Source organism: Pseudokineococcus sp. 5B2Z-1 (assembly GCF_037482305.1).
In the GTDB taxonomy this organism is placed as follows: domain Bacteria; phylum Actinomycetota; class Actinomycetes; order Actinomycetales; family Quadrisphaeraceae; genus Pseudokineococcus.
This window is the reverse complement of sequence record NZ_JBBHZG010000002.1, coordinates 13,747-70,736: the sequence shown is the minus strand read 5'-3', so window position 1 is coordinate 70,736 and position 56,990 is coordinate 13,747. Positions and strand designations below refer to the sequence as shown.

Below are 56,990 nucleotides of genomic sequence, written 5' to 3'. Positions count from 1 at the left end.
CATCTGCGTGATCACCAGGGCGATCACGACGAGCGCCCCGCCCGGTAGCCGGACGGACGAGCGCGAGAGCCCGTAGGCAGCTGGGGCGGCCACCGCCAGGCAGACGACCACCGCCCCGAGCGCGACGGCGAGGCTCGTCCCGAGGTTGCCGAGCTGGGAGCCGAGCGCCTCGCGGTAGCCGCTCAGGTCGAGGTCGACGGGGAACCACGCCGTCGTCAGGAGGTTCTCGCTGCCCTGCAGCGACGTGTTGACCATCCAGTAGACGGGGAAGAGGAGCACGGCGACGACCACGACGCCGACGCCCGTCCGGAGCGGTGAGGTTCGTGTCCGGTCCATGTCAGCCCGCCAGGTCGCTGGTGCGTCGGTTGGCCCGCAGCTGCAGGCCGGCGACCAGCAGCGAGACCACGATGAGGACGTTGCTCAGAGCAGCGCCCGCGCCGAAGTCGAAGTTGGTGAAGGACAGCTCGTAGGCCTGCGTCGCGTAGGTCTGCGTCGCTCCGCCGGGGCCCCCGCCGGTCAGCGCGAGGACGATGTCGAGGACCCGCACGGTGTAGATGAAGCCCAGCATCAGCACGATGACCACGACGGGGCGCAGGAGCGGCCAGGTGATCGACCAGAAGGCGCGGGCCCCGGTGGCCCCGTCGAGCGACGCGGCCTCGTAGAGGTCACCGGGGATCTCCTGGAGGCCGCCGTAGAGGATCACCATGACGAAGGGGATCCCGATCCACACGTTGACGAGGATCACGGAGTAGAGCGCGACGTCCGGGTCCGTGAGCCAGCCGACCCCGGAGAGCCCGACCGACTCGAGGACCTGGTTGAGCACCCCGTTGCTGGCCTCCATCATCCGGCGCCACACCGCCGCGCTGATGATGAGGGGCAGCAGCCACGGCAGCAGGAGCAGCGCCCGCAGCAGGCCGTTCAGCCGGAAGGTGCGGTTGAAGAACAGTGCGAGGGCGAGCCCGATGACGAACGTGGAGGCCAGCGAGCCGAAGGTGAACACCGCCGTGTTGGCGGTGACCCGGCCGAAGTAGTCGGCCGTGAGGACCTGGGCGTACTTGTCGAGGCCCACGAACGGAGCCTCCCCCGTGTAGAAGGTCGCCGTCGTGTAGTCGCGGAAGCTCATCGACACGTTGTTGACGACGGGTGTCGCGAAGAACGCCAGCATGTAGAGGACGGCCGGGAGGACGAAGGCCCACATCGTCCAGCGGTGCCGGCGCGCCATGCTGCCCCGCCGTCGGTGCCCGTCACCGGCGCGCGGCCGGGCCGGGCTGCCTGCCGTCGCCGGTGCCGTCGGCCCGGCCCCGGTGGTCCTCGCCACGTCGGTCTGGGTGCCGGGCATCTCAGCCGTCCACCCGGGCCTGCGCGGACGCCAGGGCCGCCTCCACGTCGGACTGGCCCGTGATGGCCTCCTGGATGGCCTGCGACAGGGCGGCGTTGACGTCGGGCCAGGCGAGGCCGGCGTCGTTCGTCAGGGACTGCGCGCCCGTGACCGTCTCGACGATGGACGCCATCTCCGGCCGCTGCTCGGCCAGCTCCTGGGCGGCGTCGGCCGAGCTGGGCACCGTGTTGTCGTCCAGCGCCATCTCCAGCTGGGTGTCCGGCTCGCTCATGCACGCCACCACCGACGCCGCGGCCGCCTCCCGCTCGGGGTCCGTGCGGGGGACCGTCCACAGCTCACCCCCGAGCGGGGCCGTCCCCTCCCCGCCGGCCTCGGGCACCGGGATGGTGGTGCTCGCCCACGCCAGGCCCTCGGTCTCCTCCAGGCTGGGGATCTGCCACGGGCCGTTGATCATCATGGCCGCCTCACCTGCGGCGAACTGGTCCTTGGCGTCGGCCTGGGACCAGTTGACCGCCGACGCCGACACGTACCCGTCGCGCGCCAGGCCGGTGTAGAAGTCGAGCGCCTCGACGGCCTCGGGCGCCGTCAGGTCGAGCATGGATCCGCCGTTGGACCACAGGAAGGGCACGAAGGTCCACGTTCCCTCTGTGCCGCTCGCCGCGGAGTAGGCCAGGCCGTAGCGGTCCGGGGTGGTGAGGGCGGCGGCAGCCTCCTCCAGCTCCGTCCAGGTGGTCGGCACGGCGACGCCCGCCTCGTCCAGGAGGGTCTGGTCGTAGAAGAGAACGAGCGTGTTGACCGTCGGGGCGAGCCCGTACAGCTCGTCCTCGTACTCACCGGCGCCGAGCACGGACGGCAGGGTCCCGCTGGTGTCCACGTCGAGGTCGGTCAGCGGGGTCAGCGCCCCCGTGGTGGCGAACTCCGGCAGGTCCGGGTTGTTGACCATGAGCACGTCGGGGAGCTCCTGCGTCGAGATCTGCTGCAAGACGCGGGCGTTGTACTGCGGTGACGGCACGCTCTCGTGGTCGACGACCGCGTCGACCTCGGCGGCGCAGGCGTTGAGGCGCTCCTCGGTGTTCGAGTGCGACGGCTCGTCGGTGAAGTAGTCCAGGGCGGTGAGGGTGAGCGGCCCGTCGCCGGAGCCGGACCCGCCGCCCGAGGGCGAGGAGCCGCAGGCGGTCAGGAGGGCCAGGGGGAGGCAGAGGGCCGCCACCGTGGCAGGGCGTCGCAGGGTCGTCGTCATCGTCGACTGTCCTCTCGGGTCTCGCGTGGGTTCAGCGCGCAGATCGGGTCGATGCTGCGTAGTGGTCGTGCGCCAAGGAGAGCTGGTCGTCGGGCACCGGCCCGTCGAGGACGAGGGCTCGCGTCCGCACCCTCAGGAGCTCGCCGTCCTCGAGCACCCGCTCCTCGTGCATGAGCGGCGCCGTCGCGAGGAAGCCGAAGGCGTCGACCGCCGACGCCGCGTACACCGGCGACGGGAACCCGGGGTTGCCGGGGTGGTCCAGGAGGGCGACGGCGCCGCGCGCCGGCCGCTCGGGCTCGTCCGTGCCCGCGCCGTCCACGCACCCGCCGTAGATGGACCAGGCGGCGCGCTGGCCGTGGACGGCGGCGGTACCGGCACGGCCACCGGCGGCGGCGACCTCCTCGCCGGCGGCCATGGCGCGGGCGGCGCGGTAGCTGAGGCCGGCGTACCCGCCCCAGCTCGTCTGCGGCCACGGGGTCGCCGACAACGTGAGCCCCCGGAGGGCCGTCCACGTCTGGTCCCAGTCCAGCGCCCACCCGCCCTCGACGCCGCTGTCGAGCGTCGCGGTCAGGGTCCGGTCCTCCGCGAGGAGCACCTCGCCGGTCGCGTCCTCCCGCCAGGACAGGTGCTCCACGACCCGGACGCCGTCCTGCGCGGGCACCACCTCGTGCTGGTCCACGACGCTGCGGCCGAGGCCGGCGCGGTTGCCGCCGTAGCCGAGATGGTCCTCCCAGAAGAGGACGTCGTCGACGAACTTCCACGACCACCACAGCCCGTGGTGCCAGCGGTGGTCGTGCGGGGCGTGGTTGGTGAGGACCCCCCGGTGGGCGAGGGGTCGGAGCTCGTCGACGTAGGGGTGGTTGGCCTCGGGCCCCCAGCTCCACCGGGCCAGGGGCTGGCCCTCGGGCCCGACGAGGCGGCCGCGCGCGCTGCCGGTCTGCTCCCAGGTGATCGGCGGGCTCACGCGGGGGCTCCGGCCGAGGCCGGGAGCGGGGGCTCCCAGGTGGAGTACCCGTGCGACCACCCGGTGCCGTAGGCGGGGTCGTAGCGGTCACCGAGCACCTCGGCGAGCTCGACGACCCGCCGCTGCGCGCCGGAGAGGTAGGTGGCCTCCAGGACGGCCATCACGTGCAGGTTGTCCTGGAGCGAGCACAGCGGCGTGCGGCTGGCGGCCAGGGCCTGCCGCAGGTGCGCCATGGTGAGGCCGAAGGCGTGGGGGAACCACGTTCCCCGGGTGTGGGGGGCGAGGGAGCGCCGCTGGACCTCGCTGCCGCCGTCGACGCGCCGGGACACCACGACGTCGCCCTCGGGACGCCAGTCGACGAGGCCCGCCGGGCCCTGGACCCAGACCGCCTCGTCGCCGTGGCGGACGGGCTCGGTGCCGTAGTACGTCCCCGTGGACACCACGACGAGCTGCAGGCCGCTGGGGTAGCGCAGGGCGAGGTGCCCCCAGCCGTCGACGGTGACCCCCGGCTGGCTGACGTCGTGCCCCGTCATGGCGTAGACGGTCTCCGGCGGGCCGAAGAGCATCTGGAGGAGCCCGAGGTGGTGCACGGAGAGGCCCGCGGTCCACCACCTCTCGTCCCGCCCGAACCAGGGGTGGAAGTCGGTGTCGAACTGGTACTGGGCCACCAGCTGGGCGTAGGACGGCTCACCCACCACCCTGTCGTCGACGAGCGCCCGTCCGAGCGCGATCGCCGAGGGCGTGAAGCACATGTTCTGGTTCACCATGCCCACGACGCCCCCCGCCTCCGCCAGCTCCACGAGCTCGAGGGCCTCCGCGTAGCTCATCGCCAGCGGCTTCTGCACGAGGAAGGGCTTCCCCGCGGCCACCACCTGCTCCACGACCGGCAGGCGGGTCGGTCGGTGGTGGGGCGTGGCGAGGTCCACGACGCCGACGGCCGGGTCCGCGAGCAGCTCGTCGAGGCTGCCGTGCGCCGTCGCCGTCGGGGCGTCCTGCAGCAGACGGGCCCTGGCGGCCGGGTCGGGGTCGTACCCGGCGACGACCGGTTGGTCGTACAGCGCGTAGCCCGCGCGGTGGTGGACGGTGATGCCGCCCAGCCCCACTTGGCCGATGCCGAGGCGCTCGGCGCCCCCGTCCGCCGCGGCCGGCTGGGTCCTGACGGTGGTGGTCATCGGACCGCCCCCAGCTCCTCGAGGAACGAGGCGGAGGCGAGGACGTTGTCGTCGCCGGCGATCTCGAGGGTGGTGGCTCCGTCGAAGCCGGCGCCGACGAGGGCCTCGAAGACCCCGCGCACGTCGACCAACCCCTCGCCGAGCGGTGTCGTCGACATGCCGCAGCCGAAGACCTGGCCCCGGCGCTCCTCCCACTCCGCACCGAGGTCCTTCCAGTGCACGTGGCGGACGAGGCTCCCGAAGCGTCGGACGTACTCGACGGGGTCCGCCCCCCCGAGCCAGGCGTTGCCCGTGTCGAGGTTGAGGGCCAGCGCCGACGAGGCGGCGCGCTCGAGGATCTCCTCGACGACGTCGGGGTCACCGGTGCAGGGACCGTGGGGCTCCAGCAGGATGGTGACGCCGTGGTCCTCGGCGACCCGCAGCGGCTCGTGCAGCTTCTCGAGGACGCTGAAGACCGACTCCTCCCGTGAGAGGCCGCGGCCGAAGGGGGTCACCGGTTCGCCGTCCGTCGTGACGACGTGCTCGACGCCGATGGCGGCGGCCGAGCGCACGGCCTTGATGACCTCGCTCGTGCCGTACCGCCAGGGGGCGGCGGGGTCGAGCAGGTCGGCGTGCGCGCAGAACGAGGTGATGGTCAGGCCGCGGTCAGCGAAGAGCCGCCGCAGGTCGTGCGGGTTGGCGTCGAGGCTGGCGACGGCGCTGAAGCCGAAGTGGTTCCCCAGCACCGCGCCGTCGCTGGTGTCGGTGACGTCGGCGTGGTGGAAGCCCCAGTCCCTGATCCGGTCGAGCTGGTGGTCCAACGTCGAGAACGGGTCGACGAGGGCGAAGCATCCGACGGTGATGGCCACGAGCACTCCTTCGGGCTGCGAGGACGCTGCGGTGCGTCCCGGTCGGTGACCACCGTGGCGACCAGGGGGCCGGGTGTCGTCCAGACGCGTCCGCTGGCCGATGTCGAACAGGGGGAGTGCGCCCGGCGCCGCTCCGCCGGGCCCGGACGGCTCGCCGTGCCGGGGCGCGACCACCGCCCGCTCGTGACGCCGGCGTCGAGGGCGGCGCGGGCTACCATGGCGGCGACCGATCTCCGACAGGGGAGGTGCGCTGGGTCGTGAGCCGCGGGCGTGCGATGTTCACCGGTTCCGACGGCGCCTACCGGGCCGACCCGACCGCGCCCATGCGGCGCGCCGGCGCCCGGGGCGACATCGGGCTCTGGGCGTGGGGACGCCCGCCCTACCCGGGGGCAGCCCTCGCGGACGACGAGCTGGAGGGGATGCTCAGCGCCGGTCTCTGGGAGGTCGAGGCGCCGCAGGACTGGGGGTTGGACTGGCACCTCAACGAGGGGGTCGAGGTCACCTTCGTGACCCACGGCCGCGTCGGCTTCTCCAGCGGGGAGGACCAGCACGACCTCCAGCGGGGGTGGGTGACCGTGACGCGGCCCTGGCAGCGCCACCGGGTGGGCCTCCCCCACGTCCCCGCCTGCACCCTCGGCTGGTTCGTCCTCGACGTCGGGGCACTGCGCCCCAACCAGCCCTGGACGTGGCCGGGGTGGCTGCCGCTACCCGACCGCGAGCTCGCCCAGCTCACGGACCTCCTGCGAGGGCACGACCGGTGCGTCTGGCTCGCCAGCCCCGAGCTCGTGCGCGCGACCGAGCGCCTGGAGCGCACCATGCGAGCGGCCGGGCCCCGCACGGTCTCCCGCCTCGGACTGGGTGTGAGCGAGGTGGTGCTCGAGCTGCTGGAGGTCCTCGAGGGCGAGGAGCCCGAGCTGGACCCGTACTTCACCTCCACGGAGCGGACGGTGGACCTCTTCCTGCGCAGCCTGCGGTCGCGGCTCGATGAGCCCTGGACGGTCGACGACATGGCGCGCGAGTGCGGGATGGGGAGGACGAGCTTCGTCCACTACTGCCGCCTGGTCGCCAACACGAGCCCGATGGACCACCTGACCGGTCTCCGCGTGGAGCGCGCTCTCGAGCTGCTCACGACGACGGACGAGAGCGTCGCCGACGTCGCCATGAGGTGCGGCTTCTCCTCGAGCCAGTACTTCGCGACGGTCTTCCGTCGGCACTTCGACCGCAGCCCCAGCGAGGCGCGACGTGCCGGTGCTGGGGGGTGACCAGCTGGTCACCCCGCAGGCACCGCGATGACGACGCGTACCCCCGCCTCGGCCAGCGCGCCCGCCAGGGGCTCGTCCGGTGCGCGGTCGGTGACGAGCACGTCGACCCCCTCGAGCTCCAGGAGTCGCTGCGGGCCGGTCCGGCCGTGCTTGGCGGCGTCCGCGACGACGACCACGCGGTGGGCGGCCGCGGCGAGCGCCCGCCCGATGTCGGCCTCGCCGGCGTCGGCCGTCGTCGCGCCGAAGCGGGCGTCGACGCCCTCGACCCCCAGCACGGCGACGTCGAGGACGACCTCCTCCAGCGACCGCCGGGCGGCGGGCCCCGAGAGCTCGAGCGAGCGGTGGCGCACCGTCCCGCCGGTCATGACGACGCGGGCGTGCGGGCGCGCGGCGACCTCGACGGCGATCGTCAGGGCGTTGGTGACGAGCGTGAACCCGCGGCTGCCGTCGGCGGGCGACAGGCGGTCGGCGCGGGCGAGCGCCCGGGCCACCTCGGCAGTCGTCGTCCCGCCGTTGACGCCCACGACGTCGCCCACCGCGACGAGGGCGGACGCGGCCCGCCCGACGGCCTCCTTGGCCTCCGCCCGCACGGACGCCTTGTCGGCGAGCGGCCGCTCGTAGCCGCTGCTCGCCAGCACCGACGCCCCGCCGTGGGTGCGCACGACGAGGCGCTGCTGCGCCAGCGAGTCGAGGTCGCGCCGTGCCGTGGCGTCCGAGGTGCCCAGCTCCTCGCGCACGCGGGCGACGCTGACGTGCCCGTCCCGCGCGAGGAGCTCGAGGATCCGCTCGAGCCGCTGCTGCCTCACTCCGCCCCCCGGGCGGTCGGCCGGGAGACGGCGCGCCGGGCCGACGGGCGCACGGCGCGCACGGCGAGGTCCTCGTCGAGGAGCACGAGGTCCGCCGCCCGCCCCGGCGCGAGCGTCCCGACCCGGCCCCCCAGCCCCAGGGCGCGGGCGGGGACGGCGGTGGCGGCGTCGACGAGCGCGGGCAGCGGGAGGCCCGCCGCCGTCCCGGTGCGCAGGGCGCCCGCCAGGGTGAGCGTCGAGCCGGCGAGCGTCGTCGTGCCCTCGAGGACGGCCCGCCCGCCCTCGACGACGACGTCGAGCCCCCCGAGGCGGTAGCGCCCGTCCCCGCCGGCGGCCGCCGCCATGGAGTCCGAGACGAGCGCGACCCGGCCCGGCGCCGCCCGCAGGAGCACCGCGGCGACCGCCGGGTGCACGTGCTCGCCGTCGAGGACGATCTCGAGGACGACCCGCTCGTCGGCGCAGGCCGCCCCGACCGGCCCGGGCGCGCGGTGGTGCAGGCCGGGCATCGCGTTGAAGGCGTGGGTGAGCAGCCGCGCGCCGTCGGCGAAAGCGGCCGCCGCGTCGTCGGAGGACGCCTCGGTGTGGCCGACGGCGACGACGACCCCGGCGGCGGCGAAGGCGCGGACGGCCTCGCGCGCACCGGCCCGGCGCGGGTCGAGCGTCACGTGGCGCAGCGTCCCGCGGGCCACCCGCAGGAGGTGGGCGACCGCGGCGGGCGACGGGTCGACGAGCGCGCCGGCGTCGTGCGCGCCCTTGCGCTCCACGGCGAGGAAGGGCCCCTCGAGGTGGCTCCCCAGCAGCCCGGGCTCGTCGTCCACGAGGTCGGCGACCTCCGCCAGCCGCTCCGCGAGCGCGTCGACGTCGTCGGAGACGAGGCTGGCGACCCGCCGCGTCGTGCCGTGCTCGCGGTGCGCGGCGCCGGCCGCGAGGACGGCGCCCGGGCCGTCCTCGTGCGTGCTCCCGCCGCCGCCGTGCGTGTGGGCGTCGACCAGTCCCGCGACGAGCAGGGCCCCCTCGGCGTCGAGCACCTCGGCGCCGCGCGCGTGCTCGCGCCAGCCCCCGCCCGCGCCCCGCGCGACGACGAGCCCGTCCCGCGCCGCGACCCAGGCGTCCGGGTGGCGACCGTCGGCGTCGACGAGGACGGCCGAGCGGACGACGAGGTCGCCCACCGGCGGGCCGACGACGGAGCCCGCGGCGCTCACGCCGGCACCGGTCGGGGGCGCCCGGTGGTGCGCTGGTCGAGCAGGGACGCGGCCGCCGGGTCGAGCAGCACGAGGACGTCGTCGAAGGTCCGCAGCGCCGAGGCGGGGCAGTCGGTCGAGAGCTCCCCCTCGAGGGCGGCTCGCACGGCCGCGGCCTTGGCGGCGCCCTGGGCGAGGAGGACGTGGCGCCGTGCGGTGCCGATCGTCGCGACGCCCTGCGTGAGCGCGCGGCGGGGCACGTCCTCGGGCCGGTCGAAGAACCGGGCGTTGTCGGCGACCGTCCGGTCCGCGAGCTCCACGACGCGCGTGCGCGAGGCGAAGGAGGACCCCGGCTCGTTGAAGCCGATGTGCCCGGTGGCGCCGATGCCGAGCAGCTGGACGTCGACGCCGCCGCGCTCGGCCAGGGCCCGCTCGTAGTCAGCGCACGCGGCGTCCAGCTTCGCCGCTGCGCCGTCGGGCACGTGCACGCGGCGCGGGGCCAGCCCCAGCGGTGCGCGCACCTGCCGGTCGACCACCGCGGCGTAGGACTCCGGGTGCCCCGGCGGCAGGCCCACGTACTCGTCGAGCGCGAACACCTCGACGCCCTCCCAGCGCGCGCCCGCGGCGGCCAGCTCCTCGTAGACCCGCGCCGGCGAGGAGCCGGTGGCCACGCCCAGGGCTCCCAGCCGGCCGGCCGCCAGCTCCTCGAGCACGACGCCGGCGGCGCGGCGCGCGACCTCCTCGGCGGTGGCGAGCACCTCGACCTCGAGCACCACGGGCGCTCCTTCCGGACGGCGGGACGGGCGGACGATCACTCCAAGTCGATCGAGGGCAGGCGAGCGGTTCTGAGCGTAGCGCTCAGAACCCGTCAGCACTGGGTCGACGTCCGCTCACGAGTGGTGCGTCCCGCCGCTGCTAGCGTCCGGGCGTGCCCGAGGACCGCCCCGCGGCGCCCCTCGCCCGCCCCCGCCCGCCGCGCCCGGACGCCGCGGCCACCCGGGCGCGCCTCCTCGCGGCCGCCGCCCGCCAGCTAGCCGGGCCCGGCGGCTCGGGCGGCCTCGCGATGAACGCCCTGGCCCGGGAGGCGGGTGTCGGCGTCGGCACGGTCTACCGCCACTTCCCCACCCAGCAGGTGCTCCTCGAGGCGCTCGGCGTCGACGCCCTCGAGGACCTCGTCGCGGCGGTCGAGCGGGCGACCGGGGACGAGCGCCCGGGCGGGGGCCTGGCCGACCTGCTGCGGCGGGCCCTGCGCGCGCAGCTCACCGACCCGGCGCTCGCCGCCGTCCTCGCCGCACCCACGGCGACGTGCGCGGACACCGCGGCGCTCCTCGACCGGCTCCGCGCCGGGCTCGACGCGGTGCTCGAGCGCGACCGCGCCGCCGGGCTGGTCCGCGAGGACGTCGACGCCGACGACGTGCGACGCCTGCTCTGCGGCCTCGCCCGGGCGGTGGGCGCCGGGCCGGGCCGGGCGTCGCCGTCCGCGCGCTACGTCGACGTCGTGCTGCAGGGGCTGCGGCCGGCGCCCTGAGGGGCGCACGGGGCTCGGCCGCGACGTCGCCCACCTCCGCGCCCTCGCCCGGACCCTCGCGCCACCGACCCGCGGACGGTCGGGGCCCGGCGCGGCGCCGTCCGGCGTCGTCCACAGCCCCCACCGCGGGCACGCGCACGGCCCGTCGGTGTCGCGTGCCAGCATCCGCGGGTGAGCAGCGGCGCGCCGGGCCTCTTCGGGCAGGGGTCCCTCGAGCTGGACCTCGAGGGCCAGCTCGAGCTGAGCCTCGCCGAGGAGCCGTCGGCGGCGTCGAGCGCCGACCAGGCGCGGCAGTCCGTCGACGACCTGGTCCGCGGCGCCCAGCGGTACCGGACGGCGTCCCAGTACGCCGACCTCCTGCGCGCCGTCGGCTCCTCCCGCCACCTGTCGCCCCTCAACGCCGTGCTCGTCGACGTGCAGCGGCCGGGCGCGACGCACGTGCTGACGGCCGCGCGCTGGCGCGAGCGGCACCGGCGGGTCGTCCGCGCCGACGCCCAGCCCCTCGTCGTCCTCGCCCCGCGCGGGCCGGTGACGTTCGTCTTCGACGTCAGCGGCACGGAGCCGCTCGAGGGCGCGCCCCCGCTCCCCCACGAGGTCACCGACCCCGGCGCCGTCGTGGCCGGCGCCGGCGAGCCCGCGCTCACCGCGCGGCTCGACCGCCTCGTCGACAACCTCGTCGGCCTCGGCGTGGGCGTGCGCACCGGGCGCCTCGACTCCCAGCAGGTCGGTTCAGTGCGCGCCGTCACGGGCGGCCGCCCGTTGCGCCGCGAGCGCGTCGCCCGCGGGGGGCGCCAGCAGACGGTCGTCGAGCGGGTGCCGCTGCGCTACGAAGTCGTCCTCGCCGACGGGCTCGAGCCGCGTCGGCGCCTCGTCGCCCTCCTCCACGCGGCCGCGCACGTGCTGTGCGGGCACCTCGGCACGCCCGACCCGCTGTGGTGGCCCGACCGCAGCGGCGTCGAGCACGACGTCGAGGAGTGGGAGGCCGAGTCGGTCGCCCACCTCGTGGCCCGCCGCGCCGACTCCTCCGTCGAGCTGCCCCCCTCCCTGCGGCAGCACCTCGAGGCCGGTCTCCAACCGCCGCTCTTCTCCCTGGAGCGTCTGGCGCGAGCCACCGGCGACCTGGAGGCGTACGGCACCCGGCGCTTCCGGACGGCCGAGCTGGGCCGCGCCCGCCCGACGACGTAGCCCTGGACCACGTAGCGTCGGGCCCCCGACGAGGAGGTGGCCCCGTGTCCCGCGCACCGCTGCTGCTGGTCGCTCTGCCCTCGCTGGCCCTGGTAGGAGCCTGCTCGACAGCACCGCCCACCGCGGAGGAGCTCGTCCCCGTGCTCGCCGAGCCCAGGACGGAGGCGGACGCCCTGCCGCAGATCGAGGGCAGCGACGTCGACGACGGTCTCGTGGCCGCCTCGGCCCGGCGGCTCGGCGCGACGGACCAGGCCGAGTACTGGGTCGCCGTCGACGACGAGGACGGCGTCTGCCTCCCCCAGTCCCTGGCTCCGGGCGGCACGAACGTGACGCGGGCGTGCGGCTCCGTCGTGGACCTCGCCCGGTACGGCACGTGGGTGCGCGGCGCGAACCAGACGGTGTCGGCGACAGGTCTGCTCGCGCCCGAGGGCTTCGACCTCGACGACGCCCTGCGCGACGAGGACTGGGTCCTCATCGCGGACAACCTCGCTGTACCGGCTGACGAGGCCGGCTGACGAGGCCGGCTGGGGCAGTCCCTTCAGGCGAGCAGCGCTCCGACGTCGACGACGAGGCCCGGCCACCCCGGCGCACCGCCACGGTCGGTGACCACCCCGACCTGCCGGTAGGCGCCGTCCTCGAGCAGGTACATCCGCAGGCTCGGCTCCGACGGGTCGAGCACCCAGTACTGCGGCAGCCCCGCGCGCGCGTACTTCGACGTCTTGCGCACCAGGTCGTCCCCGCGGTTCGTCGACAGCACCTCGACGCACAGCAGCGGCGTCCCGGTGAAGCGCACCTGCTCGGCGGTCACCGGGTGGACCATGACGTCCGGCGCCCACTCGTCGGCACCGGGCTTCCAGCCCCAGGCGGTGACGACGGCGTGCCCCCCGGGCAGGTGCTGCTCCAGCAGCCCCGCGAGCCGCCGCGCGGCGTTCTGGTGCTGCCGGCTGGGGAAGGGCGTCACGACGAGGCACCCGTCGACGTACTCACCGCGGGCGTCGTCTCCCAGCGCGGCGTACTGGTCCCAGCTCATCGGCCGCTCCTCGGGGAGCCGACGAGCGGGCGCCTCGGCCGTCATGGGCCGAGGCTAGCCAGCCGGAGGGCCGCCGTCCCCACCTCACGCCCACGGCGACGTGCCGAAGAGCTCCTGCACGCGGCGCGCCTCGCGCCACGGCAGCTCCCACGGCCACAGACCGGCGTGGTCCGGCCAGACCAGCTGCAGCGCCGGCACGAGGCCCGCGTGCCCCGGCGTCGCGAAGACCTCCTGCGCGGTGACGAGCCGCTGCGGGCGGCGCACGCCGACAAGCTTGAACCAGACGTCGAGTCCCAGGTCCACCTCCCCGCCGGCCGCCAGCCGGTGACCCGCGAGCACGCGGTCGGCCACCGCGTGGAGCAGGTGGTCGGCGACGTGGGGCTCGAGCCCGCTGACGACCACCTCGGGGTGCCCGTCCTGGCGCGTGAGACCGATCGTGTAGGCGAAAGCCGGCCCGGTCCCGTCGCCCTCGACCGCCTCGTGCGACCAGCCCTGCTCCTCGATCGCCAGCAGGTGCTGCGCCAGCACCTCCTCGCGCGTCCACCCGTCGCACACCAGGCACATCGCCGGTCTCCCCTCGTCCGCCGTCCCGTGGCCGGGACGCTAGGGACGGCGGCGGGCGGGCTCTGCGTCTCGCGCTGCGGCGGTGGACGACCGCCGCGACGGCCCACCTGTGCGCGCGGACGTGACACGTCGCCGGGCGCCTCAGCGCGCGGCCACCGCCTCGCTGCGCCGCCCGGTCAGCAGGCTGACGACGACGAGGGAGACGACGGAGACGGGCAGCGACACGATGACGGCGTTGACGTCCGAGGACAGCCCCGCGGTCTCCCAGCCGACCGTCGTCACGGTGGCGAGCACCATCGAGGTGAGCGCACCCGCGGCTGTCGCCCGCGGCCAGAAGAGGACGGCGAAGACGGCCGGCGCGATGGCGACCCCGTACACCGTGTAGGCGTACACCTGCAGGGCCAGCACCGAGGGGAAGAACTGCCCGAGGACGTAGGCGAGCACGGCGATGCCGAGCACCGACAGGCGGTGGACGCCGAGGCGGCGCCGGTCCGACGGCTCGGTGCGGGCGAAGCGCGCGTAGAGGTCGTAGACGACGTTGCCCGCGCTCGAGAGCAGGAACGACGAGCCGGTGGTGACGATGAAGGCGAAGGCGCCGGCGAGGATGAGACCGCCGACGACGGCGGGCGTGTAGCCCTCCGCCGCCAGCGACAGCACGGCCGTGTCCGGCTCGATGTCCGGCAGCAGGAAGGACGACGCCGACGCGAGCAGCGCCACCGGCACCGTCACGAGGAAGCTGCCGAAGAAGAAGCCGGCCGTCGAGCTGCGGGCCGTGCCGGCGTCCCGGGCGGCCGCGAGCCGCTGGTACATGTTCTGGTCGGCCAGGATGAGCAGGAAGAGCGGCAGGAAGTAGCCGAGCAGCTGCAGCGGGGTCAGGCCGCCGCTGAGCGTCGTCAGCGGAGCGGCGAGGGAGTCGGCGTACGTGCCGAGGCCCCCGACGTCCTGGACGAAGACGTAGCCCAGGGCGACGAAGAGCGTGACGACGATGACGAGCGCCGACAGGGCGTCCGTCCACGCGACCGACAGCAGCCCGCCGCCGACGGCGAGGAAGGCGATGAGCAGCCCGGTGATGATGGTCGCCTGGCCCGTGCTCAGCGGGGTGATGAGGCTGAGGATGTAGCCGCCACCGGTGAACTGGTAGGCCACGATCCCGACGTAGGCGAGCAGCGTGATGGCGGCCGCGACCATCCGCGTCGGGGTCCCGAAGCGGGCCTCGAGCAGCTCGGGCACCGTGCGCTTGGCCGCGTCGCGGATCTTCCCGGCGATGAGGAACAGCACGAGGATCCCCACCGGGGTGCCCGCGAAGAAGAAGATCGAGGCCAGCGGACCGTAGGTGTAGGCGAAGTTCGCGCCGCCGATGATCGTCCCCGAGCCGACCCAGGTCGCGAGCAGCGTGCCGACGAGCACGGGTCGCGGCAGCCGCCGCCCCGCGAACATGAAGTCGTCCGAACCGGCGACCTGGCTGCGGCGGCTGAACCACAGCCCGATCCCGACCATCACGGCGAGGTAGAGCACGAGCACGGTGACGTGGACGGCGTTCACGGGGGACCTCCGGTCGGCAGGGGCACGCCGGCGGCACCGGAGGGGCCGCCGACGTCGGGGAGGCGCCATGCTGGCAGGGCACGGCCACCCGCGGGGCGCACGGCGACGTCCTCGGCGAGTGGCGGACCGCGACGAGAGGACCCGACGTGACCAGCCCCACCACCGCCCGCACCGCCCTGCTCGTCCGCGGGGGGCGGGTGCTCGACACGGGGACGGGCGCCTACACGGGCGCGTCGCGCGTCCTCGTCGAGGACGGCCGCATCACGGCCGTCGGAGGCGACGAGGTGAGCGCCCCCGAGGGCGCCGAGGTCGTCGACGCCGGGGGCCGCACGGTCATGCCGGGCCTCGTCGACGCCCACGTCCACGTGACGGCGGCGACGGCGGACCTGTCCTCGCAGGCCGAGTGGTCGCCCGCCTACGTCACCGCCCATGCCGGCCGCATCATGGCCGGCATGCTCGCGCGGGGCTTCACGAGCGTCCGCGACGTCGGCGGGGCCGACCACGGGCTCGCCGCCGCCGTCGAGGAGGGGCTGCTGCCCGGTCCGCGCCTCTTCTTCGGCGGGAAGGCGCTGAGCCAGACCGGGGGCCACGGGGACGGGCGCACCCCCGGCCGCTCCGCGCCGCTCGACACCTCCTGCAGCTCGGGGCTGGCACGCGTCGTCGACGGGCCTGACGCCTTCCGCCTGGCCGCCCGCGAGCAGCTGCGCACCGGCGCGCACCACATCAAGATCATGCTGTCGGGCGGGGTCGCCTCGCCGACGGACCGCATCGACTCGACGCAGAGCAGCGACGACGAGATCCGCGCCGTCGTCGAGGAGACGGCGGCGCAGAACCGCTACGTCACGGGCCACGCCTACACGGCGCGGTCGGTCAAGCGGGCGCTGCGCCTCGGCGTCCGGGGCATCGAGCACGGCAACCTCGTCGACGACGAGTGCCTCGAGCTCTTCGTCGAGCACGGGGCCTTCCTCGTCCCGACGCTCGTGACCTACCAGCACCTCGCCAGCGAGGGCGCCGAGCACGGCCTGCCGCCGGCGAGCGTCGCCAAGGTCGCCACCGTGCTCGAGGCCGGCCTCGACGCCCTCGACCGCGCCACGCGCGCCGGCGTCGACGTCGTCCTCGGCACCGACCTGCTCGGCGGGATGCACCCGCACCAGAGCGAGGAGATCGCCATCCGCGCGCAGGTGCAGACACCGGCGCAGGTGCTCGCGTCGGCGACGACGACGGCGGCGCGCCTCCTGCAGCGCGAGGGGGAGATCGGCGTCCTCGCGCCCGGCGCGCTCGGCGACCTGCTAATCGTCGAGGGCGACCCGCTCGACGACGTCACGGTGCTGGCCCGCCCCGCCGAGAGCGTGCGGGTCGTCGTCAAGGACGGGCGCGTGGTGCACAGGGCGGCTTGATGCGGCGTCAGCCGCGCAAGCCCGCCCTAACCTCGACGTCGAGCACCGTCACCGAGTGCGCCGGGAAGGTGTGCTCGCCGTCGCGCAGCGAGACCTCCGCCGGAGCGGCCGTGCGCACGGCGTCGGGCCGCTCGAACGAGTTGGCGGCGAAGAGGTCGGTACCGCCCGCCCCCAGCACGTGCGCGACGGCCGTGGCCGGCAGGCCGCCGCCCTCGAGCTGCAGGCGGGAGGTGATGTCCTCGTCCGCGCTGCGGTTGACGACGGCGAGGTGCAGGACCCGACCGTCCTCGTCCGTCGTCGCGGAGACGTCGAGAGCCCCCACGGTCACCGGCCGCGTGCGGAAGCCGTCACCGCGGCGGTCGTCGCCCATGCGCAGGTCGGTCGTCCACGAGGGGCCGGCGACCGATGCCGCGAGCGGGTACCGACCGGTGCGGTTCTGGTACAGGTCCCACACCCAGTACGTCGCCGCGCGGACCAGGCCCCCGGGGCGCACGGCCAGCAGGCCGTTGGCGTTGACGAGGTTCACGGTGTTCGCCATGGCCACGGGCACGGGCAGCTGCGACGCGCGGTGCACGGCGTGGAAGACACCGGCGTAGAAGAGGGCGTCGGCGAGGGTCCGCGGGCTGTAGCGGTTCACCCTCCACCCCTCACCCCCGGCGCCGGAGGTGGCGCGGGGGGCGACACCGCCGTCCTCCCCCGGCTGCGGCTCCGGCCAGCCCGCCGGCTCGAGGTGGCGGATGTTCCACTCGTCCATCGCGATGCCGAGCGGGCGGTCGCGCCCCTGCTGCGCCTGGCGGATGGTCTCCGCCTGGTCGCGGATGGCGTCCTCGAAGAACTGCGGCTGGGCGACGACGGCGCCGAACTCCGCACGCGTGCTGCCGGTCAGGTGCCGGCTCGCGCCGTACAGGTGCAGCGACACGAGGTCCACGTCCTCCCCCAGGCCCTCGACGACACGGCGGGTCCACTCGCGGTCCTCGTGCCCGACGGCGACGAAGCGGGCGGAGGGGTCGACGGCGCGCATGAACCTCACGTGCTCGAGCGCGTCGGCGACGTACTGCTCGACGGGGCGGTGACCCATCTGCCAGTCGCCGTAGACCTCGTTGCCGACGCCCCACCACGGGACCGAGTACGGCTCGGGATGGCCGTCGGCCGCTCGCCGCCGCGTCATCTCCGTGTCACCCGCCCAGCTGACGTACTCGACCCAGCGCACCGCGTCGTCGACGCTCCGCGCGGAGTGGGCGAGGTACGGCACCGTGCCGACGGCCTCGCACCAGGCCAGGAACTCGGGCGTGCCGAAGCGGTTGGACTCCTCCGACCCCCACGCCAGCTCCAGGCGACGGGGCCTGTCGTCGCGCGGGCCCGTGCCGTCCTGCCACCAGGCCGCGGAGGTGTAGTTGCCGCCGGGCCAGCGGACGACGGGCAGCCCCAGCTCACGGCACGCCTCGATGACGTCGGCGCGGCAGCCGGCGAGGAGCCCTCCACCACCCACCGCCAGCGGTGATCCCTCGTCGAAGACCCCGCCCTCGACGTTGCCGAAGAAGGCCTGCTCGAGGAAGTGGCCGTAGACGTCGTCACTGATGGGGACGGCGTCAGGGGTGCGGGTGAGACGGATCAGGGCGTGCTCGGGCACGGGTCCTCCGGGTCGTGGTCGGGTGCCGGCTCGCGCCGACGGAGCGGTCAGCCCTTGACGCCGCCCTGCGCGACGCCCTCGATGATGAAGCGCTGGGCGAGCACGTAGAGCGCGAGTACGGGCACCGAGGCGATGACGGCCCCGGCCATGAGCAGGTCGTAGCGCAGGACGTTGTCGCTCTGGAGCTGGGCGAGCCCCGCGGGGAGCGTCTGCATGTCCGAGGTGAAGAGGACGAAGACGGGCCACAGGAAGTCGTTCCAGCTCGTGAGGAAGGACAGGACGGCGAGCGTCGCGATCGCCGGCCCGGCCAGCGGGACGACGACGCGCCGGAACACCTGCCACTGGTCGCACCCGTCGAGGCGCGCCTGCTCCTCGATCGAGACGGGGACGCCGAGGAAGAACTGGCGGAGGAAGAAGACGCCGAAGCCCGTCGCGGCGCCCGGCACGACGAGCGACGCGTAGCTGTTGAGCCAGCCGAGCTCGTTGACCACGAGGAAGTTCGGGATGAGGAGGATGACGGCGGGCACGAACATCGTGGCCAGCACGAGGGCGAAGAGCAGGCGCTTGCCCCGGAACTCCATGCGCGCGAAGGCGTACGCCGACGTGGTCGCGAGCACGACGACGAGGGCCGCGTGCAGCAGCGCCACCAGCGTGCTGTTGATGAACCAGCGCAGCACCGGGACGTCGGTGAGGACCGAGCGGTAGGCGTCCAGGCTCGGCTCCAGCGGCAGGGCCGTGAAGTCCAGGCTGTTCGCCTCGGCCGCCGACTTGAAGGACGTGGACAGCATGACGAGCAGCGGCAGCGCGAAGACGAGGCTCAGCACCACGAGCGCCGCCCACAGCAGGAGCCGGTCGGGCCGTACCCGACCGAGGCGGGAGGCCGGGCGGGGCGAGGCCTCCGGCCGCCCCCCCGAGGTCGTCGCGGTCATCGGTCGCTCCCCCCGACGCGGCTGAAGGCGGCGAGGACGAGGCCGCTCACCACCATGAGCAGCACCGCGAGGACCATGCTCATCGCCGACGCGCTGCCGATGTCGAACCCCTCGATGCCCGTCTGGGCGATGAAGCCGATGGCCGTCCGGGTCGCCGTCCCCGGCTGCTCCTGGGTGACGAGAGCCGCCTGCCCGTACATGTTGGCCGACGCGATGATCGTGATGGTGACCACGAACTGGAGCACCCGGCGCATGGACGGGAGCGTCACCGCGCCGAAGCGGCGCCAGGCGCCGGCGCCGTCGACCTTGGCCGCCTCGTGCAGCTCCGCCGGCACGTCCTGCAGCGCCGCGAGGAAGATGACGGCGTTGAAGCCGAGCGTCCACCAGACGGTCACGCCCACGAGCGAGACCCACCCGGCCGGCAGCGACGACGTCCAGAGGGTGTCTCCGGGCAGTCCCACCGCGGCGAGGAGCTGGTTGACCGGGCCGAGCTGGGCGTCGAGCAGGTACCGCCACAGCAGACCGATGACGGCCACGCCCAGCACGTAGGGCGCGAAGTACACGGCCCGGAAGAAGGTCCTCCCCCGGAACTTCTGGTTGAGCAGCATCGCCACGGCGAACGGGACGACGACGAGCAGCGGCACGCTGAGGAGGGTGAAGAGCCCCGTGGCCCGCATGCCGCTCCAGAACTCGACGGAGACGACCTCGCTGCCGTCGAGGAGCCGACCGTAGTTCTCGAGCCCGACGAAAGGCCGCCCCGGCAGTCCGAGGCTCCAGCGGTGCAGGCTCGCCCAGGCGCCGACGGCGATGGGCACGAGCACGAACGTCGTGAAGACGAGGAAGAAGGGGACGAGGAAGAGGTAGGGCGTGAGGCGCCGGCCGTGCCGGCGCGCGGGGTCGCGTGCGACCTCGGCGCTGCTGGCCTCGACGCTCGGTGGTGGGGCCCCGACGGACGTCGTCGTCACGGGTGCTCCTCTCAGAGCGGGCTGTGGGCGGGGGCTGGGTGGGTCAGAGGCCGTAGAGGCGGTTGAGGTCGTCCAGCTGGCTCTGGGCTGTCCGCTGGGCGAACTCGGCGGCGGCGGCGGGAGCGGCCTGGCCGAGCACCACCTGGCTGACGGCTCGCTGGTAGGTGTCCGTGGCGATGTCCCGCGAGCTCGGGACCAGCGGCAGGTAGGTGTAGGTCTCGAGCACGTCGTCCTGCGCGAGCACCGCCTGCCGCGAGTCCTGGAAGGACGCCGCGTCCCGTGCCGCGGCGGACGCCGGCGTGAGGCCCCCCTCGGCCCACAGGTCGGAGTTCCGCGACATCCAGCTGACGAAGGTCAGCGCGGCGTGCGCCGTCCGGTCGTCCGCCTGCGACTGGTCGGTCAGCACGAAGTGGTGGGAGTTGGCGAAGGTGGCCGGCCGGTCGCCCACCGTCATGAGCGGGGCCACGCCCCACTCCAGGCCCGGCGCCGTCGTCTGGAGGTCCGGGATCGCGGCGGGCAGGTCCAGGAGCAGGGACGCCGAGCCGTTCTTGAAGGGCGCGCGGGCGTCGACCGCCCCTTGCGGGCTCACCCCGTCCTCGACGAGCCCCCGCATCCAGGCGAGCGCCTCGACGCCGGCGTCGGAACCGAAGGTCGCGCGCGTCCCCTCCTCGTCGAAGAGCGAGCCGCCGAACTGGGCGAGCAGGCTCACGAAGAGCTGCCAGCTCGCGGGCGTCACCCACAGCGGGTGCTCGACCCCGGAGTCCTGCAGGGCCGTGGTGGTCTCACGGAAGCGGGCGCCGTCCACGGGCCCCTCGACGCCGGCGGCCTCGAGGGCCGGCCGGCTCCAGTAGTGGGCCATGCAGAATACGTCCAGGGGGAGGCCCCAGCGCTGACCGCGGTAGACCGCCTGCTCGAAAGCGCCGGGGACGTAGTCGTCAGCGCTCAGCCCCGCGGCGTCGACGGCCTCGTCGAGCGGGACGATGGTCCCTCGCAGCGCGTAGGTCGGCAGCTGGTCGAGGTGCATGATCGCGACCTGCGGCCCCTCCTGCGCGGCTACCGCCGGCAGCACCTTCGCGTACATGTCGTTCGCCAGGAGCGACGTCATGCGCACGTCCACCGAGGGGTGGGCCTCGTTGAAGCGCTCGACCAGCCGCGCCATCGTCGGCCCGTCCCCACCGGTGAAGGGGTTCCAGAAGTCCAGCTGCACCGGCGGCCCGTCGTAGGCACCGGACGTCGCCAGCGCAGGTGGGCGCACGCCCGCGGAGTCGATCGACGCGCCGCAGGACGCCAGGGCCGCGGTCCCGGCCGCGGTGCCCGCCAGGCCGAGGAAGCCCCGCCGCGACAGGGGGCTCACGCCGGGGCCCCGGACTGCTGGGCCGTGCGCTGGGTCCCGCCCTCGAAGGCGCTGAGGGAGGTGTCGAAGTCCTTGTCCCCCACCGGGTACATCGAGGACATCCAGTGGAAGAACTTGTCACCCCGCTCGCGCAGCTGCTCGTACAGCCGGCGGAGCAGGTCGTCCCGGACGGACGCCATCTCGGGGTGCCGGTAGCGGTTGTGCAGCTCGTCGGGGTCGGCCTGCAGGTCGTACAGCTCGTTGACGGACTCGGGGTTGACGACGAGCTTGTAGCGCTCCGTGACGAGCATCCGCTGCGGGTAGGGGAAGTGGTGCCCGTGGAACTCGGCCACGTAGTCCTCGCGCCACGGCGGGTCAAGGCGCGATCCGTCCGCGCCCTCGACGAGGGGGCGGAGCGAGCGCCCGTCGACGGCGCGCGAGGGGTCCAGGCCGGCGACGTCGAGGACGGTCGCGGTCAGGTCCGTCAACGAGGCGAAGCGGCTGCTCCGCAGGCCCGCGGGAGCGCCGGGGACCTTGAGGAGGCCCGGGATGCAGTAGATGTCCTCGTACATCGCCGGACCCTTGTCATGGAGGCGGTGGGCCCCGGTGAACTCGCCGTGGTCGGCCGAGAAGGCGACGACGGCGTCCTCGAGCACGCCGAGCTCGCGTGCGGCGTCGAGGACGCGACCGATCTCGTGGTCGACGAGCGTGACGTACCCGCGGTAGGCCGCCACCAGCTGCCGGGAGACCTCCTCGCCGAGGGTGTCGAACGTCCAGTGCGCCGAGTACGCCGCCTGCACCGGTGGCTTGTCGGCGAAGGTCTCCGCGGTCGACGCGGGGAGGACGACGTCGTCCGGGTCGTGCAGGTCGTAGTACTCCGCCGGGAGGATGTAGGGCAGGTGGGGCCCGAAGAAGTGGGTGGCGAGGTAGAAGGGCTGCCCGTGCTCGTGGCGGTCAGCGGCGTAGCGGCGCAGGAGCCCGATGGCGCGCTCGGACAGGAAGCGCTCGAAGGTCGCCTCGACGGGCTGCTGCAGCCGTGCCGCGAGCAGGTTGCCGGGCGCCCCGTTGGGGAAGGTGCCGCGCACCTCGTCGGTGATGGCGTAGGGCGGGAGGTCGTTCTCCTCCAGCCAGGTCGTGTACTCGGGGTTGTCGACGGGGTTGTGCCAGCCCTCGAGGTCCGGCCCGTCGAACCCGAAGTCGGCGGCGGTGCGGCGGGTCCCCGTGTGCCACTTGCCGACGAGGCCGAGGTGGTAGCCGGCGTCCCGGAGGTCCTCGGCGAAGGTGTACTGGTCGTCGGCGAGGTCCTCCCGGTACCCGACGTTGCGCTCGTGGTTGGCCAGCAGCTGGTGGCGGAAGGGCGCCGCGCCCGTCAGCAGGCTCGCCCGCGCCGGGGTGCAGATGGCGGTGGGCGTGTAGAAGCGGTCGAAGGTCGTGCCCTCCGCGGCCAGCGCGTCGAGGTTGGGCGTCCGCGCGCCGGGACCGCCGTAGGCGCCGAGGGTGTCCTTGCGGTGCTGGTCGGTGAGGAAGAGCAGGACGTCGCGTCGCACGGGGTCAGCTCCGGGAGGTGGTGGGGACGGGGAGGGCCGCGCGGGGCGCTTCGTCGGCACGTGCCGCCGCGCCGGCCGAGCGGCCCTCGCCGGCTGGAGGGGCCAGCAGCTCGACCGTGGGGTCGTGCAGGAGGAGCGCCACTCCGCCGAGCGCACCGCCCACTTCGCCGAGCTCGGCCGGGCGGACGGAGACGGCCTCGACGCTGGAGGCGAGCACGTGCCGGGCGAGCTCCTTGCGCAGGGGGCCGAGGAGGTGCTCCCCCACGTCGGCGACCTCGCCCCCGACGACGACGAGGGGCACGTCCATGACCGTCACCGCGCCGGCGAGCGCCACGGCGGTGCGGGTCGCGGCGCGGCGCAGCGCCTCCCGAGCCGTCGGGTCACCGCTGTCGAGGGCGCGGCGGAGCGCCCCGACGTCCGCGCAGCCGGCCTCCGCGAGGACCACGGGCAGTCCCACGAGCGCCTCCAGGCAGCCGCGCCCTCCGCACCGGCAGACCGGGCCCTCGGGATCCAGGCAGACGTGGCCGAGCTCACCGGCCGAACCGGTGGGACCGGAGCGCACACGCCCGTCGAGGACGACGGCGCCGCCGACGCCCGCGGACAGCCGGACGTAGAGGGCGTCGCACGCACCGCGCGCCGCACCCCAGACCACCTCGGCGAGCCCCGCCAGGCGCGCGTTGTTGCCGGCCCGCCCCGGGACGCCGTACCGGTCGGCGAGGGCCTGGCGCACCTCCTCGCCGAGGCGGGCAGCCGCCGGGGTGCTGCCCGTGACGCCCACACCCACGCCCCGCAGCGCCGCGGGGCGGCCGGAGCTCGCGAGCAGCTCGTCCGCGAGGGGCACCGCGACCCGTAGACGGTCGCCCCACGGGCTGCCGGCCGGGTAGTCACGGGCGCCGGACGCCACGACGTCGTGCGCCGCGTCGACGACGACGGCGCGCACACGCGTGTGCCCGAGGTCGACACCGAGCAGCAGCCCGGACGAGGGGTCGAGGGCGAGGCTCTCCGGCGTCCGGCCGACGCGCGGCTCGTCGCCGTCGGGCGTGGGCACGACGACGGCTGCGCCGCGCTCGAGCAGGTCCGCGACGACCGCGGAGATCGTCGCCCTGGACAGCCCGGTAGCCGCGCTCAGCGCGGTCCGGCTGGCGCGCCCGCTGAGGCGGAGGTGGTCGAGCACCAGCGACTCCGAGGAGGGACGCGAAGCGCTGCGGTGACGATCGGTGCGGCTGTGCACCTCGCGGACGCTAGGGACGTGCCGAGAAGTCGGTCAACGACCGACGGCACTTCTGCACAGCCGTACGCGGAAGTCGTCAGAACACGCTGTCGACGTCGGTGCGAGCGGTCCCGGTCGCCGGCCGACCACCTCCTGTTGACAGCACCCCCTCACCGGACGACCGTGCGCTGCTGGGGGACTCATCCCTTTCGCGCGACTCACACAGGTGCCGCGGCGCGGCGGCCCGGACCGACGGCGACGGGGGACGACATGTCAGCGACGACCAGCGAGGTCGGCCAGCGGGTGCGGCGCATGGACGCCGAGCAGCTGCCGGCCGGCAAGCACGAGCTCCACGGGCCGGGGCACTTCGCCGGCCTCTACTCGGCGGAGAACATCGCGGGGACGGAGTTCGTCTTCGGGGCGACCTTCGTCATCCTCGGCGCGTCCTTCGTCGACGTCCTCATCGGCCTGGCCGTCGGCAACGCGCTCGCCGTCCTGAGCTTCCGCTTCCTCACCACGCCCATCGCGGTGCAGACGCGGATGAGCGTCTACACGTACCTGAGCCGTATCGCGGGTGGCGTGACGACGAAGCTCTTCAACGGCGTCAACGCGCTCGTCTTCGCCATCATCTCGGCGGCCATGATAACCGTGTCGGCGACGGCGTTCCGCATCGTCCTGGACTTCCCGGCGCAGGAGCAGGCGTACCCGACGAGCGTCGGCTTCATCGTGCTCGCCGTCGTCTTCGGCTCGGTCGCGGTGCTCGTGGCCGCCTTCGGCTTCAACGCCCTGGCGGAGTTCGCCAGCACCTGCGGCCCCTGGCTCGTCGTCATGTTCGCCACCGGGGGCATGGCGCTCATCCCGGCGGTCACCGAGGAGGTCACCGGCTCCACCGTCCTCGGGGGCTGGGGCGACTTCATCACGGTCGGCGAGAGCTCGATCTTCACCGGCCAGACCCCCGACGGCGCCGCCGGCATCAGCCTGCTGGGGATCATCGGCTACAGCTGGGCGGCCAACTCCTTCGCGCACACCGGCCTCGTCGACATGTCCCTCCTGCGGTACGCGAAGAAGAGCTCCTACGGCTACACGTCGGCCACCGGCATGTTCCTCGGCCACTACATGGCGTGGGTCGCCGCGGGCTTCATGGGCGCCGCGGCCGCGGCCATCGTCCAGACGAGCATCACCGTCATCGAGCCCGGCCAGGTGGCCTTCCAGGCGCTCGGCTACGCCGGTCTCGCTGTCGTCGTCGTGGGCGGCTGGACGACGGCGAACGCCAACCTCTACCGCGCCGGCCTCGCCGGCCAGGGCGTCTTCCCGCGCTTCAGCCGCAAGAAGATGACGCTCATCATCGGCGTCGTCGTCCTCGTCGCGAGCGTCTTCCCGTTCGTCTACCGGGGATACCTCAACCTCGTGACGTACGCGGGCATCACGATCGTCCCGGTCGGCGGCATCCTCTTCGCCGAGCACTACCTGCTGCGCCGCTTCGGCATGACGCGCTACTGGGCGCGCTACAAGGGCGTCACCAACGCGCCCGCGCTGCTCGCCTGGGGCATCACGCTCGGGCTGGCGGCGGCGGCCGTGGCGACCGGCGTCATGCCCGTCTACTTCGCCTTCGTGCCGGCGTTCCTGCTCAGCATGGTGCTCTACGTGCTCTTCGCCCGGGCGATGGGCGCGGCGCAGCGCTACCCCGAGGGCGAGGAGGAGGACCGGGTCCTCGCCGAGGAGGTCGAGGCGCTCCACGCCGAGCAGGCCGAGGCCGCCCCGACCGACGTCGACACGACCGACCGCCGCCCCCTGACCCGCGCGCTGCTCGTCGTCTGGCTCGTCGACCTCGCGGTCATCGTCGTCATGGGTCTCGTCGTCCTCTTCGCGAGCCCGGACGTCGACACCTACGAGGCCAACCGCACCGCCTTCTGGTGGGTCGCGGCCGTCGGCACGGTCGTCTACTTCGTGGCGGCCTACTCCCGGCTGCGGTTGCGCAAGGCGCACGCCACGCGGGTGCTCGCCGAGCACGGCGTCGAGGACCCGGCGGGGCACGCCGCGCAGGCGGCCTGAGGAGACGCACGGGAGGCTCGTGCCCGTGCCGACCCCCGCGCTCCTCCCCCGCCCGCAGCACCTCGTCGTCGGTGAGGGCGAGCTCCTGCTCGACGCCGGCACCCGCGTCAGCGCGCCCGACGAGCTGGCCGACGTCCTCGCCTGGCTCCAGGGCGCCCTGCGCCCGGCGACCGGCCTGCCGCTGCGCGAGGGCGGTGACGACGCCGCCATCCGTCTCGCGCTCCACGCCGACCTCGGCCCGGAGACCTTCACGCTCAGCACGGGACCGGACGGCGCGGTCGTGCGGGGCGGTGACCGCGCCGGCGTCTTCTACGGCTGCCAGGCGCTGCTCCAGCTCCTGCCCCCGGCCGTCCACCGGCGCGCGCCGGTCGCGGGGCGACGGTGGGCGCTGCCCGCCGTCGAGGTGCGCGACGCCCCCCGCTTCGCCTGGCGCGGGGTGATGCTCGATGTGGCCCGGCACTTCACGCCCAAGCACGACGTGCTGCGTTTCATCGACCTCATGGCGATGCACCGCCTCAACACGCTGCACTGGCACCTCACCGAGGACCAGGGCTGGCGCCTCGAGATCACGAAGTACCCGCGGCTCACCGAGGTCGGAGCCTGGCGCTCGGAGTCCCAGGTCGGCGCGGCGGAGGACTCCCCGTCCGACGGGCGCCCGCACGGCGGCTTCTACACGCAGGACGACGTCCGCGAGGTCGTCGCCTACGCGGCGGCGCGGGGCATCACCGTCGTCCCCGAGATCGAGACGCCGGGGCACGTGCGGGCAGCCCTGGCCGCGTACCCGGAGCTCGGGGTCACGGGCGAGCAGCGCGACGTCTCCACCCGCTGGGGCATCGAGGTGGACGTCCTCAACATGGAGGAGTCGACCGTCGAGTTCTTCACCGACGTGCTCGACGAGGTGATGGACCTCTTCCCCTCGACGGTCATCGGCATCGGCGGCGACGAGTGCCCGCGCGACCAGTGGCGCGCCGACCCGCGCGCCCAGCAGCGCATGCGCGAGCTGGGCCTGGAGCGCGAGGCCGACCTGCAGGCGTGGTTCATGCGCCGCCTCGACGACCACCTCACCGCGCGCGGGCGCCGGTCCTTCGGGTGGGACGAGGTCCTCGAGGGCGAGCTGGCGCCGACGGCGGTCGTCGCGTCCTGGCGCGGCATGGCCGGCGCCGTGACCGCGGCGCGCCGCGGGCACGACGTCGTCGCCTGCCCCGACGAGCTCGTCTACCTCGACTACCGCCAGTCCGAGCTGCCGAACGAGCCGATCCCCGTGGCGACGCCGCTGACCGTCGAGGACGTCTACACCCGCTTCGAGCCCGTGCCGCCCGAGCTGACGCCCGAGGAGGCGCGCCACGTGCTCGGCGGCCAGGCAAACGTCTGGACCGAGCACGCCGACTCCCCGCGGACCGTCGACTACCTCGTGTTCCCGCGTCTGTGCGCCGTCGCCGAGGTGCTGTGGGCCGACGACGAGCGCGACCTCGAGGACTTCCAGCGGCGCCTGGACGCGCAGCTCGAGCGGCTCGACGCCGTCGGCGTCGAGCACCGCCGCGCCTCGGGCCCGCTGCCGTGGCAGGAGCGTCCCGGCGTCGTCGGACGACCGTCGACGCGCGAGGAGCGGGCGGCGCACATGGCCGAGCTGACCAGGAGCATCACGGACGGCTGAGCCGTGCGTCCCTGCCGGCTCGCCTGTGGACGACCTCAGCGGGGCGGGGCGGGCGCTCCTAGCGTCGGAGGACGGGCGTCGCGAGGCGCCACCGACGCAGGGAGGCCGCATGGACGTCGTCGCCCCACCTCAGGGACCGCCCGGTCCGGCCCTCCGAGGCGTTCCCGCTCCGTCCGAGGCACCACCTCGCCGGTCGGGTCGCGGCCGCGGCTGGGCCGTCGCCGCCCTGGTCGCAGGCCTGGTCGCCGTCCTCGTCGCGGCGCTCGGAGCGCTCGTCCCCTTCGCCCTCCTCCCGGCGCCGCTCGCAGGTCTCCTCGGCACGGTCGCGCTGGCGACGTCCGTCGTCGCGCTCGTCCGCTCCCGGGCGCTCGACGTGGTCCTCCTGGCCGCGGCGAGCGGCGCCTGCACCGCCACGGCAGGTCTGCTGTCCGTCGCGGCGCTGCTGTTCCCCCTCGGGCTCCCCGCCGTCGACGCCCCGACGACGACGGCGGGCGCCACGCCCACCGCCGAGCGGATCCCCGACGACGTCCTCGCCGGCTTCCACGCCGACGCCCTCCCGCTCGGGCACCGGACGACGCTCGACGGCCAACAGGTCACCGTCGCCGCCGTGCTGACCGAGCCCGCCGAGGTCGACGCCCGGCTCGCCGGGCTGAGCGGGCTCGCCGACGAGGTCGCGGGGCTCGAGGACGTCGCGCTCGTCGAGCTCGAGGCCCCCGTCGACGGCGGCGGCTGGGCGCCTCTCGTGGACAGCGGCGGCGTCGCCCTCGTCACCCCCGCCGGCGACCCCTACGGGCCTCTGTCCTCCGGGGGCTACCTCGGCTACGAGGTCGACAGGCCCGTCGAGCTCGACCCCAGCGGCCTGCCGCGGGGGCGGGTCGTCATCGCCTTCTCCCTGCCGCCCGAGCTGGTGCGGGGCAGCACCGTCGTCGTCCTGTCGCCGGCGTGGACCGACGTGGCCACGTGGGCGGTGCCGGAAGGGTGAGGCGCCCGAGCCGTGGTCGGTCAGAGCGCCGCCCGGCTCAGCCCCAGGGGTCGGCGATGCCCGCGTACAGCGTCTCGAGGTACTCGCCGATGCCCTCCTCCCCGCCCTCGCGGCCCAGCCCCGACTGCTTGACGCCGCCGAACGGCGCCGCGGGGTTGGAGATGACGCCGGTGTTGAGGCCGAGCATCCCGGTGTCCAGCCGCTCCACGAGCCGCAGCGAGCGGGCCGTCGAGCCGGTGTAGGCGTACGCCACGAGCCCGTGCTCGGTGTCGTTGGCGAGCGCGACGGCCTCGTCCTCGGTCTGGAAGGTCACGACGGGCGCCACCGGGCCGAAGATCTCCTCGGCCAGCAGGCGCGACCCGAGGGGCACGTCGGCCAGCACCGTCGGTGCGTAGAAGTAGCCGGGCCCCTCGACGCGCGAGCCCCCGGTGAGGACGCGCGCGCCGCGGGAGACGGCGTCGTCGACGAGGTCGGCGACCTTCGACCGCCCCTTCTCGTCGATGAGCGGCCCCACCTGCGCGCCGTCCTCCGTCCCGCGCGAGACCTGCACGGCGCCGACCCGCTCGGCCAGCCGCCGCGAGAAGTCCTCCGCCGCCGCCGCGTGCACGTAGAAGCGGTTGGCCGAGGTGCAGGCCTCGCCGCCGTTGCGCAGCTTGGCGAGCATCGCCCCCTCGACGGCGGCGTCGAGGTCGGCGTCCTCGAAGACGAGGAACGGCGCGTTGCCGCCGAGCTCCATCGAGGTCCGCAGCACGCCGTCCGCCGCCTGCTTCAGCAGCTGCTTGCCCACCGCGGTGGAGCCGGTGAAGGAGAGCTTGCGCAGCCGCGGATCGGCGATCAGCGGCCCGGTGACCTCGCCGGCCCGCGTGCACGGCACGACGTTGACGACGCCGTCGGGCACGCCCGCGTCCTGCAGCACCTTCGCGAAGAGCAGGGACGTCAGCGGGGTCTCCGCCGCGGGCTTGAGCACCACGGTGCAGCCGGCGGCGAGCGCCGGGCCGATCTTGCGGGTGGCCATGGCCAGCGGGAAGTTCCACGGCGTGATGAGCAGGCACGGGCCGACGGGCTTCCGCACCACGAGGATCCGCTGCTTGCCGTCCGGCGCGGGCAGGTACCGCCCGGCCACGTGCGCCGCCTGCTCCGACGCCCAGCGGAGGAACTCGGCGCCGTAGGTCACCTCGCCGCGCGACTCGGCGAGCGACTTGCCCATCTCGAGCGTCATGAGCAGCGCGAGGTCCTCGGTGCGGGCGACGACGGCGTCGAAGGCCCTGCGCAGCACCTCGGCCCGCTCGCGGGGCGCCGTCCTCCCCCACGCCGCCTGGGCGGCGACCGCAGCGTCGAGCGCCGCCGCGCCGTCCTCGACGCTCGCGTCGGCGACGGTGCTGAGGACGACGCCCGTAGACGGGTCCTCGACGGCGAACCGCTCGCCCGAGGAGGCCGGCACCCACCGGCCGCCGACGAGGAGGTCGGTGGGGACGCCGGCGAGCAGCTCGGCCTCGCGGGCGGCCTGCTCCGGCGGCACCGAGCGCGCCGACGCCGTGCCCGCGGTCACGCCGCACCCCCGGCCTCGGTGCCGGCCCCGTCGTCGGTCCCGCCGTCGTCCGGCTGGTCGAAGACGATGACCTGGCGGATCGCCGCGCCGTCGGCGAGGGAGTCCATGGCGGCGTTGACGTCCTCGAGGCGCGTCCGCGAGGAGATGAGCGCCTCGACGGGCAGCCGCCCCTCGCGCCACATCTGCGCGTAGGCCGGGATGTCGCGAGCCGGCACGGCCGACCCGAGGTAGCTGCCGACGATGGTGCGGGCCTCGGCGGTGATGCCGAGGGGCTTGATCGTCGCCTCGGCGGTCGGCGCCGGCAGTCCCACCGTCACGGTCGTGCCACCGACCCCCGTGAGCGCGACCGCGGTCTCGAAGGCGCGCGCGTTGCCGGCGGCCTCGACGACGACGGGCGCCTTGAGCCCGGCCTCGAGGGCCTCGGCCGGGGAGAGCGCCTGCGCCGCACCCAGCTCGAGCGCCCGGGACAGCTTCTCCGGCACGGCGTCCACGCCGACCACCGGGCCGCGGCCGAGCGAGACGGCGGTGAGGAGCGCCGCCATCCCGACCCCGCCGAGCCCCACGACGACGACGGTGTCGCCGTCGCCGGGGCGCCCGGCGTTGAGCACGGCTCCGCCGCCGGTGAGCACCGCGCACCCGAGCACGGCGGCGACCTCGGGCGGGACGTCGTCGTCGACGGGCACCACGGAGCGGCGGTCGACGACGGCGTGCGTCGCGAAGCCGGAGACGCCGAGGTGGTGGTGGACGGCGTCGCCCTCCCCGACGGCGTCGTCCCCCTCGCCGAGCGCTGCCGTCGCGCGCAGCCGCCGCCCGCCGGCCAGCAGCTCACCGGCGTTGTTGGACGCCGAGCCCCGCGTGCAGGGCAGCCGTCCGTCGGTGCGGCAGCCGGCGCACTCGCCGCAGCGGGGTAGGAACGCCATGACGACGCGCTGCCCGACGGCGAGGTCGTCCACCTCGGCGCCGACACGCTCCACCCGTCCCGCCGCCTCGTGGCCGAGGAGCATCGGGACGGGGCGCACGCGGTTGCCGTCGACGACGGAGAGGTCGGAGTGGCACACGCCCGCCGCCTCGATCCGCACGAGCACCTCGGTGGGCCCGGGCTCGTCGAGCTCGAGCTCGACGACGGAGATCGGCCGCGAGTCGCGGTAGGGGCGCTCGTCGCCGATGCGCTCGAGCACGGCGCCGCGGATCCTCACGACGCCGCCCGTCCGGGCGCCGTCGCCCGTGCCGGTCCCGCCGTCGGTGCCGCCGCCTCGGCGGCGCGCACCTCGGCGATGACGGCCTGGGGGTCGTCGCCGGCGCGCAGCGGGCGGCTCGCGAAGACGCCCTCGTGGGCGAGGACGGGCCGCCGGTCGCCCGCCAGCTCGGGGTGCTTCTCCTCCAGGCGCTCCCGCGCCACGGCCACCTTCCGCCAGTGCGCCACGGTCTCGCGGTCCCCGCGCCGGACGCCCTCCCAGCTTCGCGGCATCTGCTCGCGCGCCACCCCGGTGGACGCGCGGCCGCCGACGTTGAGGCGGCTCGGCCGGCGGCGCGACGCGGACCCGCAGGCCGGGCAGGCTGGGTCCGGCGACGTCATCGACGGCAGGCCGGCCTCGAAGCGGTGCCCGGCGCCGCAGAGGAAGTCGTGGAGCACCATCAGCGGTACACCCCCTCGGGCGCGTACCGGAGGCTCCTCGCCTGCTCGGCGTCGTGGCCGAAGATGACCTCGGCGCCGGTCTGCTCGGCGATGCCGCGGAGCTTCTCGACGCTCTCGAGCCAGCGCAGGTTGTCCCAGACGATGGCGGCGCCGACGGCCGGCGGCCCCCAGGAGTCGCTGAGGTACACGGCGTCGGAGGTGAAGAGCTTGGTGCCCTCCTCCGGCAGGTCGACCTTGAGCGACATGGTCCCCCAGGTGTGGCCGGGGGTCTCGATGACGGAGACGCCCGGCAGGATCTCGACGTCGCCGCTGACGGTCTCGAAGTCCAGCCCCTGGTAGTCGCTGACGATGTGCGCGCCGGCGCTGTACCCGTCGATCTTCGAGGCGCCCTCGAGCTCCTTGTCGTTGACGACGATCCGCGTCTTGCCGTTCGCGAAGTCCCGCGCGTTGGCCGCGTGGTCGAAGTGCAGGTGGCTCAGCACGAGGATGTCGATGTCCTCGGGCGCCAGCTCCAGCTCGGCGAGCGAGGAGTCGAGGTAGCCGGGGCCGTCGATCGCCTCGCGGACCGGGAAGAAGTCGTGGAAGCCCGTCGGCGCCCACCGCTCCTGCCAGTCGCGCGGCACGCCCGTGTCCCACAGCACCCGGCCCTCGGGGTGCTCGATGAGGACGGCGTGGGTCGGGCAGTCGCCCCAGACGACGGGGTCGTCCTTGTGGTGGCGGTCGCGGATCGTGCGGCCGCCCTTGAGCAGCAGCCAGGTCAGGTCGGTCTCCATCACCCCGGTGGAGAGCACGTGGAGCTTCATCTGCGGGGCGTTGCCGGTCATGTCGGACCCTCGTCTCGCGTCGTCACCCGCCTCCTCGCGGGGTGCGCCGCCCCGTCGCGGCGCGCGCCCAGACTGGGTCGGCCGGGACGGTGACGGCCATGGGCGTCGCTGCCACACTGCGGCCCCCCGGGTGTGGCCCGCCCACACCCCGCCGACGGAGGTGAGGGCGTGCCCGACGACGGCAGCACGGCGGTGAGCGGCACCGACGTGGGCGGCACCCGGTCGAGCGTCGCGGACGTGGGCAGCTTCGCCGCGCCGACGCCCGAGGCCCTGCTGCGCGCCGTCCACGACGCGGCCACCGACCTCGCCAGCGTGCGCGACCGCGGCGTCATCCTCCAGGCGCTCGTGCGCCGGACGCGCGCCCTGCTCGGCGCCGACATGGCCTACCTGTCGCTCAACGACCTCGCGGCGGGCGAGACGTGGATCCACGTCACCGACGGCGTGCGCACGCGCGCCTACGCCGAGATCCGCATGCCGCTGGGGACCGGGATCCTCGGCGCGGTGGCCGCGGGCGGCACGTCGGTGCACACCGACGACTACCTCGCCGACCGTGACCTCAACCACCTCACCCACATCGACGACGTCGTCGCCGGCGAGGGGGTGCGCGCCATTAGCGGTGAGCCGCTGCGGGTCGACGGCCACCTCGTGGGCGCGCTGCTCGTCGCCCACCGCACGCCGGTCGTGATGCCTCCGGAGGGTCTGGCGGCTTTGCGACTCCTCGCGCTGCAAGCCGCTGTCGCGCTGGAGCAGACGCGCCGCGCCGCGGAGATCGCCGAGCTGCGCGCCCTGGCCGACGGCACCCGGCACGAGGCGGGCCGCCGCGCCCGCGAGGCCGCGGACGCCGCCGCCCTGCTGGCCCTGGACGCCCGGCTGCTGGCCGCCGTCGAGACCGGCGGGGGCTGCCGCGCCGTCCTCGCCGAGCTGGCGGCCGAGCTGGGCGCCCCGGTGGCCCTGCTCGACGCTCAGGGCGAGGTGCGGGCGGCGTCGGCGGCGCTCCCGGACACCGGTGACCTGACCGGTGGCGCGTGCCTCGTCGAGCGGGACCGGGGCCGCCTCGTCACCCCGGCCACCGGCGAGCGCGTCGGCCCGGTGCTGGCGCGCGGTGCGCTGGCCGTGGGCCTGGCGCTGCAGGTCGAGCACGAGCTGGCCGAGGCCGCGGACCGCTCCGCGTCCACGCTGCTCGATGACCTCCTCGGCGACCACCTCGACGACGGGCCCGACGGCGACCGCGCCGCCCGCCGCGAGGTCGCCGAGGCCCGGGCGCTGAGCCACGGCGTGGACCTGCGCGCGCCGGCGACGTCGCTCGTCGTGCTCGTCCCGGCGGCCGAGCGCCAGCGCGGCGTCGCGGCGCTGCGACCGCTCGTCGCGCGCGGCGGCCTCGTGTCGGTGCACGCGGGCCACGTCTGCCTGCTGTGCCCGACGGGCGGGCGCGCCTCCGACGGCGCCCTCGCCGACCGGGCGGTGGAGGCGCTGGCGACGTCCGGCGTCCCGGCCCTCGTGGGCAGCGCCGCAGCCGCCGGGCGCGGCGCCGGGCCGCTGCAGCGCGCGCACGCCGAAGCCGCGCAGGCCGCCCGCGCCGCGCAGGTCCTCGGGTGGCGCCGCGGCCACGCCGACCGCGCGCGCCTCGGCCTGGCCGGGCTGCTGCTCGGCGGCCACGACGAGCAGGTCGTCGACGCGCTCGTCGAGCAGCAGCTCGGGCCCGCGCTCGCCTACGACGCCGCCCACGGCACCTGCCTCGTCGAGACGGCGACCGCCGTCCTCGAGGAGGGCTCGCGGACCGCCGCCGCGGCGCGGCTCTTCGTGCACGTCAACACGGTGCGCCAGCGCGCCGAGCGCCTGACCGAGCTGCTCGGCGAGGGCTGGGACGTGCCGCCGCGGAGCCTCGACGTGCACGCCGCGCTGCGGCTGCACGTGCTGAGGACGGCGGTCGCGGGCCAGTAGCCCCGTGCCTTCGTCGGAGCTGCCGGTCCAGGGAGGCGCCGACGTCGACGCCGCGCGCCCGGTCTCAGCGCCCCGTCAGCACCTCCACGACGGCGTCCGCGACGAAGCGGCGGCCACGCCCCTGACCCGGTGACTCACGAAGGACGCCGAGCTCGACGAGACGAGCGACGGCGGTGTTGGTGGCCTGGTAGGTCCGACCCGTGGCCTCGCTGAGCCGAGCGACACGGACGAAGGGGGCGGCGACGAGACCGCGGGCGATGGTCTCCGCGAGACCGCTGAGGCCGGCGTCGGACACGCGGCGCAGGTAGTCCTGCTCCACGTCCAGGAGGTCGTGCACCCTCCGAGCCGTGTCGAGCGCAGACGCCTCCAGGCCAGTGGCGAAGAAGTGCACCCATGCGTCCCAGTCACCGGTCGCACTGACCTCGGCGAGGTGCTCCTGGTAGTCGCGCCGGCGCGCCTCGAACCACGGTGACACGCTCAGCAGCGGCTCGTGGATGACACGGGCGCGCATCAGGTGCAGGACGACGAGCAGCCGACCGAGGCGGCCGTTGCCGTCGTTGAAGGGGTGAAGGGTCTCGAACTGGTAGTGCCCCATGGCGGCGGCGACGACGGGGTCCCGGTCGAGGTCCGGCAGTTCCATCCACCGGACCAGGTCGTGCACCGAGGCCTCCAGCGCCGCTCCCGGGGGCATCGGCACGAAGCGCGAAGCCTCCAGGCCTGCGTCACGCCCCCCGATGGCGACCGGCACGCGGCGGACCCTCCCAGCGTCGTCCGTGTCCGCCGCGGTTCCTCGCACGAGCGTCCGGTGCAGCTGGCAGACGAGCCCGACCGTGAGGGGGCGCCCCTCACCCACCCATGCGAAGGCCTGCTCGGCCGCGTCCACGTAGTTGAGCACCTCGGCGAGCTCCGCCGACGTCTCACCGGTCCCCGACTCCGCTTCGAGCACGTCCTCGAGCGGCGCGAAGGTCCCTTCGAGCGCGGACGTGCTCTGGGCCTCGCGACGGAGGGTCGGCCGCCTGAGCAAGGCTGGCTCCGGCATCTGCCGCCCCGCTTGCTCGAGGCGGCCCAGAGCGTGTCCGGCGCGCGCGACGGCGCGCCATGCAGCACCCCCGAGCGGCGGCTCGGCTGCGAGCGGGTCAGCGACGTAGGCCCAGTGCTCGTACGGACGGCGCGTGCGCCCGTCGACGCCGGCGAGACGGACGACGTGCCCGAGCGGGCTCGCCCTGAAGCGCGCGACGTCCACAACTTCAAGCCTACTCCCTAGTCACTTTAACTTCGACGGGCGAATGTCAAGCGGGCTGCACACCTACCTCTCCACTTCTCCCTCCATGGGAAGGCTCGCCTCTGGCAGGCCGTGCTCGCCCGCTGGATCCCTCACCGCCCGTCGGGAGGTGCCATCACGTCTGCACGAGGTCGACGCCCGCGTCGAGCTCCTCCCACGGCCAACGGCCGTGGTCGTCCTGCCAGACCACCTGGAGGAGAGGGAGCGGTGGACCGTCCTCGGCGTACATCGCCTGGAGGAGCACGGCGCACTCCGGGTGGCCGACCGGCTCGAAGCGCATCAGGACGCGTCCGAGGTCGTCGAGCTGGTCGCCAGCGTCGAAGTGCTCACCCGCGAGGACCCTGCGTGCGAGGCGGTCCACCAGCAGGTAGGAGAGGGCGACCGGCGCCCCGGAGACCAGGAGGTCGCGTTGGCCGTCCTGGCGGCTCAGGCCGACGGTGTAGGTGAGCGGGTAGCCGCTCGTACCGCCGGTGGTGTGGACGATCGAGAAGCCGTCGGCATCCACCTCCTGGCGGTGCTCCTCGGCGATGTCCGAGAGGTCGATCGGGCACAGCTCGCACATGGTTCCTCCTCGTCGACGCTCGTCGCCGTCTGCGAGCTCGCGACGCTACGCACGGACACCCTGGCGAGCGGGCTGAGGCCGGGACCTGTGGACTAGCTCTGCCGACGGACCGAGGTGGGCTGCGGTCGGACACGCCCATGACGGAGCGAGGGGCGACCACGGCTTGGGTCACGGATGCGGGAGTCCTGACGACACGCCTTCGGCGCTCGTCGGCGTCAACGCTCGTAGAGCGCGCGGATCCGCCGCAGCCGCTCGACGACGCGCTGGGTGTCGAGCTCAGGACGCGGATCGGGGTGGTCCAGCATCGCCCGGAGCGTGCGCACGAGCTCGACCGCCACCTCCGGCGTGGAGGTCGACCCGGCGTCCGGCACCCCCGTCGCGCCGCTCAGCTCGGCGACCAGGCGCAGCCGCCCGCGAGCCGGCATGGGTCGACCGTCCTCCGAGGGACCCACCTCGAGGCTGGCGTCGTCGTGCCGCAGCCGGAGGTAGACCGCCTCGCCGGTCGGCCGCCACCAGCCGTAGCCCTGCTCCGGGTACATGCCGCCGTACTCGACGAACTCGATCTCCTCTGTGGCGCCGTTGACTGCGGCGAGGAGAGCCGCCGCACGCCGCTCCCGCTCCGCGACCTCTTCGGGCGTGGGAGGCGGGAGCCGCTCCCACAGACGCCGAGAGGCGTCCGCGCGTGGTGCCGCGGCGGCCTCGCCGGGTGCGCCGTCCTCGACGTCGTCCACGACTCCTCCTCACCACTCGACGAGCGCCTGGGTCGGGCCTCCTGGCCGTGCGCGCTCAGCGGTCGAGGCGAGGATGACCGCCCCGCTCACGGCGGTCCAGCACGTATCGGCGGCGCCGCCCCGCGCCGTTGGAGCCGACGCCCTCAGCCGCCCGACGCCCCGCCCCGCGGCCCGTCGTCGTAGGTGTCCATCGCCCGCCACGCGCGCTGCACGCCCTGGAGGGCTGCGCGCGTCTGCTCGGGTCGGCTCGCCTGCATGCCGGCAAGCAGCCCGTAGACCACGGCGGTGATAGCCGTCACGGACTGGAAGAAGGACACGCCCTCGCTCGGCACGATGAGCGGCACGTCGGAGACCTGCGCGACCGGCCCTCGCTCGAGGTCGCTGATCGACACCACGCGCGCACCGGCCGACCGGGCGGCGCGCGCGGCGGCGAGCAGCTCGCGCATGGGGCGCCACGGGTTGACGAGGAGGACGACGTCGCCCGGCCCCAGCGCCGAGACGGCGGTCGCCAGGTGCGGCCCGCCCCGTGACTCCAGCTGCGCCCGGTAGCCCATCGTCGCGGCGAGGTGGGCGAAGACCGTCGCGGGCCCGGCGAACGAGCCCTGTCCGAGCACGAGCAGGTGCTCGGCCTCCCCCAGGGCCGCGACCGCGCGCTCGGCGTCGTCGCGGTCGACCGTCTCGAGCGCGAGCCGCAGGTTCTCCATGTCGTGGCGGACGGCGTCGTGGACGACCCCGTCGGTCTCCCGGTGGTGCTGCTCGAGCGTCTGCTCCGTGGAGATCTCCAGCAGGTAGCGCGCCCGCAGCTCGTGCTGCAGCGTCGGCCACCCGCGGAAGCCGAGGCGCTGGGCGCAGCGGACGACCGTGCTCTTGTCGACGCCCGCGCGCGCGGCGATGGCCGCGACGTCGGAGTACGACGCCAGCTGCTGGTTGCGCTTCACCGTCTCGAACACGCGCTCCTGCGCCGGCGAGAGCCCCGCCGACGGGCGCAGCCCGTCGAGCCACGTGCTGATCACGCCGTCACCGCCCCCCCCCTCGCCCGGGCGGACGACGTCGACCCGAACTGTAGGAGCCGCAGCGGGACCCGTCGGTCCGCGCCGTCCGGCCCGGGCCGCCCCTCCATCAACTCGTGGACGCAATCCTGCAACGAGCATTGCCAGCACGTCGACGTGCACCTACGTTTGCCGACCATCACGGCCGGGCGCACCACCGCCCAGGCCCGCACCGACGGACGACGCGAGAGCAGGACACGTGGACACCACCCCTCCCGACGGCGCCGCCCCGGCGGACCTCCCCAGCGACGGCTCGGGCGCCGAGCGGCGCGTCGCCGTCGTCGGCCTCGGCGCGATGGGCGGCGCCATGGCGGCGACCCTGCACCGGGCCGGATGGGCGGTCACCGGCTACGACCCCTCGCCCAAGGCCCGGGCGCGCGCGGCCGACGCCGATGTCGCGACGGCCGACCGGCTCGAGGACGTCGCGGGCACGCCCTTCGTCGTCCTCTCTCTGCCGTCGGCGAGCGTCGTCGAGCAGACGATCCCCGTGCTGCTGGAGCGCGAGGGCACCCGCGTCGTCCTCGACACCACGACGTCGGAGCCCGCCACGAGCGAGGCCATGGCCGCCGCCGCCCGCGAGCGCGGCGCCGTCTTCGTCGACGCCCCCGTCTCCGGTGGCGCGAGCGGCGCCGCCACCGGGGCGCTCAGCGCTTTCGTCGGCGGCACCGCCGACGACGTCCGCGCCGCCGAGCCGCTGCTCGCCGCGCTGACCGGTGGTCAGTACGCCGTCGTCGGCGGCACGGGCGCGGGCAACATCGTCAAGCTCCTCAACAACGTGCTGTGCGCGACCAACCTCATCGCCGTCGGCGAGGCGATGGACGTCGCCGCCGCCCACGGGCTCGACCTCGCCACCGTTGCGCAGGCCGTCAGCGGAGCGTCGGGCGGCAGCGCCGTCACGGCGAACGCCCTCCCGCGGTGGGTGCTCTCGGGCACCTTCGACTCCGGCTTCGCCCTCGGCCTCATGGCCCGCGACGTGGGCCTGGCCCTCGACGTCGCCGCCGCCCGCGGCGCGAAGCCCGCCCTGCTCGCCGCGACGCACGACGCCTGGCAGCGCGCCCTCGCCGAGCGCGGCCCCACCGCCGACTTCACCGAGGCCCCGGCCACCGCCGCGACCGCGACCACCGCCCTCGCGCCGGCGCGCCGCATCGCGAGCTCCACGACCAGTAGCGAGGACGACCGATGACGACGACCACCCGGCAGTCCGACGCCCCTACCCCCGGCGCGCCGCCCGCTCCCCCGGCGGCCCCGGACGCCTACCGCCGCAGCGGCGCTGCGACTGCGTCCGCCGTCCTGGCCGCGTCGCTGCCCACGGGCCTCGGCTCCTTCGTCGACGGGCGCGTCGTCCCCGGCACGGGCGACGTCGTCGAGCTCGTGACCCCGGCGACCGGCGAGGTCTTCACCTCCTACCGCGACGCCGGGCCCGACGTCCTCGACCGGCTGCTCGCCTCGTCCACCGAGGGCGCGCGCACGTGGGGCGCCACCGACCCCTTCGCGCGGGCCGCGACGCTGCGCGAGGTCTCCCGCGTCGTCGCCGCCCACGCCGAGGAGCTCGCCGTCCTGGAGTCGGCCACCACGGGCAAGCCGCTGCGCGACGCCCGCGCCGAGGCCGCCCGCGTCGCCGAGATGTTCGGTTTCTACGCCGGGTGGGCCGACAAGGTCTCCGGCGACACCCTCCCCGTCCCCGGCGACTGGCTCACCTACACCCGCCGGGTGCCGTGGGGCGTCGTCACCGCGGTGACGCCGTGGAACGCGCCCGTCTTCACGGCCGGGTGGAACTCCTCGGCGCCGCTGGCGGCGGGCAACGCCGTGGTCCTCAAGCCGAGCGAGTTCACGCCGGCCACCACGGTGCGCCTGGCCCAGCTGGCCTACGAGGCCGGGCTGCCGGCCGGGGTGCTCAACGTCGCCGTCGGCCTCGGCGCCACCACGGGCCAGGCCGTGACGACGGACCCGCGCGTCGGCAAGGTGAGCTTCGTCGGCTCGGTGCCCACGGGCCGCGCCGTCGGGACGGCGTGCGCCGCCGCCGGCATCCCCACCGTCTTCGAGCTCGGCGGCAAGAGCGCCACCATCGTCTTCGCCGACGCCGACCTCGACCGGGCCGCCGACGGCGCCGTCGCCGCGATCTTCGCGGCCGCCGGCCAGTCGTGCGTCGCGGGCTCGCGGCTGCTCGTCGAGCGCTCGGTGCACGCCGCGCTGCTGGAGAAGGTCGTCGAGCGCGCCGGGCGCCTGCGCCTCGGGGACCCGCTCGACCCCGCGACCGAGGTCGGGCCCATCGTCACGGCCGGCCAGCACGCCCGCGTCCGCGCGCTGCTCGAGCTCGGGCTCACCGACGGCGCGACCCGCGCCACCCCCCTCGTCGAGACGCCGTCGGGCGACCTCGCCGGCGGCCACTGGGTCGCGCCCACCGTGCTCGACGGCGTCACGCCGGCCAACGCGCTGGAGACCACCGAGGTCTTCGGCCCCGTCCTCGGCGTCGACGCCTTCGACACCGAGGAGGAGGCCGTCGCCCGCGCCAACGCCACCGACTTCGGCCTGGCCGGCTCGGTGTGGACGAACGAGGTCTCGCGGGCGCACCGCGTCGCCGCGGGCGTGCGGGCGGGGACCTTCTGGGTCAACGCCTGCAAGACCATCCACGTCGCCGTGCCCTTCGGCGGCTTCGGCGACTCCGGCCACGGGCGCTCGTCCGGGCCCGGCGTCCTCGACGAGTACACCCAGCTCACGGCCGTGTGGGTGCCGATGCAGCCCGTCGGCGCGCCGTTCCCCTCGCTCGGCTACTGACCCGTCCCCACCCCCGCGCCCCGCCCACACCCTCGGAGGAACCGCATGGACAGGCCCGCAGACCTCGTGGCGGCGTGGCGGCTCCTGGCCGTCGCGCTCGTCGTCGTGGTCCTCTCCCAGCTCCTCGGCATCCGCCGCATCGAGGTGGGGATCGGCACCATCCTGCTGCTACCCCTGCTCTACGCCTTCCTCGCGGGGCTGGTGCTCAACCCGAGCATCACCGGCCGGGTGGGAAAGGTGCTGGGGCACCGTGAGGTGCGGCTCGCGTCGCCGCTCATCATCGTGGCGATCCTGCCCTTCATCGCCCGCTTCGGGACGACGATCGGCCCCGACATCGAGGCGGTCATCGCCGCCGGGCCCGCGCTGCTGCTGCAGGAGCTCGGCAACCTCGGGACCATCGTCCTGGCCTTCCCCGTCGCCGTGTACCTGCTGAAGCTGCGGCGGGAGGCCATCGGCGCGACGTTCTCCGTCGCCCGCGAGCCGAGCCTGGCGATCATCGCCGACCGCTACGGCCTGCGCGGCCCCGAGGGCGCCGGCGTCCTCGCCGTCTACGTCGTCGGCACGCTCGTCGGCACCATCGTCTTCTCGGTGATGGCGAGCTTCGTCGTCTCGCTCGACGTCCTCGACCCCCGGGCGCTCGCCATGGCCTGCGGCGTCGGCAGCGGCTCGATGATGGCGGCCTGCAGCGGCGCGCTCGCGGCCACGCTGCCGGAGATGGAGGACACCATCCTGGCCTTCGCCGGCACGAGCAACCTCCTCACCTACGCGACGGGCATGTACGTGACGCTCTTCGTCGCCCTGCCGCTCGTCGAGTGGATGTACCGCAAGGCCCACCCCGAGGACACCCGCGCCGCGGCGACGCCGGCGGCCACGAGCGACGAGGAGGGCGCCCGATGAGCGCCACGCCGGTCGACGACGTCGACGACACCCAGGACGAGCGGCTGTCCCTGCCGAGCGAGATGACGGCGCTCCTCGCCGTCCTGCCCCTCGGCTGGGCCGCCCAGCTCATCGCGACCGACCTGTCCGCCCTGCGCGCGGCCGCCGGCGTGATGGCCCTCGGGCTCATCGCCGTCATCGGCATCCTGCTCACCCGCGCCCTGCCGTTCCTGCGCCTGCCGAGCGTCGCGTGGGTCTCGCTCGTCGGCATCGTCGCCAGCCTGCCGATGCTCCCCTGGGGCGAGGCCGTGGTCGGCGTCGTCGGCGACATCGACTTCCTCGCCCTGTCCGTGCCGTGCCTCGCCTTCGCCGGGCTCGCGATCTCGCGGCGGGAGGTCGCCATCGCCAGGACGTCGGGGTGGAAGCTGCTCGTCGTCGGGGTGCTCGTGCTGGTCGGGACGTTCATCGGCTCGGCGCTCATCGCGGACGTGACGCTGCCGCTGCTGGACTGAGGGCGCTCGGCGTGCGGCGGCGGGTGACGGCGTCGCCGCCCCGTCCGGCAGCCTCGGCGCACGACGATCCATGGATCCGGAGAGGACGCTGTCGAGAAGCGCTGACGACCTGACGGCGCTCGTGATGGGCTCGTCCTGTGCTCGCTGACGAGATCACCGACCGCTGGCCCCGCCTCTTCCACATGGCCGAGGCGGGGTCCTGGCCGTCGATCCAGCGTCATGGCCTGCTCTCCACGCAGGCGCTGTGTGACCTCTACGACGTCCGGCAGCCGCACCGCGACGACCTGCTCGCGCGCAAGCGCCCGCAGTCGGTGCAGCTGGCCCACCCGGAACACGGGACGGCATGGATCCGAGACAACAAGCCGATCAACGAGACGGTGCTTCGCCGGACGCTCGCCGGCATGGACGAGGCGAGCTGGTATCGAACGCTGAACAGCCGCGTCTTCTTCTGGCTCAGCGAGCAGCGGCTCGCCAAGCTGCACGCCGCTTACCGCGGGCGCCGGCACGACCTGCTCGTCGTCAGCACCGCAAAGCTGCTCGTCGCGCACGGCGACGAGGTGGAGCTGTGCCCGCTCAACAGCGGCGCCGTCCACGCCGGCGCTGTCGTCACCCGCGGGGCCGAGACGTTTCGTCGCATCGCCGACTACCCGTGGGAAGAGCGCCGGCGCATGTCCCGTCGTGAGCCGGTGGTCGAGCTGACGGTGCCGTACGCCGTCCGGGACATCGTCGACCTCGTCGAGGACGTCCGAGCCCTGTGAGAGACGAGCGACCACTACGAAAGTCGCTCATGACGGCCTGCCACATGCCAATCTCCCCCGGTGCCCAGCCTGGAGAGCCTCGAAGCACTGCCGACCCGCACCCAGATCGACGCGCACTCCGTGCGGTACCGCCCGCAGTGGTGGAGGACGCGGGTGCCCTCGACGTACTGGCCGACGTCGCTGGACGGCCTCCCCGCTGACGAGCACAAGCCGCGCTGGCACCGCATCAGCCGGAGCGACGTCGCGCACCTTGCCGCCGACCACACCGCCCCTGGACGCGTCCGCCTGCTCGTCGCGGCCTACGTCTGGGGCACCGGCTCCAGCGGTTTCCTGCTCGGCCGGAACACCCGCTGGCTCAAGGGCGACCTTGGCGACGTCGGCGGCCGACTCGTGTCCGCCGCGCAGGTTCTGCAGACGCAGGGCGCAGGCGCCGCGTACTCCTCGATGCTCCGTGGCGGCGACAACGCCGTCGCCTACGTCGGCCCCGCCTTCTTCACGAAGTACCTCTACTTCGCAGCCTCCGGCGTGACCGTCCCTGGCCCTCGCCCGCTCATCCTCGACCGGCGCGTCGCGAGCGCCCTGCGCAGCCACACCGACCTGGGCACCAGCAAGCAGGGGTGGTCCGTCGCGGAGTACGAGGCCTACCTCGCGCGGGCAGCGGCTCTGGCCGACCAGCACGGCGCTGACCCCGACGCCGTCGAGCTGGCCCTCTTCCGCGCCGGCGGCTCAGGTACCTGAGACGAAGCGCTTGAGCGCCGCCTGCAGATCCGGGTCCACGGCGTAGACGACGGTCCCGACCATCCCCCGCGTCAGCAGCACCTTGTAGACGTGGCGCACGAGGCGGTCGAAGTCCACGTCGTCGACCGCCGCCCGCGAGCGGAAGTCGGGATCCTTGTTGGCAGAGCGGTCCGTGCGCAGGGTGCCGTCGCGCCAGACGAGGTCGGGGCCGAGGATGACGCCGTTCCAGTCATACTCGAAGCCCTGCGCGGTGTAGACGCAGCCCACCTGACCGAAGCCACCCTCCTCGGTCGCCCACAGCGCGGAGGCCGGAGCGCTGCCGATTCGGCGGTCGCCCTTGAGGTTCCACGGCCGGGCCCACGAGCCGACCTGGACGTCCGGCACCAGCGTGCCGTCGCGGCGCGGATCGCTCCACGACCAGCAGAAGCCCGCAGTCATCCGCGCGCTGCGCCCTTCGGCGAGCCGCTCGGCGAGGAACGCCTCCATCTCGGCTGGCGAGTCGGCGACGCGCAGGTCGAAGTCGGTCCCGCGCCACGCCGTCGGGCCGGTGTCCGTCAGTCCGAGGAGGTCACGGACCCAGCGGACGTAGGTGTCGCTGCCGCCGCAGCGGAACTGGTCGGCGAGGTCGACCTCGACCACCCGGACGGCGTGGGCCCGGGCGTACTCGCGGATCGCCTCGACGGACCCGATCTCTCCCGGGCGCACGACCTGGTTCTCGTCGAGCAGGAGCACTGGGACCCGTGCCGCGGAGACCAGCTCGTCCAGCTGCGGCCGCCCGGTGCGCAACTCGGCGCGCGTCCAGCGCGCCTCCGAGGTCCGGCGGATGCGGTGGGCCTCGTCCATGACGAGCACGTCCAGACCGTCGGGCTCGGCCTGCATGTAGCTGTTGAAGTACGTGAAGAGGCTCTTGGTGCGGGAGCTGCCGCGACCCGCGACCTTGCGCAGCGTCTGCGTGAAGGACCGCGAGCCGGTCGCGTGCAGCGTCCGGTACCCGCGCCGCGCGAGCTCACCGAGCAGCGACAGCGCGACGACGCTCTTGCCGGAGCCGGGGCCGCCTGTCACCACGACGACGGTCTTGCCGCGGCCGCGACTGGCCCGCTCGACCTCGTGCAGCACCATCCGGTAGGCCAGCTGCTGGTCGGCGAGGAGGGTGAGGTGCTCGCGCTGCTGGATCTCCTCCGCGGCGACCGCCAGCAGCGTCCGCGAGGGACGCGCCGCACTGGCCGAGAGCCGCTCCGCGGCATCCTTCCCCGGCGCGGGAGCCAGGTGCTCGCGCAAGAAGCCCAGCCACTCGTCCCGCTGGTCACCCCCGAAGATGCGGCTCGTCAGGAGCGTCGGCGAACCCGCCATGTCGGCCGCCCGCGCGTTGTGGACGTACGCCGCGCCGCGCACCAGGTCGGGTTCCTCGTGAAGCGCCTTGGTGAAGTCGACGAGGTACTCGCGGTAGCCGTCGACCTGCAGCAGCGGGTGGAGCCGCGGCTCGTGGACGTCGGGGACGGTGACGAGCGCCTGATCCTCCTCGAACGGCGCGAACGACGACCACTGCTTCAGCTCCACGGCCACGTACGACGGCTTGCCCGTCCGCGGGTGCGTCCCGGCGAGGACCGCGTCGATGCGACGGCTCGTCAGCGGCAGCCTGTACTCGAGCAGCACCTGGACGTCGCCCAAGCCGGCGTCGTGGAGGTCGCGCACGAGCACCGGGATGCTGGCCCGCCATGAGCGCGCCTCAGCGGACAACGCCCTGTGGCCGGCGTGCCGGTGCAGCTCGCCGTCGAGCTCGACGGCGACGTCACCAGAGGTCACGGCGTCCATGAGAGCGGACGCCGAACGGCGGAGCAGAGCAGACACCAGACCAGCCCGAGGCAGCACGAAGGGACTCGTGCGGGTGGTGGGCGCCTCGCTGCACCGCTGCCACGGTGCGGCGGTGCCAGTCGGGCCGCGTCGGGGAGGCTAGCCGCGCCGTCCGAGGACGCCGTCAGGGCGTGCGGGAGAGGAAGCGGCGGTGGTGCTGCGCCAGCTGCTCGGTGGCCGGGTGATCCGTGGCCTTGGCGGGCATGTCCATGCGTCGTCCGTCCAACGCCTGGTACTCGGCAGATACCACCGTGGCGGCGACGTGCACGACACCGTCGGGCGAGACGCTAAGCAGGTGTGCGTCGTAGAGCGCGTGGAGATCGCTGCGCAGAAGGAGACCATTAGGAGTCTGGTTGCTCGCCACTCCGAGGTACGGGGCGATGTGCGCCGCCTCGAGGGCGGCGCGGTCCGACGTGCCGCTGATAGCGCAGCGGTTGTCGTAGGCGCGCTCGAGGTCCCTGCGGAACTCCCGCTGTCCCTCACGCACCGCCCGCGTCGCGAGCCGGTACTTGCGCTGATCCTCTGTCGGCAGCGCCATCAAGGTCGCACGCTCGACCGCGCCGACCTCGCGGGCGAAGTCGACGAAGTGCTCGGTGAGGGCGCCTACAGAGTCAGCAGGCACCTTGGGAAAGAATTGCGGGGACGCCGTGATACCCGTCTCGTTCTTGACCTCGTTCCATGACCGGTCCACCGGGTCGTCGACGCGGTCGTCGAGGACCTCCATGCGCCAGACGTACTTGTAGCCGTCCGGGTCGGGCCACGGGAGGCCCATGCCCGGCGTCACCCGTCGTGAGTCCTCCAGCGCCCGTGTCCAGGCGATGAAGCCGGACTCTGCGAGCCAGATGAAGAGGTCGTCACCAGCGCGGATCGAGCCCGCGACTGCTGAACGCGTGCCCATGAGGCCGTGCTCGACGCAGAGGTTCCAGTTCGATGGACCGTCGTCCTTGCTGAGGCTCGCCACCCAAGCGGGCACAGGTGCTCCCTGACGGGATCACCTCGGGTAGCGGCGTGCCTGTGCGGAGCCGGTCGGGTCGAGGTTCGTCGCGGTGTCGCGCTTATCGCGCTCGGCGGGGCGTGTCCGTCGTCGGAAGCCCGTCAATGCCTGCGCCGCAGCCTACGTGCCGCTCTCCGCCCGCCCTGCGCCGGAGGCATCGGGTCTTCTGTATGCGCCTCGCCAGCCAGACCGCCCACCTACTGTGCGTCCATGCCCGATGAACAGCGCGTAGCCACCGCGGCGAAGGCCGTCACCGACAAGATCGTCAACGTCGGCGTCACCGGCGCTGGCCCATGGAAGGGCTCGGTGCAGATCGCAGAGGAGCACCTCGCTCGGCACGAGGACCCCGAGAAGGCCATCTCGCGTCTCATCGCCACGCACGTCCGCCTGACCTCGACGACGGGCTTCCTGACAGGTGTCGGTGGCCTGGTGACTCTCCCGGTCACCGTCCCCGCCGACCTCACAGCGCTGTGGCTGGCGCAAGGGCGAATGGCCGGCGGCATCGCCCACATCCGTGGCTACGACGTGACGACGGAGGAGGTGCACAGCGTCGTGCTGCTCAGCCTGCTCGGAGCCTCGGGCGCCGAGGCGCTGGCTGCGGCCGGCGTGCAGATCGGCACCAAGAGCGCCCTCAGCGCGGTCAAGAAGATTCCGGGTCGCGTGCTCATCGAGATCAACAAAAAGGTCGGCTTCCGCCTCATCACCAAGGCGGGGACAAAGGGGGTCATCAACCTGACGAAACTCGTCCCACTGGCTGGTGGCGTGGTCGGCGGCGGCGTGAACGGCGTCAGCACTCAAGCCGTCGGCACCTGGGCCAAGCGCAACTTCGCCGCGTGACCTGTTGCTGACCGACTGGATCGCCGTGATGTCGGTGCGGGGGGTGCCAGCGACGGCTCATCCGAGATTCTCGCGCAGGCACCGGTCGAGCAGGTCGGCCCCGGCGCGCCGGGTGCGCACGTCGTCGTCCTCGAGCAGGTCGACCGCCACGACGGCGGCCGGCATGGTGCGTCGGGCGACGATCGCCGCGGCTTCGGCTCGTGGCACGCGCAGGGAGAGGTTGGGCACACCTCGGCCATTGATGCCGTAGCGGTCCGTGAGCTCGTCGAGCACCCCGCGACTGCAGTAGGCGACGGCGACGTGCTCGCCCCAGGCGACGACGTCCGCGCCCACGTCGCTCGCAGCCGTCAGACCGGAGGCGGCGACGCCGTCGTGGCTGAGGACGGCCTCGCGATAGGCCGGCAGCACGCGGACGTCGTGGACGTCCGCGCGGCGGCGGCAGGCCGTGGCGACGGACTCCGGCGTCCGTTGCCGGAGCCAGGAGCGCAGGCGCGTCCGCGTCCTCTGGTCGACCCAGTCCGGCCGCTCACCCGACGCCATCCACAGCGCCGCCCAGGCGACCGACGGATCCAGCGGGCGGCCACGGCCGGCGGCGAGGCGCGCACGTCGGCGCACGGAGGCCTCGTCGACGAGGATGGTTCGGCCAGCACTCGTCGCCGTGAGCGCGCCGTTGCGGACGAGGCGGCGGATCTCTGCCGAAGACACGTCCAAGTACGAGGCCGCTTGGTCCGTCGTCAGCACGCACTCACCCCCTCGACGCGAAAGCATACGTCGACGCGTCTATTTGCGTCGGGCGGACGTGTCACCTCGGGTGCACGGCTGCGACTCCTGGCCCGAGGCCCGTGCTGATGTCGGACTCCTGCCGACGCCTGCCAATCCTCATCGCGGCGCAGGACCAGAAGCTGTCTATCGCCGCATCACTGAACATCCCAGGACACGTTCCTAGCGCTATGCCCCACGGTCATGGCCGCGGCCGCCGTCACACGGCCGTCTTGGCGCTCGAACGGCGCCGCAGCTGCGGGACCTCCCCCGGCACCACGACGACCCCTTCGACCGGGTGCTCATCGCCCAGGCGCGACGACGGGGCGCGACCGTCGCCACCGTCGACCGCCGGTTCGTCGAGTACGGCGCCCCGCTGCTGCCGGGGTGAGGCAGCGGCCTCGAGTCCGACGTCCGGTGTCGAGTCCGACGCCGAGAGCCTCTGAACGCCGCTGCGACCCACGCGACGTCGGACTCGACGCACGACGTCGGACTCGACGCGGCTCCGGATGGCCTCAGCGCGCCGCCGGCGCCGTCGCCCCACTCACCCCCGCGACCGTCGCGGCCACTGCCTCCCCCCACGGCGTCGCCGTGAGCCCGAACACCTCGGTCGTCTCGGAGGCGTCGAGCACGAAGTCCTGGTCCCACTGGTGGCGGATCGCGACGACCTCGCGCATCTGCCCGCTCGCCAGCCCGATGCCGCGCAGCACCGGCCACGGGATGCCGGTGACCTTCGGCGCCGGCGCACCCATCGCCGCGGCGAGGTCGGTGAGCGCCTGCCGCTGCGAGCGCGGCTCTCCGCTCGGCACCATCCACGCCCGGCCCCACGCCCGGTCGTCCGCGCCCAGCCGCACGAGGGCCTCGGCGAGGTCGGGCACGTACGTCCAGCTGTGGAGCGCGTCCGGGTCGCCGACCACCCACGCGCGACCGCCCGTGCGCAGCGTCTCGACCTGCCGCGCGAGGTGCGACTGCGCCGCCGGCACCGCGCCCACGAAGTCGGACGCCCGCACCTCGACGACGCCGCGCACGCGCCCGGCGTCCTGCGCGGCGAGCGCGTCGTGCCACATCCGCGCCCGCAGAGCGCCCTTGGCCTCGGCCGCGGCGAGCGGCGTCGACGCCGTCATCGGGCCTTTCGGGCGGCCGTAGCCGTAGAGGTTGCCGGTGATCGCCAGCACGGCGCCGCTCTCCTGCGCCGCCCGCAGCAGCGCCGCCGCGATCGGCGGCCACTCGGCCGCCCACCGCGTGTAGTCCTTCGGGTTCACGGCGTTGTAGACGACGTCCGCTCCCTGCGCCGCGGCGGCCAGCGCCGCGCCGTCCGCGGCGTCGACGGCGACGTGCCGCACCTGCTCGCTCGACGTGCCGCCGTTGCGCGAGACCACGACGACGTCGTGCCCCTCTCGCACCAGCACCCGCGCGATCGCGGACCCGACCGGCCCCTTGCCCACCACCACGTGACGTCCCACGACGACCTCCTCGACGAGTGCACTGATCACTGACGAGAGCAGTGCACTCTCTTCCGGTCATCATGTCAAGAGCAGTGCTCTCGTCTGCGAGCGGCGATACGGTGGCGGGGTGGTGCAGACGGCGAGGGAGCGCGCCCGCGAGGCGCTGACGGCGGACATCGTCGAGACGGCGCGCGGCCAGCTCGCCGAGGTGGGCGCGGCGGCGCTGTCGCTGCGGGCGGTCGCGCGTGAGCTGGGCCTCGCGTCGTCGGCGGTCTACCGCTACGTGCCGAGCCGCGACGACCTGCTCACGCGGCTGCTCGTCGCCGGCTACGAGTCGCTCGGCGCCGCCGCCGAGGACGCCGATGACCCGGCCCTCGCCGCGCGCGACCGGTGGGTCGCCGTCAGCCGCGGCGTCCGCGCGTGGGCGCTGGCGCACCCGCACGAGTGGGCGCTGCTCTACGGCTCCCCCGTGCCGGGGTACGCGGCGCCGCAGGACACCGTCGTCGCGGCGATGCGTTCAGCGGCCGTCTTCGGGCGGGTGCTCGGGGACGCGGCGCATTCCGGCGGGCTGGCCGAGCGGGCCCCGGACACCGGCCGCACCCCGCTCGTCCACCCCGACGTCGACCCGGTGCTCGGCGGCGAGCACCCGGCCATCGACGACGACGTCCGCGCCCGCGCCGTCCTCGCGTGGAGCTCGACCCTCGGGCTCGTGAGCGCGGAGCTCTTCGGCCACCTCGTCGGCGTGACGACCGACCAGGACGCGTTCTTCACCGAGCAAGTGGGGCGGCTGGCGGACCTCGTGGGCCTGGCCGGGTGAGCAGGTGACGTCCCGGGATCACGGCGCTGCGACGTGTGTGGCAGGAAGGCTACGCTCCCGCACATGACGACAATCGCCTCGCGCGACCTGCGCAACCACACCGCCGAGGTGCTGCGCCAGGTCGCCGAGGGCACGCCCGTCACCGTCACCGTCAACGGGTCGCCGGTCGCGGAGATCAGCCCCGTCCGCGCCGGACGCCGCCAGTTCCTCTCCCGCGCCGACCTCGCCGAGCTCCTGCGGCGCCATCAGGCCGACCCCGGGCTGCGCGCGGACCTCGACGCCCTCGCCGGCGAGACCACCGACGACCTCGACCCGCTGTGACGTCGCGCCCGGCGCTGCTCGACACCAGCGTCCTCATCCCCCGGGAGACCGGCCGCCCGCTCGACGCCGCCGCGCTGCCCGCGGAGACGGCCGTCTCGGTCATCACCCTCGCCGAGCTGCACGCCGGCGTCCTCGCGGCTCGCGACACCGAGACGCGGTCGCGTCGGCTCGCGACGCTCGAGGCCGTGTCCGTCGTCGAGCCGCTCCCGGTGACCGCCGAGGTGGCTCGCCACTGGGCGCGCCTGCGCGTCGGTCTGGCCGAGGCGGGACGGCGCGCGAAGGTGAACGACCTGTGGATCGCCGCGGTGGCGGCCGCCAACGGCATGGACGTCGTCACGCAGGACGACGACTTCGACCCGATCGAGGAGGTTGGCGGGCCCCGGGTCGTCCGCGTGTGACGGGGAACCGCCCGCTGTCGGACCCCTCTCACCCACGGTCGTCGGACAGGGGGAGGAGTCCCGGAGCGCGCTGCTGCACCGGTACGTGACGGCCGGGTCGTCGGCCGAGCACCTCGCCGTCAGTGCCTGTCCACCGTCACACCGCTCGCCGAGCTGTCGGCCGGCGACGTGGCCTCCGCGCTGGCCGAGCAGGGCGGCGTGCCCGAGGACGAGCTGCTGCGCGAGACGCTCGCCGTCTTCGGCGGTCAGCGCCTCGCCGCCGGCATCCGTGAGCGGCTGATGGAGGTGCTGGCGCTCAGCGACGCGTTGCGGCGGGACAGCGACGTGCTTGCTCCCCGTCGTCGGGCGCGGCCTCTCGTAGGCCTCCGCTCAACCACGAGCAGTGCTGTCGCGCTGACCCGACCGGGCGATCTGCCGCGTTCACCTGCGGCGCGCGATCACCCCCTGCTTCCATTCCGCTCACAGCCGGCGTGGAGGGGACGTACATGACGACGCAGAGCAGCACCGGTCAGGGCGCACGAGCGGCGAGGAGCGGCCCGGCAGGGGCCGTCGTCGCCCTGCTCACGTCGCTGGTCCTGGCCCTGGCGCTCGTCCAGCCGGCCAGCGCCTCGGCGGCGGCCGGCACCTGGCGCGACCGTCTCGCCGCCACGGCGAGCGCGCCGCCGGCCGGTCGGGCCACCGACCTCAAGACCGACGCCGTCGCCGACCTCCGCGCGGCCGGCGTGAGGGCGCCCGTGACGTCGGCGCTGCTCGAGGCCGTCGCCCGCGACGCGGCGGACGGCGGCACCTACGTCGGGGACGGGTGGCGACCGCGCGACGCGACCGCGGCGGCCCGCCTCGCCAAGGACGACCAGGCGCTCGTGACGGCGCTCAACGCCTCGCTCACCTCGAGGCCTGCGCCGGTGCTCGAGGGCGCGGTCGCGGCGATGGTGACGGCGTCGCACGGCACGGCCGCCTCCGTCGTCGCCGACGCCGAGGTCGTCGCCCCGCTCGACAAGGGCACCCGCTCGGCGCGCTCCTCCCTCGACAAGGGCCTCGTCGAGTGGCGCCGGGGCCAGCCGGTGCCGGCCGTCGTCCACTGGGGCAAGGCGACGACAGACGCGGTCGCCGCTCTCGAGCGCGCCGGCGTCCGCTACGACGGCGGCGACCTCGACGGCGACGGGCTCGCCGACGTCGTCGAGCTCGCCTTCAGCGCCGACCCCCGCGTGCTCGACACCGACGGCGACGGGCTGCCCGACGCCGAGGAGATCCTCCGCGGCGCCCCCTTCGTGCTGCCGGACGACCCGGACACCGACGGCGACGGCGTCGGCGACGCGCAGGAGGACGTCGACGAGGACGGCCTGACCGCCGCCGAGGAGCTCGAGCACGGCACCGACGCGCTCATGCCCGACTCGGACGGCGACGGGCTCGACGACGGCGCCGAGGTCCGCGACCACGGCACCGACCCCGCGCTGGCGGACACCGACGGCGACGGCCTCGACGACGGCGCCGAGCTGCGCGCCGGCACCGACCCGCTCCGCGCCGACACCGACGGCGACGGCGTCCCCGACGGCGAGGAGGTCGTCACCGGCACCGTCACCGACCCCAGCGGCGTCGTCGTCGCCGTCTCGGGCACCGGCGACATCGCCGGCGGCCTGCGCGTCGCGCCGGCCGAGGGTCTCGCCGGCGCACCGGGCATGGTCGGCACCCCCGTCGACATCTCCATCCGGCCCGACGACGTCGACGACCTCGTCTCCGCCCGCATCAGCCTCCCCTTCGACGCCGCGACGCTCCCGGGCGACGCCGCCGACCTTCGGGTCTTCTGGCTCGACCCCGAGAACCGCACCTGGGTGCCGGCCGCGCCCGACGACCGCCAGGTCGTCGACGAGACCGCCGGCACCGTGACGACGACGACGGACCACTTCTCGGTCTACGCCGTCTTCGACATCCGCAACTGGGGCCAGACCTGGCAGGCCGTCGGCGGCACGTGCGGACCGCGGACTGACGCGCCCGGCGGCGTCGTGGACCTCGACGTGGCGCTGGCCCTCGACAGCTCCGGCTCGATGTCCTGGAACGACCCGACGGGGCTGCGGCGCAGCGCCGCGAAGAACTTCGTCGACGCCCTGCTCGACGACGATCGCGCCGCCGTCGTCGACTTCGACAGCTGGGCGTCCCTCCTCCAGCCGCTGACCTCCGACAAGGCCCTCGCGAAGGCGGCCATCGACCGCATCGACGACTCCGGCGGCACCGACATCGGCGCGGGCCTGCGGGTCGCGCTCGACGAGCTGCGGCGGGGGGACGAGGCCGGGCGCGCGCAGATCGCCATCCTCCTCACCGACGGCGAGGGCTCCTACGACCCGTCGCTGACGACGCAGGCCGTCTCCGACCAGGTTGCCGTCTCCACGATCGGCCTCGGCACCTCCGTCGACGAGGGACTGCTGCGCGGCATCGCCGAGAGCACCGGCGGCAGCTACTACCCCGTCGCCTCCGCGGCGGACCTCCCCGACGTCTTCCGTGAGATCGAGGAGGACCAGGGCGACACGGGCGAGGACACCGACGGCGACGGCCTCTCGGACTGCGTCGAGGAGCAGGGCATCCGCAGCGCCGGGCACGACCCGTTGACGACGAACCCTCTGGTCGCCGACACCGACGGCGACGGCGTGGACGACGGCAGCGAGGCCGGCGAGCCCTACACGGCCTTCGACCCCTCCTACGCCTACCCCGTCGGCGCCCTGTACCCGCTGTGGTCCGACCCGACGATCGCCGACACCGACGGCGACGGCCTCCCCGACCCGGCGGAGCTCGACAGCGGCTCCGACGCCTGGCTCGCCGACGCCGACGGCGACGGGCTGGGCGACTCCGCCGAGCTCAACCAGCAGACCGACCCGTGGTCGGCCGACACCGACGGCGACGGCTTCGACGACGCCGAGGAGGTCGCCACCGTCGACCAGGGCTTCAGCCCGATCGTGGTCGACGAGAAGGTCAGCAAGTGGCGCTACGTCGGTGACTTCACGATCGGGGCGACGGCGGGCGACGCCTACCAGAAGGACTCCCTGGCCTGGCTCGCCGGCAACCTCGCGAGCGGGGGCCTGTCCTTCATCCCGGTCGTCGGCTGGGTCGTCGGCGGCATCGCCGACCTGCGCGACGTCGTCGCGAACGCCATCCGCGGCGACTGGGTCGGCGCCGGCTTCAGCGGCGCCGGGGTCATCCCCTACGCCGGCGACGCCGCCTCGATCATCGGCAAGACGGGCAAGTTCGTCAGCCGCAACATCGACAAGGTCGACGAGGTGGCCTCCACGGTGGCCCGGGCCACCGACCTGCCGTCGGCCGTGCGCACCAGCGCTGTGCACGAAGCCATCAGGCGTGCGGACGTGGACGTGGCCGTCTTCACCCGCGCCGGCTTCAGCGACGCCGACGTGCTGGCGCTGGCGTCCGCCCGTGTCGACTGGAAGGCGCTGGCCCGCATGGTCGCCGGGTCGACGGCGGCCAAGGTCGCGGGGACGCCGGGGCTGCGCGCCGGATGGCGCGACGGCGAGGACTGGTTCCGCGCCGTCGACGGCGGGGTGGCGAAGTACCTGCCGGTGCCGGGCTTCAGCCGAGGCCGCTTCATCGACTCCTGCACCGACTGCGACGACATCGCGACGGCCGTGCTGAAGGAGGTGAAGACCGGCTTCGTGGGGGCGAGCGCGTCACGACGGGCCGAGATCCTGCGGCAGATCGACAAGGACGCGGCTCAGATGGCCCGGGGGGCGGACGTGGAGTGGCACTTCCTGCCCAACCGCAACGGCGGCGGCAGCCTCGGCGCCCACCCTGACATCATCGACGCGCTGGAGCGCAACAACATCCCCTACGTCGTCTACCCGCCAGGGATCTGAACGCATGCCGCTGCGCCGCCTGAGCACCGAGCCCCGCGCCGCCGCCGACGCCTACTTCACCGAGTGGGTCGTCGGCGGGGCGCGGAGGCTCGAGGCCTTCGCCCGCCGCCTCGCCCACGACGGCGGGCCGGCTGACCGCCTCGACGGGACGCCCGCGAGCCTCACGCCCGCCTTCACCTGGGTCGTCGAGCACCTCGTGGTCGTCACCGACGAGCTGGTCGACGACGGCGACCTGCCGCTGTGGTGCGTGCCCGGCCCGGTCACCGGCGCCCGCGGCGAGCTGGATCCGGCGTCGGCACGGATGGCCGACGGGCTGGCGCGCTACTTCGGCGAGGTCCTCGTCCGGCACGTGCCCGGCGCCCGCTGGGTCGTCGGGGACGAGCCCCGGCACCGGACGACCTACATCGACCAGCACTGGCCGGTCGTCGCCGGGCACCTGCTGGCGATCAACCCCCTCGAGGCCCGGGGGCTCGCGCTCAAGCTCGCCGGGCAGCCGGTGGAGCGCCGGCGGTACGGGTGGCTGCAGGAGAACGCCGAGCGCTACATCGAGATCGCGTCCCAGGGGCCCGCCGCAGCGGCGCCCACGTGGACCGTGGACGAGGTGGACGTCGACGGGGCGCACGGCGAGGGGTGGCGCTGGGAGGTGGGCCTCGACGACGACCTGGCCGCCGACGACGACCGGACCGCCGCCCTGACGGAGACCCTCGCGCTGCTGCCCGGCGTGACCGGTGTCGAGGAGGAGGACCGCGGCGCCTGGCTGGTCGCCGGGGACGTCGACCGCGTCGTGCTCGAGGCCGCCGTGCGGGGCTGGGCGGCCGCCCGCCGCTGAGCCACCGGCGGGTTGACGTGGGCGGTGGTCCTGCGACGGCCGCCCGGACACCCGGCCCGAGTCCGACGTCGTGCGCCGAGTCCGACATCCCCCACGTCGTGACGGTTCGACGGGCTGCGCGACGTCGGACCCGAGGTGCGACGTCGGATCCGAGACCACCGCCCCTGCGCGTCGTCACGACCGGACCGGCGCTCCTCGCGGGACGGTGGCGACGTCAGTTCGACCAGACCGGCGCCGACCCGGATCAGGCCTCAGCACCCGACCGGCGCCGTCGTCCTCTCCACCCCGGCGACCGTGCTCGGCGACGAGTGGCACGAGGGCGCGCGCTCGTCCTCGTCCGGCCGTCGCCGCACCTGTCGTCCTACGCTCGCGGGCATGAGCACGACCGCGCTCGAGGCGCTCGACGCGCTGCGAGCGGCGGCGTCCGACGGGCGGCTCGCCGACCTCTGCCGACGGCACGACGTCGACCTCGTCTCCGCCTTCGGCAGCGCGGTGCGCGCCTCGCGCGCGGACGTCGACGGCCCGGCGCCGCGCGACCTCGACGTGGCGATCCGCTTCGGCAGCCCCGGCGGGGACCTCGTCGGCGTCGTCACCGCCCTGGTCGAGCTCCTCGCCGTCGACGCCATGGACCTGGCCCGCGCCGGCGTCGTCGCCCGCAGCCGGGCGCTCGGCCCGGGCGCCGAACCTCTCTTCGAGGCTGCGCCGGGCCGGTACGCCCTGGCGCAGATGGCCGCGCTGACGACCGAGATGGAGACCGAGCGGATGCGCCGCCGGGACCTCGAGCTGCTGGCCGACCGATGAGCCCGCCCCCCACGCTCGACGGCGGCGTCGTCCACGCCAAGCTCGACCTCATCGAGGCGGCGCTGAGGACCTTGTCCACCGTGGGTGACGTCGACGCCGACCGGCTGCGGGACGACGCGCTGCTCGCCGCGGGCGTCGAGCGACTGCTCAGCCGCGTCGTCGACCTCGCGGTCGACGTCAACAGCCACCTCGCCGTCGCCGAGCTCGGCCGCGCTCCAGGGGACTACCGCTCGTCCTTCGCCGCCGCCGTCGAGGCCGGTGCCCTGCCGAGGGAGCTGGGCGAGCGCCTTGCTGCGGCCACGGGACTGCGGGACGTCATCGTCCACGAGTACGCGGCGCTGGACCTCGACCTCGTCGCGGCCGCGGTCCCCCGGGCCCTCGAGGGCTTCCGCGCCTACGTCACCGCGGTCGCCGCCCACCTCGTCCGCCGCCGGGCCTGACCCGTCCAGTCCGACGGCGAGCGCCGAGTCCGACGTCGCACCGGTCGCCGG

General features: G+C 74.6%; 54 protein-coding genes and 1 pseudogene (1 of these 55 running past the window's edge). 25 read left to right on the top strand and 30 right to left on the bottom strand.

The window, feature by feature from the left end; translation table 11 throughout:
• The 6 genes in view from WDV85_RS04600 to WDV85_RS04575 are tightly spaced (at most 31 nt apart) and all read right to left on the bottom strand, a layout consistent with a single transcriptional unit that may run on beyond the window.
• Positions 1-336, bottom strand: the start of a protein-coding gene (locus WDV85_RS04600) for a carbohydrate ABC transporter permease (RefSeq protein ID WP_339569506.1). It extends 483 nt beyond the left edge of the window; only the first 336 of its 819 coding nucleotides appear in the window; the start codon lies at positions 334-336; the stop codon falls past the left edge of the window.
• A 1-nt stretch (position 337) separates the two neighbouring features.
• Positions 338-1,339 carry a carbohydrate ABC transporter permease gene (locus WDV85_RS04595; RefSeq protein ID WP_445263203.1) on the bottom strand — a complete coding sequence of 334 codons (1,002 nt, stop codon included), beginning with the start codon at positions 1,337-1,339 and terminating at the stop codon, positions 338-340.
• A gap of 1 nt (position 1,340) precedes the next feature.
• Positions 1,341-2,579 carry a sugar ABC transporter substrate-binding protein gene (locus WDV85_RS04590; protein WP_339569504.1) on the bottom strand — a complete coding sequence of 413 codons (1,239 nt, stop codon included), beginning with the start codon at positions 2,577-2,579 and terminating at the stop codon, positions 1,341-1,343.
• A gap of 31 nt (positions 2,580-2,610) precedes the next feature.
• The gene (locus WDV85_RS04585; RefSeq protein ID WP_339569503.1) at positions 2,611-3,543 is read right to left on the bottom strand and encodes a DUF6807 family protein; all 933 of its coding nucleotides are present in this window, start codon (positions 3,541-3,543) and stop codon (positions 2,611-2,613) included.
• Positions 3,540-4,715: a Gfo/Idh/MocA family protein gene (locus tag WDV85_RS04580; RefSeq protein ID WP_339569502.1), complete on the bottom strand. Its 1,176-nt coding sequence runs from the start codon at positions 4,713-4,715 to the stop codon at positions 3,540-3,542. Before WDV85_RS04580 ends, WDV85_RS04585 begins: the two co-directional genes overlap by 4 nt.
• A complete protein-coding gene (locus tag WDV85_RS04575) occupies positions 4,712-5,563 on the bottom strand; it encodes a sugar phosphate isomerase/epimerase family protein (RefSeq protein WP_339569501.1) in 852 nt (283 codons plus the stop codon). The genes WDV85_RS04580 and WDV85_RS04575 overlap by 4 nt, the downstream gene beginning before the upstream one ends.
• A 257-nt stretch (positions 5,564-5,820) precedes the next feature.
• On the opposite strand from WDV85_RS04575, the gene WDV85_RS04570 reads away from it, so the two are divergent.
• The gene (locus WDV85_RS04570; RefSeq protein ID WP_339569500.1) at positions 5,821-6,825 is read left to right on the top strand and encodes a helix-turn-helix transcriptional regulator; all 1,005 of its coding nucleotides are present in this window, start codon (positions 5,821-5,823) and stop codon (positions 6,823-6,825) included.
• Between the two features lie 8 nt (positions 6,826-6,833).
• On the opposite strand, the gene WDV85_RS04565 is transcribed toward WDV85_RS04570, so the two are convergent.
• From WDV85_RS04565 to WDV85_RS04555, 3 genes are read right to left on the bottom strand one after another with little or no spacing between them, the layout of a single operon-like run.
• Positions 6,834-7,631, bottom strand: a complete 798-nt coding sequence (locus tag WDV85_RS04565; RefSeq protein ID WP_339569499.1) for a DeoR/GlpR family DNA-binding transcription regulator — start codon at positions 7,629-7,631, stop codon at positions 6,834-6,836.
• Positions 7,628-8,833, bottom strand: coding sequence for an N-acetylglucosamine-6-phosphate deacetylase (locus tag WDV85_RS04560; protein ID WP_339569498.1), 1,206 nt, complete (start codon positions 8,831-8,833; stop codon positions 7,628-7,630). The genes WDV85_RS04565 and WDV85_RS04560 overlap by 4 nt, the downstream gene beginning before the upstream one ends.
• On the bottom strand, positions 8,830-9,588 hold the full coding sequence (locus tag WDV85_RS04555) for a glucosamine-6-phosphate deaminase (RefSeq protein WP_339569497.1): 759 nt from the start codon (positions 9,586-9,588) through the stop codon (positions 8,830-8,832). The genes WDV85_RS04560 and WDV85_RS04555 overlap by 4 nt, the downstream gene beginning before the upstream one ends.
• A 152-nt stretch (positions 9,589-9,740) precedes the next feature.
• Here WDV85_RS04555 and WDV85_RS04550 point away from each other — a divergent pair, with 152 nt between their 5' ends.
• The 3 genes from WDV85_RS04550 to WDV85_RS04540 all read left to right on the top strand — a co-directional run bounded on the left by WDV85_RS04550 (position 9,741) and on the right by WDV85_RS04540 (position 12,040).
• Complete coding sequence (locus WDV85_RS04550) at positions 9,741-10,340, top strand: TetR/AcrR family transcriptional regulator (RefSeq protein WP_339569496.1); 600 nt, start codon at positions 9,741-9,743, stop codon at positions 10,338-10,340.
• A gap of 171 nt (positions 10,341-10,511) precedes the next feature.
• The gene (locus WDV85_RS04545; RefSeq protein WP_339569495.1) at positions 10,512-11,525 is read left to right on the top strand and encodes a hypothetical protein; all 1,014 of its coding nucleotides are present in this window, start codon (positions 10,512-10,514) and stop codon (positions 11,523-11,525) included.
• A gap of 44 nt (positions 11,526-11,569) precedes the next feature.
• Positions 11,570-12,040 (top strand): hypothetical protein, encoded by a 471-nt coding sequence (locus tag WDV85_RS04540; protein WP_339569494.1) that lies wholly within the window; start codon positions 11,570-11,572, stop codon positions 12,038-12,040.
• Between the two features lie 23 nt (positions 12,041-12,063).
• Here the strand turns inward: WDV85_RS04540 and WDV85_RS04535 are convergent, their stop codons facing one another.
• From WDV85_RS04535 to WDV85_RS04525, 3 genes are all read right to left on the bottom strand, one after another.
• Positions 12,064-12,600 (bottom strand): Uma2 family endonuclease, encoded by a 537-nt coding sequence (locus WDV85_RS04535; RefSeq protein WP_339569493.1) that lies wholly within the window; start codon positions 12,598-12,600, stop codon positions 12,064-12,066.
• 39 nt (positions 12,601-12,639) lie between these two features.
• Positions 12,640-13,119, bottom strand: a complete 480-nt coding sequence (locus WDV85_RS04530; RefSeq protein WP_339569492.1) for a DUF4262 domain-containing protein — start codon at positions 13,117-13,119, stop codon at positions 12,640-12,642.
• Between the two features lie 141 nt (positions 13,120-13,260).
• Entirely contained in the window at positions 13,261-14,661 is a 1,401-nt protein-coding gene (locus WDV85_RS04525; protein ID WP_339569491.1) for a sodium:solute symporter family protein, read from the bottom strand.
• 146 nt (positions 14,662-14,807) lie between these two features.
• Here WDV85_RS04525 and WDV85_RS04520 point away from each other — a divergent pair, with 146 nt between their 5' ends.
• A complete protein-coding gene (locus WDV85_RS04520; protein WP_339569490.1) occupies positions 14,808-16,058 on the top strand; it encodes a metal-dependent hydrolase family protein in 1,251 nt (416 codons plus the stop codon).
• A 7-nt stretch (positions 16,059-16,065) separates the two neighbouring features.
• Here the strand turns inward: WDV85_RS04520 and WDV85_RS04515 are convergent, their stop codons facing one another.
• Genes WDV85_RS04515 through WDV85_RS04490 form a run of 6 tightly spaced genes read right to left on the bottom strand, consistent with a single transcriptional unit; the run spans position 16,066 to position 23,636 of the window.
• Positions 16,066-17,688: an alpha-L-arabinofuranosidase C-terminal domain-containing protein gene (locus tag WDV85_RS04515; protein ID WP_339569489.1), complete on the bottom strand. Its 1,623-nt coding sequence runs from the start codon at positions 17,686-17,688 to the stop codon at positions 16,066-16,068.
• A 47-nt stretch (positions 17,689-17,735) separates the two neighbouring features.
• Positions 17,736-18,617, bottom strand: coding sequence for a carbohydrate ABC transporter permease (locus WDV85_RS04510; protein ID WP_339569488.1), 882 nt, complete (start codon positions 18,615-18,617; stop codon positions 17,736-17,738).
• Entirely contained in the window at positions 18,614-19,582 is a 969-nt protein-coding gene (locus WDV85_RS04505) for a carbohydrate ABC transporter permease (RefSeq protein ID WP_339569487.1), read from the bottom strand. The genes WDV85_RS04510 and WDV85_RS04505 overlap by 4 nt, the downstream gene beginning before the upstream one ends.
• Positions 19,583-19,625: 43 nt before the next feature.
• A complete protein-coding gene (locus tag WDV85_RS04500; RefSeq protein ID WP_339569486.1) occupies positions 19,626-20,936 on the bottom strand; it encodes an extracellular solute-binding protein in 1,311 nt (436 codons plus the stop codon).
• On the bottom strand, positions 20,933-22,462 hold the full coding sequence (locus WDV85_RS04495; RefSeq protein WP_339569485.1) for a sulfatase-like hydrolase/transferase: 1,530 nt from the start codon (positions 22,460-22,462) through the stop codon (positions 20,933-20,935). The genes WDV85_RS04500 and WDV85_RS04495 overlap by 4 nt, the downstream gene beginning before the upstream one ends.
• Positions 22,463-22,466: 4 nt before the next feature.
• Positions 22,467-23,636: an ROK family protein gene (locus tag WDV85_RS04490; RefSeq protein ID WP_339569484.1), complete on the bottom strand. Its 1,170-nt coding sequence runs from the start codon at positions 23,634-23,636 to the stop codon at positions 22,467-22,469.
• A gap of 306 nt (positions 23,637-23,942) precedes the next feature.
• Here WDV85_RS04490 and WDV85_RS04485 point away from each other — a divergent pair, with 306 nt between their 5' ends.
• The 3 genes from WDV85_RS04485 (at position 23,943) to WDV85_RS04475 (ending at position 28,360) form a co-directional block, all read left to right on the top strand.
• A complete protein-coding gene (locus WDV85_RS04485; protein ID WP_339569483.1) occupies positions 23,943-25,724 on the top strand; it encodes a purine-cytosine permease family protein in 1,782 nt (593 codons plus the stop codon).
• A 19-nt stretch (positions 25,725-25,743) separates the two neighbouring features.
• Entirely contained in the window at positions 25,744-27,378 is a 1,635-nt protein-coding gene (locus WDV85_RS04480; RefSeq protein WP_445263202.1) for a beta-N-acetylhexosaminidase, read from the top strand.
• Between the two features lie 109 nt (positions 27,379-27,487).
• Complete coding sequence (locus WDV85_RS04475) at positions 27,488-28,360, top strand: hypothetical protein (protein ID WP_339569481.1); 873 nt, start codon at positions 27,488-27,490, stop codon at positions 28,358-28,360.
• A 37-nt stretch (positions 28,361-28,397) separates the two neighbouring features.
• Here WDV85_RS04475 and WDV85_RS04470 read toward each other — a convergent pair whose 3' ends face one another.
• Genes WDV85_RS04470 through WDV85_RS04455 form a run of 4 tightly spaced genes read right to left on the bottom strand, consistent with a single transcriptional unit; the run spans position 28,398 to position 32,369 of the window.
• Positions 28,398-29,909, bottom strand: coding sequence for an NAD-dependent succinate-semialdehyde dehydrogenase (locus tag WDV85_RS04470; protein ID WP_339569480.1), 1,512 nt, complete (start codon positions 29,907-29,909; stop codon positions 28,398-28,400).
• Positions 29,906-31,105, bottom strand: coding sequence for an alcohol dehydrogenase catalytic domain-containing protein (locus WDV85_RS04465; protein ID WP_339569479.1), 1,200 nt, complete (start codon positions 31,103-31,105; stop codon positions 29,906-29,908). Before WDV85_RS04465 ends, WDV85_RS04470 begins: the two co-directional genes overlap by 4 nt.
• Entirely contained in the window at positions 31,102-31,545 is a 444-nt protein-coding gene (locus WDV85_RS04460) for a zinc ribbon domain-containing protein (RefSeq protein ID WP_339569478.1), read from the bottom strand. The genes WDV85_RS04465 and WDV85_RS04460 overlap by 4 nt, the downstream gene beginning before the upstream one ends.
• On the bottom strand, positions 31,545-32,369 hold the full coding sequence (locus WDV85_RS04455) for an N-acyl homoserine lactonase family protein (protein ID WP_339569477.1): 825 nt from the start codon (positions 32,367-32,369) through the stop codon (positions 31,545-31,547). The genes WDV85_RS04460 and WDV85_RS04455 overlap by 1 nt, the downstream gene beginning before the upstream one ends.
• A gap of 168 nt (positions 32,370-32,537) precedes the next feature.
• On the opposite strand from WDV85_RS04455, the gene WDV85_RS04450 reads away from it, so the two are divergent.
• Entirely contained in the window at positions 32,538-34,310 is a 1,773-nt protein-coding gene (locus WDV85_RS04450; protein WP_339569476.1) for a GAF domain-containing protein, read from the top strand.
• A 64-nt stretch (positions 34,311-34,374) separates the two neighbouring features.
• Here the strand turns inward: WDV85_RS04450 and WDV85_RS04445 are convergent, their stop codons facing one another.
• The 4 genes from WDV85_RS04445 to WDV85_RS04430 form a co-directional block, all read right to left on the bottom strand.
• The gene (locus WDV85_RS04445; RefSeq protein ID WP_339569475.1) at positions 34,375-35,553 is read right to left on the bottom strand and encodes a Fic family protein; all 1,179 of its coding nucleotides are present in this window, start codon (positions 35,551-35,553) and stop codon (positions 34,375-34,377) included.
• Between the two features lie 154 nt (positions 35,554-35,707).
• Positions 35,708-36,154, bottom strand: coding sequence for a DUF4262 domain-containing protein (locus WDV85_RS04440; protein WP_339569474.1), 447 nt, complete (start codon positions 36,152-36,154; stop codon positions 35,708-35,710).
• 215 nt (positions 36,155-36,369) lie between these two features.
• Positions 36,370-36,885: a hypothetical protein gene (locus tag WDV85_RS04435; RefSeq protein WP_339569473.1), complete on the bottom strand. Its 516-nt coding sequence runs from the start codon at positions 36,883-36,885 to the stop codon at positions 36,370-36,372.
• 143 nt (positions 36,886-37,028) lie between these two features.
• Complete coding sequence (locus tag WDV85_RS04430) at positions 37,029-37,898, bottom strand: MurR/RpiR family transcriptional regulator (protein ID WP_298993239.1); 870 nt, start codon at positions 37,896-37,898, stop codon at positions 37,029-37,031.
• A gap of 235 nt (positions 37,899-38,133) precedes the next feature.
• Here WDV85_RS04430 and WDV85_RS04425 point away from each other — a divergent pair, with 235 nt between their 5' ends.
• From WDV85_RS04425 to WDV85_RS04400, 6 genes are all read left to right on the top strand, one after another.
• Positions 38,134-39,117, top strand: a complete 984-nt coding sequence (locus WDV85_RS04425; RefSeq protein WP_339569472.1) for an NAD(P)-dependent oxidoreductase — start codon at positions 38,134-38,136, stop codon at positions 39,115-39,117.
• A complete protein-coding gene (locus tag WDV85_RS04420; protein WP_339569471.1) occupies positions 39,114-40,709 on the top strand; it encodes an aldehyde dehydrogenase family protein in 1,596 nt (531 codons plus the stop codon). The genes WDV85_RS04425 and WDV85_RS04420 overlap by 4 nt, the downstream gene beginning before the upstream one ends.
• A gap of 45 nt (positions 40,710-40,754) precedes the next feature.
• Positions 40,755-41,606 carry a DUF3100 domain-containing protein gene (locus tag WDV85_RS04415; protein WP_339569470.1) on the top strand — a complete coding sequence of 284 codons (852 nt, stop codon included), beginning with the start codon at positions 40,755-40,757 and terminating at the stop codon, positions 41,604-41,606.
• Positions 41,603-42,097 (top strand): hypothetical protein, encoded by a 495-nt coding sequence (locus WDV85_RS04410; RefSeq protein ID WP_339569469.1) that lies wholly within the window; start codon positions 41,603-41,605, stop codon positions 42,095-42,097. The genes WDV85_RS04415 and WDV85_RS04410 overlap by 4 nt, the downstream gene beginning before the upstream one ends.
• Before the next feature lie 137 nt (positions 42,098-42,234).
• The gene (locus tag WDV85_RS04405; protein ID WP_339569468.1) at positions 42,235-42,855 is read left to right on the top strand and encodes a DUF7002 family protein; all 621 of its coding nucleotides are present in this window, start codon (positions 42,235-42,237) and stop codon (positions 42,853-42,855) included.
• A 60-nt stretch (positions 42,856-42,915) separates the two neighbouring features.
• Positions 42,916-43,593, top strand: a complete 678-nt coding sequence (locus tag WDV85_RS04400) for an 8-oxoguanine DNA glycosylase OGG fold protein (RefSeq protein WP_339569467.1) — start codon at positions 42,916-42,918, stop codon at positions 43,591-43,593.
• Here WDV85_RS04400 and WDV85_RS04395 read toward each other — a convergent pair.
• Positions 43,582-45,405, bottom strand: a complete 1,824-nt coding sequence (locus WDV85_RS04395) for a DNA/RNA helicase domain-containing protein (RefSeq protein ID WP_445263219.1) — start codon at positions 45,403-45,405, stop codon at positions 43,582-43,584. The genes WDV85_RS04400 and WDV85_RS04395 overlap by 12 nt on opposite strands.
• Before the next feature lie 163 nt (positions 45,406-45,568).
• Positions 45,569-46,405: an HNH endonuclease gene (locus WDV85_RS04390; RefSeq protein ID WP_339569465.1), complete on the bottom strand. Its 837-nt coding sequence runs from the start codon at positions 46,403-46,405 to the stop codon at positions 45,569-45,571.
• A 243-nt stretch (positions 46,406-46,648) separates the two neighbouring features.
• Between WDV85_RS04390 and WDV85_RS04385 the strand changes: the two genes are divergently transcribed.
• Positions 46,649-47,275 carry an EcsC family protein gene (locus tag WDV85_RS04385; protein ID WP_339569464.1) on the top strand — a complete coding sequence of 209 codons (627 nt, stop codon included), beginning with the start codon at positions 46,649-46,651 and terminating at the stop codon, positions 47,273-47,275.
• 57 nt (positions 47,276-47,332) lie between these two features.
• Here WDV85_RS04385 and WDV85_RS04380 read toward each other — a convergent pair whose 3' ends face one another.
• A complete protein-coding gene (locus tag WDV85_RS04380) occupies positions 47,333-48,043 on the bottom strand; it encodes a helix-turn-helix domain-containing protein (RefSeq protein WP_339569463.1) in 711 nt (236 codons plus the stop codon).
• A 238-nt stretch (positions 48,044-48,281) separates the two neighbouring features.
• Between WDV85_RS04380 and WDV85_RS04375 the strand changes: the two are divergent.
• A pseudogene (locus tag WDV85_RS04375) lies at positions 48,282-48,425 on the top strand (PIN domain-containing protein); the annotation flags it as partial.
• 124 nt (positions 48,426-48,549) lie between these two features.
• Here WDV85_RS04375 and WDV85_RS04370 read toward each other — a convergent pair.
• Positions 48,550-49,527 (bottom strand): NAD-dependent epimerase/dehydratase family protein, encoded by a 978-nt coding sequence (locus WDV85_RS04370; RefSeq protein ID WP_339569462.1) that lies wholly within the window; start codon positions 49,525-49,527, stop codon positions 48,550-48,552.
• 79 nt (positions 49,528-49,606) lie between these two features.
• On the opposite strand from WDV85_RS04370, the gene WDV85_RS04365 reads away from it, so the two are divergent.
• The 8 genes from WDV85_RS04365 to hepT all read left to right on the top strand — a co-directional run bounded on the left by WDV85_RS04365 (position 49,607) and on the right by hepT (position 56,939).
• A complete protein-coding gene (locus tag WDV85_RS04365; protein WP_339569461.1) occupies positions 49,607-50,296 on the top strand; it encodes a TetR/AcrR family transcriptional regulator in 690 nt (229 codons plus the stop codon).
• Positions 50,297-50,359: 63 nt separating this feature from the next.
• Positions 50,360-50,617: a type II toxin-antitoxin system Phd/YefM family antitoxin gene (locus WDV85_RS04360; protein WP_339569460.1), complete on the top strand. Its 258-nt coding sequence runs from the start codon at positions 50,360-50,362 to the stop codon at positions 50,615-50,617.
• Complete coding sequence (locus WDV85_RS04355; RefSeq protein WP_339569459.1) at positions 50,614-51,015, top strand: type II toxin-antitoxin system VapC family toxin; 402 nt, start codon at positions 50,614-50,616, stop codon at positions 51,013-51,015. The genes WDV85_RS04360 and WDV85_RS04355 overlap by 4 nt, the downstream gene beginning before the upstream one ends.
• 198 nt (positions 51,016-51,213) lie before the next feature.
• Positions 51,214-51,504: a hypothetical protein gene (locus WDV85_RS04350; RefSeq protein WP_339569458.1), complete on the top strand. Its 291-nt coding sequence runs from the start codon at positions 51,214-51,216 to the stop codon at positions 51,502-51,504.
• The gene (locus tag WDV85_RS04345) at positions 51,501-54,869 is read left to right on the top strand and encodes a VWA domain-containing protein (RefSeq protein WP_339569457.1); all 3,369 of its coding nucleotides are present in this window, start codon (positions 51,501-51,503) and stop codon (positions 54,867-54,869) included. Before WDV85_RS04350 ends, WDV85_RS04345 begins: the two co-directional genes overlap by 4 nt.
• A 4-nt stretch (positions 54,870-54,873) precedes the next feature.
• Entirely contained in the window at positions 54,874-55,698 is an 825-nt protein-coding gene (locus tag WDV85_RS04340; protein ID WP_339569456.1) for a hypothetical protein, read from the top strand.
• 375 nt (positions 55,699-56,073) lie between these two features.
• The gene (locus WDV85_RS04335) at positions 56,074-56,499 is read left to right on the top strand and encodes a hypothetical protein (RefSeq protein WP_339569455.1); all 426 of its coding nucleotides are present in this window, start codon (positions 56,074-56,076) and stop codon (positions 56,497-56,499) included.
• A complete protein-coding gene (gene hepT / locus WDV85_RS04330; RefSeq protein WP_339569454.1) occupies positions 56,496-56,939 on the top strand; it encodes a type VII toxin-antitoxin system HepT family RNase toxin in 444 nt (147 codons plus the stop codon). Before WDV85_RS04335 ends, hepT begins: the two co-directional genes overlap by 4 nt.
• Positions 56,940-56,990: the final 51 nt, after the last annotated feature.

Coding starts and splice junctions, on each gene's coding strand:
- WDV85_RS04360 (WP_339569460.1), top strand. CDS start 50,360: ATGACGACAATCGCCTCGCGCGACCTGCGCAACCACACCGCCGAGGTG.
- WDV85_RS04410 (WP_339569469.1), top strand. CDS start 41,603: ATGAGCGCCACGCCGGTCGACGACGTCGACGACACCCAGGACGAGCGG.
- WDV85_RS04345 (WP_339569457.1), top strand. CDS start 51,501: ATGACGACGCAGAGCAGCACCGGTCAGGGCGCACGAGCGGCGAGGAGC.
- WDV85_RS04440 (WP_339569474.1), bottom strand. CDS start 36,154: ATGTGCGAGCTGTGCCCGATCGACCTCTCGGACATCGCCGAGGAGCAC.
- WDV85_RS04380 (WP_339569463.1), bottom strand. CDS start 48,043: ATGCTTTCGCGTCGAGGGGGTGAGTGCGTGCTGACGACGGACCAAGCG.
- WDV85_RS04580 (WP_339569502.1), bottom strand. CDS start 4,715: ATGACCACCACCGTCAGGACCCAGCCGGCCGCGGCGGACGGGGGCGCC.
- WDV85_RS04485 (WP_339569483.1), top strand. CDS start 23,943: ATGTCAGCGACGACCAGCGAGGTCGGCCAGCGGGTGCGGCGCATGGAC.
- WDV85_RS04535 (WP_339569493.1), bottom strand. CDS start 12,600: ATGACGGCCGAGGCGCCCGCTCGTCGGCTCCCCGAGGAGCGGCCGATG.
- WDV85_RS04530 (WP_339569492.1), bottom strand. CDS start 13,119: ATGTGCCTGGTGTGCGACGGGTGGACGCGCGAGGAGGTGCTGGCGCAG.
- WDV85_RS04460 (WP_339569478.1), bottom strand. CDS start 31,545: ATGGTGCTCCACGACTTCCTCTGCGGCGCCGGGCACCGCTTCGAGGCC.
- WDV85_RS04385 (WP_339569464.1), top strand. CDS start 46,649: ATGCCCGATGAACAGCGCGTAGCCACCGCGGCGAAGGCCGTCACCGAC.
- hepT (WP_339569454.1), top strand. CDS start 56,496: ATGAGCCCGCCCCCCACGCTCGACGGCGGCGTCGTCCACGCCAAGCTC.
- WDV85_RS04590 (WP_339569504.1), bottom strand. CDS start 2,579: ATGACGACGACCCTGCGACGCCCTGCCACGGTGGCGGCCCTCTGCCTC.
- WDV85_RS04455 (WP_339569477.1), bottom strand. CDS start 32,369: ATGACCGGCAACGCCCCGCAGATGAAGCTCCACGTGCTCTCCACCGGG.
- WDV85_RS04395 (WP_445263219.1), bottom strand. CDS start 45,405: ATGGACGCCGTGACCTCTGGTGACGTCGCCGTCGAGCTCGACGGCGAG.
- WDV85_RS04415 (WP_339569470.1), top strand. CDS start 40,755: ATGGACAGGCCCGCAGACCTCGTGGCGGCGTGGCGGCTCCTGGCCGTC.
- WDV85_RS04595 (WP_445263203.1), bottom strand. CDS start 1,339: ATGCCCGGCACCCAGACCGACGTGGCGAGGACCACCGGGGCCGGGCCG.
- WDV85_RS04420 (WP_339569471.1), top strand. CDS start 39,114: ATGACGACGACCACCCGGCAGTCCGACGCCCCTACCCCCGGCGCGCCG.
- WDV85_RS04335 (WP_339569455.1), top strand. CDS start 56,074: ATGAGCACGACCGCGCTCGAGGCGCTCGACGCGCTGCGAGCGGCGGCG.
- WDV85_RS04510 (WP_339569488.1), bottom strand. CDS start 18,617: ATGACCGCGACGACCTCGGGGGGGCGGCCGGAGGCCTCGCCCCGCCCG.
- WDV85_RS04340 (WP_339569456.1), top strand. CDS start 54,874: ATGCCGCTGCGCCGCCTGAGCACCGAGCCCCGCGCCGCCGCCGACGCC.
- WDV85_RS04475 (WP_339569481.1), top strand. CDS start 27,488: ATGGACGTCGTCGCCCCACCTCAGGGACCGCCCGGTCCGGCCCTCCGA.